Annotated in this window: 43 protein-coding genes and 1 pseudogene (2 of these 44 cut by a window edge); 10 read left to right on the top strand and 34 right to left on the bottom strand. The window is 62.4% G+C overall.

What is annotated here, in order from left to right; genetic code table 11:
- Together map and DFP86_RS10225 are read right to left on the bottom strand one after the other, a co-directional pair.
- On the bottom strand, positions 1–252 hold the beginning of the coding sequence (gene map / locus DFP86_RS10220; RefSeq protein WP_133680815.1) for a type I methionyl aminopeptidase. The gene continues 543 nt to the left of window position 1, outside the view; 252 of the gene's 795 nt are visible here — the first part of the coding sequence; the start codon lies at positions 250–252; the stop codon falls past the left edge of the window.
- Positions 253–358: 106 nt separating this feature from the next.
- The gene (locus DFP86_RS10225; RefSeq protein ID WP_133680817.1) at positions 359–1522 is read right to left on the bottom strand and encodes a porin; all 1164 of its coding nucleotides are present in this window, start codon (positions 1520–1522) and stop codon (positions 359–361) included.
- A gap of 423 nt (positions 1523–1945) precedes the next feature.
- Here DFP86_RS10225 and DFP86_RS19750 point away from each other — a divergent pair, with 423 nt between their 5' ends.
- Both DFP86_RS19750 and DFP86_RS10230 read left to right on the top strand, forming a co-directional pair.
- On the top strand, positions 1946–2080 hold the full coding sequence (locus DFP86_RS19750; RefSeq protein WP_279526896.1) for a hypothetical protein: 135 nt from the start codon (positions 1946–1948) through the stop codon (positions 2078–2080).
- A gap of 13 nt (positions 2081–2093) precedes the next feature.
- Entirely contained in the window at positions 2094–12482 is a 10389-nt protein-coding gene (locus DFP86_RS10230; protein ID WP_133680819.1) for a hemagglutinin repeat-containing protein, read from the top strand.
- A 408-nt stretch (positions 12483–12890) separates the two neighbouring features.
- Here DFP86_RS10230 and DFP86_RS10235 read toward each other — a convergent pair whose 3' ends face one another.
- From DFP86_RS10235 to dinG, 4 genes and pseudogenes are all read right to left on the bottom strand, one after another.
- On the bottom strand, positions 12891–13148 hold the full coding sequence (locus tag DFP86_RS10235) for a hypothetical protein (RefSeq protein WP_133680821.1): 258 nt from the start codon (positions 13146–13148) through the stop codon (positions 12891–12893).
- A gap of 240 nt (positions 13149–13388) precedes the next feature.
- Entirely contained in the window at positions 13389–14378 is a 990-nt protein-coding gene (locus tag DFP86_RS10240; protein WP_133680823.1) for an Rpn family recombination-promoting nuclease/putative transposase, read from the bottom strand.
- Positions 14379–14463: 85 nt separating this feature from the next.
- A pseudogene (locus tag DFP86_RS10245) lies at positions 14464–14748 on the bottom strand (DUF3579 domain-containing protein); the annotation flags it as partial.
- A gap of 80 nt (positions 14749–14828) precedes the next feature.
- Positions 14829–16952, bottom strand: a complete 2124-nt coding sequence (gene dinG, locus DFP86_RS10250; protein WP_133680827.1) for an ATP-dependent DNA helicase DinG — start codon at positions 16950–16952, stop codon at positions 14829–14831.
- Positions 16953–17227: 275 nt separating this feature from the next.
- Between dinG and DFP86_RS10255 the strand changes: the two genes are divergently transcribed.
- The 3 genes from DFP86_RS10255 to DFP86_RS10265 all read left to right on the top strand — a co-directional run bounded on the left by DFP86_RS10255 (position 17228) and on the right by DFP86_RS10265 (position 19064).
- A complete protein-coding gene (locus tag DFP86_RS10255; RefSeq protein ID WP_133680829.1) occupies positions 17228–17440 on the top strand; it encodes a hypothetical protein in 213 nt (70 codons plus the stop codon).
- A gap of 106 nt (positions 17441–17546) precedes the next feature.
- The gene (locus DFP86_RS10260) at positions 17547–18770 is read left to right on the top strand and encodes an argininosuccinate synthase (RefSeq protein ID WP_133680831.1); all 1224 of its coding nucleotides are present in this window, start codon (positions 17547–17549) and stop codon (positions 18768–18770) included.
- 93 nt (positions 18771–18863) lie between these two features.
- Positions 18864–19064 (top strand): DUF2788 domain-containing protein, encoded by a 201-nt coding sequence (locus DFP86_RS10265; RefSeq protein ID WP_133680833.1) that lies wholly within the window; start codon positions 18864–18866, stop codon positions 19062–19064.
- 45 nt (positions 19065–19109) lie between these two features.
- Here DFP86_RS10265 and DFP86_RS10270 read toward each other — a convergent pair whose 3' ends face one another.
- On the bottom strand, positions 19110–19949 hold the full coding sequence (locus DFP86_RS10270) for an MBL fold metallo-hydrolase (protein WP_133680835.1): 840 nt from the start codon (positions 19947–19949) through the stop codon (positions 19110–19112).
- The gene (locus DFP86_RS10275) at positions 19946–21238 is read right to left on the bottom strand and encodes an L-cysteine desulfidase family protein (RefSeq protein WP_208108301.1); all 1293 of its coding nucleotides are present in this window, start codon (positions 21236–21238) and stop codon (positions 19946–19948) included. Before DFP86_RS10275 ends, DFP86_RS10270 begins: the two co-directional genes overlap by 4 nt.
- 144 nt (positions 21239–21382) lie before the next feature.
- On the opposite strand from DFP86_RS10275, the gene DFP86_RS10280 reads away from it, so the two are divergent.
- Positions 21383–23260: a DUF3857 domain-containing protein gene (locus DFP86_RS10280; protein WP_133680839.1), complete on the top strand. Its 1878-nt coding sequence runs from the start codon at positions 21383–21385 to the stop codon at positions 23258–23260.
- A gap of 8 nt (positions 23261–23268) precedes the next feature.
- On the opposite strand, the gene DFP86_RS10285 is transcribed toward DFP86_RS10280, so the two are convergent.
- On the bottom strand, positions 23269–23904 hold the full coding sequence (locus DFP86_RS10285; RefSeq protein ID WP_133680842.1) for a HugZ family pyridoxamine 5'-phosphate oxidase: 636 nt from the start codon (positions 23902–23904) through the stop codon (positions 23269–23271).
- Positions 23905–24038: 134 nt separating this feature from the next.
- On the opposite strand from DFP86_RS10285, the gene DFP86_RS10290 reads away from it, so the two are divergent.
- Positions 24039–24698, top strand: coding sequence for a response regulator transcription factor (locus DFP86_RS10290; RefSeq protein ID WP_133680844.1), 660 nt, complete (start codon positions 24039–24041; stop codon positions 24696–24698).
- Positions 24695–27331, top strand: coding sequence for an ATP-binding protein (locus DFP86_RS10295; protein ID WP_133680846.1), 2637 nt, complete (start codon positions 24695–24697; stop codon positions 27329–27331). Before DFP86_RS10290 ends, DFP86_RS10295 begins: the two co-directional genes overlap by 4 nt.
- A 17-nt stretch (positions 27332–27348) precedes the next feature.
- Here the strand turns inward: DFP86_RS10295 and DFP86_RS10300 are convergent, their stop codons facing one another.
- The 5 genes from DFP86_RS10300 to DFP86_RS10320 all read right to left on the bottom strand — a co-directional run bounded on the left by DFP86_RS10300 (position 27349) and on the right by DFP86_RS10320 (position 34166).
- Complete coding sequence (locus tag DFP86_RS10300; RefSeq protein ID WP_133680848.1) at positions 27349–28722, bottom strand: PTS fructose transporter subunit IIC; 1374 nt, start codon at positions 28720–28722, stop codon at positions 27349–27351.
- Positions 28723–28758: 36 nt separating this feature from the next.
- Positions 28759–29691, bottom strand: coding sequence for a 1-phosphofructokinase family hexose kinase (locus DFP86_RS10305; RefSeq protein WP_133680850.1), 933 nt, complete (start codon positions 29689–29691; stop codon positions 28759–28761).
- Positions 29691–32123, bottom strand: coding sequence for a phosphoenolpyruvate--protein phosphotransferase (ptsP, locus tag DFP86_RS10310; RefSeq protein WP_133680851.1), 2433 nt, complete (start codon positions 32121–32123; stop codon positions 29691–29693). Before ptsP ends, DFP86_RS10305 begins: the two co-directional genes overlap by 1 nt.
- 197 nt (positions 32124–32320) lie before the next feature.
- Positions 32321–33202 carry a Kdo hydroxylase KdoO gene (kdoO, locus tag DFP86_RS10315; protein WP_133680853.1) on the bottom strand — a complete coding sequence of 294 codons (882 nt, stop codon included), beginning with the start codon at positions 33200–33202 and terminating at the stop codon, positions 32321–32323.
- Positions 33203–33251: 49 nt separating this feature from the next.
- Positions 33252–34166 carry a LysR substrate-binding domain-containing protein gene (locus DFP86_RS10320; protein WP_133680855.1) on the bottom strand — a complete coding sequence of 305 codons (915 nt, stop codon included), beginning with the start codon at positions 34164–34166 and terminating at the stop codon, positions 33252–33254.
- Positions 34167–34267: 101 nt separating this feature from the next.
- On the opposite strand from DFP86_RS10320, the gene DFP86_RS10325 reads away from it, so the two are divergent.
- Positions 34268–35029, top strand: a complete 762-nt coding sequence (locus DFP86_RS10325; protein ID WP_133680857.1) for a sulfite exporter TauE/SafE family protein — start codon at positions 34268–34270, stop codon at positions 35027–35029.
- Between the two features lie 132 nt (positions 35030–35161).
- Entirely contained in the window at positions 35162–36871 is a 1710-nt protein-coding gene (locus DFP86_RS10330; RefSeq protein WP_133680858.1) for an NAD-dependent malic enzyme, read from the top strand.
- Between the two features lie 11 nt (positions 36872–36882).
- Here the strand turns inward: DFP86_RS10330 and DFP86_RS10335 are convergent, their stop codons facing one another.
- The 20 genes from DFP86_RS10335 to DFP86_RS10430 form a co-directional block, all read right to left on the bottom strand.
- Positions 36883–38205 carry an SGNH/GDSL hydrolase family protein gene (locus DFP86_RS10335; protein WP_133680860.1) on the bottom strand — a complete coding sequence of 441 codons (1323 nt, stop codon included), beginning with the start codon at positions 38203–38205 and terminating at the stop codon, positions 36883–36885.
- A gap of 185 nt (positions 38206–38390) precedes the next feature.
- The gene (locus DFP86_RS10340) at positions 38391–39167 is read right to left on the bottom strand and encodes a CDP-diacylglycerol diphosphatase (protein WP_133680862.1); all 777 of its coding nucleotides are present in this window, start codon (positions 39165–39167) and stop codon (positions 38391–38393) included.
- Between the two features lie 74 nt (positions 39168–39241).
- A complete protein-coding gene (gene cobU, locus DFP86_RS10345) occupies positions 39242–39790 on the bottom strand; it encodes a bifunctional adenosylcobinamide kinase/adenosylcobinamide-phosphate guanylyltransferase (RefSeq protein WP_133680864.1) in 549 nt (182 codons plus the stop codon).
- Between the two features lie 10 nt (positions 39791–39800).
- Positions 39801–40340, bottom strand: a complete 540-nt coding sequence (locus DFP86_RS10350) for a histidine phosphatase family protein (protein ID WP_133680866.1) — start codon at positions 40338–40340, stop codon at positions 39801–39803.
- Between the two features lie 4 nt (positions 40341–40344).
- Positions 40345–41379 (bottom strand): nicotinate-nucleotide--dimethylbenzimidazole phosphoribosyltransferase, encoded by a 1035-nt coding sequence (cobT, locus tag DFP86_RS10355; RefSeq protein ID WP_133680868.1) that lies wholly within the window; start codon positions 41377–41379, stop codon positions 40345–40347.
- 11 nt (positions 41380–41390) lie between these two features.
- Complete coding sequence (locus tag DFP86_RS10360; protein WP_133680940.1) at positions 41391–42161, bottom strand: adenosylcobinamide-GDP ribazoletransferase; 771 nt, start codon at positions 42159–42161, stop codon at positions 41391–41393.
- Complete coding sequence (gene cobT / locus DFP86_RS10365) at positions 42161–43198, bottom strand: nicotinate-nucleotide--dimethylbenzimidazole phosphoribosyltransferase (RefSeq protein WP_243729360.1); 1038 nt, start codon at positions 43196–43198, stop codon at positions 42161–42163. Before cobT (DFP86_RS10365) ends, DFP86_RS10360 begins: the two co-directional genes overlap by 1 nt.
- A complete protein-coding gene (locus DFP86_RS10370) occupies positions 43198–44508 on the bottom strand; it encodes a cobyrinic acid a,c-diamide synthase CobB (RefSeq protein WP_133680870.1) in 1311 nt (436 codons plus the stop codon). Before DFP86_RS10370 ends, cobT (DFP86_RS10365) begins: the two co-directional genes overlap by 1 nt.
- A complete protein-coding gene (cobO, locus tag DFP86_RS10375) occupies positions 44508–45110 on the bottom strand; it encodes a cob(I)yrinic acid a,c-diamide adenosyltransferase (RefSeq protein ID WP_133680872.1) in 603 nt (200 codons plus the stop codon). The genes DFP86_RS10370 and cobO overlap by 1 nt, the downstream gene beginning before the upstream one ends.
- Positions 45107–46192: a CobW family GTP-binding protein gene (locus DFP86_RS10380; protein WP_133680874.1), complete on the bottom strand. Its 1086-nt coding sequence runs from the start codon at positions 46190–46192 to the stop codon at positions 45107–45109. The genes cobO and DFP86_RS10380 overlap by 4 nt, the downstream gene beginning before the upstream one ends.
- On the bottom strand, positions 46189–47721 hold the full coding sequence (gene cobJ, locus DFP86_RS10385) for a precorrin-3B C(17)-methyltransferase (protein ID WP_133680876.1): 1533 nt from the start codon (positions 47719–47721) through the stop codon (positions 46189–46191). The genes DFP86_RS10380 and cobJ overlap by 4 nt, the downstream gene beginning before the upstream one ends.
- Positions 47721–48488 (bottom strand): cobalamin biosynthesis protein, encoded by a 768-nt coding sequence (locus DFP86_RS10390; RefSeq protein WP_133680878.1) that lies wholly within the window; start codon positions 48486–48488, stop codon positions 47721–47723. Before DFP86_RS10390 ends, cobJ begins: the two co-directional genes overlap by 1 nt.
- Positions 48489–49286 (bottom strand): precorrin-4 C(11)-methyltransferase, encoded by a 798-nt coding sequence (cobM, locus tag DFP86_RS10395; RefSeq protein ID WP_133680880.1) that lies wholly within the window; start codon positions 49284–49286, stop codon positions 48489–48491.
- Positions 49283–50020: a precorrin-2 C(20)-methyltransferase gene (gene cobI / locus DFP86_RS10400; RefSeq protein ID WP_133680882.1), complete on the bottom strand. Its 738-nt coding sequence runs from the start codon at positions 50018–50020 to the stop codon at positions 49283–49285. The genes cobM and cobI overlap by 4 nt, the downstream gene beginning before the upstream one ends.
- On the bottom strand, positions 50017–51150 hold the full coding sequence (gene cbiD / locus DFP86_RS10405; RefSeq protein WP_133680884.1) for a cobalt-precorrin-5B (C(1))-methyltransferase CbiD: 1134 nt from the start codon (positions 51148–51150) through the stop codon (positions 50017–50019). The genes cobI and cbiD overlap by 4 nt, the downstream gene beginning before the upstream one ends.
- Complete coding sequence (locus tag DFP86_RS10410) at positions 51147–52691, bottom strand: precorrin-8X methylmutase (protein ID WP_133680886.1); 1545 nt, start codon at positions 52689–52691, stop codon at positions 51147–51149. The genes cbiD and DFP86_RS10410 overlap by 4 nt, the downstream gene beginning before the upstream one ends.
- A complete protein-coding gene (locus DFP86_RS10415; protein WP_133680888.1) occupies positions 52688–53398 on the bottom strand; it encodes a cobalt-precorrin-7 (C(5))-methyltransferase in 711 nt (236 codons plus the stop codon). The genes DFP86_RS10410 and DFP86_RS10415 overlap by 4 nt, the downstream gene beginning before the upstream one ends.
- The gene (cobA, locus tag DFP86_RS10420; protein ID WP_133680889.1) at positions 53395–54156 is read right to left on the bottom strand and encodes a uroporphyrinogen-III C-methyltransferase; all 762 of its coding nucleotides are present in this window, start codon (positions 54154–54156) and stop codon (positions 53395–53397) included. Before cobA ends, DFP86_RS10415 begins: the two co-directional genes overlap by 4 nt.
- Complete coding sequence (locus DFP86_RS10425) at positions 54153–56069, bottom strand: putative cobaltochelatase (protein WP_133680891.1); 1917 nt, start codon at positions 56067–56069, stop codon at positions 54153–54155. The genes cobA and DFP86_RS10425 overlap by 4 nt, the downstream gene beginning before the upstream one ends.
- A 2-nt stretch (positions 56070–56071) precedes the next feature.
- Positions 56072–57671 carry the end of a cobaltochelatase subunit CobN gene (locus DFP86_RS10430; RefSeq protein WP_133680893.1) on the bottom strand. 2357 nt of this gene lie beyond the right edge of the window, so 1600 of the gene's 3957 nt are visible here — the last part of the coding sequence; the start codon falls outside the window, past its right edge; it ends in the stop codon at positions 56072–56074.

Here is a 57671-nt window from a genome sequence, read left to right on the forward strand (position 1 = left end):
GTGGCAGATGACATGGTTGATCGAGGTGCAGATCGACTTGGGGTAGGGCGTCATGCCTTCCGGGGCGTAATGCAGCGGCGCCGGAATGGTGCCCTGGGTGTTGACCATGTAATCGTGGCACAGCCGATCAAGCTCTTCGGTGGTGACACCGGGCTTGACGTAAGGTGCGATGAAGTCGAGCACCTCCGCTGCCAGACGGCAGGCGACGCGCATTTTTTCGATATCTTCGGCGGTCTTGATGGTGACAGGCATGCTGAAATCTTTGTCGGACTAAACCGTTATTCTAGCAAAGTCAAAGAAAAACGGGCATCCCATCGGGATGCCCTGACAAATCTGACTTCGTTGGCGTCGCGTAATCTTAGAACGCGTAGCGGATGCCTGCGCCGATGGCGTGCAGGGTCGAACCGTTCGACAGCTTGGTCGGGGAGGTGGTGCCCGGGACAGCGTACAACGGGTCGTTGCCGAAGTTCACCAACTGACCGGCATTGTTGGTGATGCGCGTTGCATAGGCTGCCAACTGGGTTTGCTTGGACAGGTTGTAAGTGCCGCTCAATACCCACTGCTTGGCGTCGTAGTCGGCCGGGCTGCCGTTGGTGACGTTGTTCAGATCGCCCAGCTTGGAGTAGGACACGCCGATGGTGGCATTGCCGAAGGTTTGGCTGGCGGTGAGGGTCCAACCGTTCTGCGTCAGGTTGGCGTTGCCGGCACCTGCCGAATTGCCGTAGCTGGCGCGTTCGAAGTTGGCGGCGATCATGGTGCCGAAATCGAACTTATAGCTGGCGGCGATACGGGCGAAGTTGGTGTCCACGCCGGTCGTCCCTACAGTACTGCTGTTCCCGCCAACGCCGCCGATGCCGGTTACCGTAAGAGCCGAACTGCCCTGGCGGTCATAAGCCACGGCAGCCTTGAGCGGGCCGTTGGTGTAGTTGGCACCCAAGCTTACGCGGGAGCGGTTGTTGGTGGCCGTGGTGGCTTCGTCAAAGCCGTAGGAGGCGCCGACTTGGAAACCAGCCCATACCGGAGAATCGTAGTGAACCGAGTTTTGCAAGCGGGCTTCGCCGCGGCCGGCAATAGCGCTCGAACCCATGATGGATGCGGTGGCATCGGGCAGGAGATCCGCGCCGACGTTGCTGTAGCGCTTGTAGACGGAGTCGTAGTAGCCCATGCGAACGGTACCGAGCGTCTTGTCGCTCAGGCCGATGAAGGTGTTACGGGTGCCCAGCGTGGCGGTTTCGCCCTTGTCGTTGGTGCCGCCTTGCTCGAAGTTCTTCAGGCTGCTTTCTACTTGCCAGATGGTCGAGGTGCCGTTGCCCAGATCTTCCATGCCCTTGAAACCGATGCGCGAGTTCTGGTCTTCCACGCGAGTTTGGTTGGCGTACAGGTTGACACCCGTGCCGGAACCGGCAGAAGTGCCCACACCCTCAACCGAGGCGCTGATGACGCCGTACAGAGTGACGTCGGCCATAGCCAGCGGGGTGACGAAAGCGCCAGCCAGTGCAACGGCGATGATTTTTTTGTTCATGCAAAGCTCCCGTTAAACTAATAAAAGTCAGGTGGTTGATTGTGGGTACCAGGTCGGCTGCCTGGGTTGGGGCTGATTATTGTTAATGCTTGTTACATAATCATTACAGATACAACAAACGACATAAATGAGACAACTTCCAATGGGACAGGGGGTGAAGGGTGTCGCTATGGCGAGACAGTATGCGCGCAGGGTGTTGCTAAAAAACGGCATTTGATGGTGTTGCGAACAAATGGACGGCAAATTCAATGGTAAATCATTGTCAATGTAACGATATGATTTGTAAGGGGAAATGTCTATTTTGGCGAAGGTGTTTCTTTTTGTTCGAACGTTTAATGCCAAAGTCATTTTGTTTTTAGAGTAGATCCTCAATGGTCATTTAATTTAATGTGACGATATATTATTATTTGTTAAGTTAAAGCAATGACACGCAGTACCCTACCGGCGCCTTTGTTCGCCGGTTTTCTTTTTGGGACGTCGGCCATCGGCCTACGCGCCAACCTCGGCGGCCACCTGACGGCCGAACTCACCCACTTCAACCTCACCCTGCAGTGGTAAGGCGGCATCCCTCATGAACCGACACCTCTATCGCATCGTCTTCAATCGCGTCCGCGGCCAATTGATGGCCGTGGCGGAAACCGTCAACGCCCACGGCAAGGCTGGCGAACGCGGGCCGGGCAGCGCTCCAGCGACCGGGTTCGCCCTGCGGCCGCTGTGCTTCGCCGCCATGCTGGCGCTGGGTAGCGCGGCGCTCGCTGACGGCATCGTTGCCGCGCCGGGTGGTCCGAGCATCGGTCAGGCGGCCAACGGGGTGACGCTGGTGCAGATCGCCGCGCCCAACGGCGCCGGGGTGTCGCACAACCAGTATCAGCAGTTCAACGTCGACCAGCACGGGGCGATCCTCAACAACAGCACCGCCTTCGTTGGCACCAGCACGCAACTGAGCGGTTATATCACCGGCAACACCAATCTGAAGAACGGCAGCGCCCGAGTGATTCTCAACGAGGTGACCCAGGCCAATCCGTCACAATTGAAGGGCTTCGTCGAAGTGGCCGGCCAGCGCGCCGACGTGGTGATCGCCAACCCGTGGGGCATCACTTGCAGCGGCTGCGGTTTCATCAACACCGCGCGCGCCACGCTGACCACCGGCACGCCGCAGTTCAACGCCCAAGGCGGCGTGGCGAGCTATAAGGTCAACGACGGCAGCGTGACGGTCGACAGCCTGAATGCCACTGACGCCGACAGCTTCGCCATCCTGACGCGCGCGCTCAAGCTCAACGGCGACCTGCACGCCAAGGACCTGCAAGTCCGGCTCGGTCGCAATAGCATCGACGCCGACACCCTCACCGTCACACCGCTGACCGACGCCGCGCCCACCCCGGCGCCGGCCTTGGCGCTCGACGTCGCCGCGCTGGGCGGCATGTACGCCAACGCCATCCACCTGATCGGCACCGAGAAGGGGGTGGGGGTGAATAGTGCGGGTACTTGGTCAGCCAGCGCCGGCAATCTGCAATTGACGAGCGCCGGGGATATCGTCATCAGCGGGAAGAAATTCAGCGCCAACGGCATGCTCTCGGTAGATGGCGCAGGCGCGCTGCTCATGCAGAGCAATGCCACTTCGGCCAGTGACCTGACCTTGTCTGCGCCGCGCATCAATAACCAAGGTACTTTACAAGCCGGTGTGGATGACGATGGCAAGCCCACTGCCGGAGGGCGCCTGCAACTGACAGCCAAAGAGAGCTTGACTAGCCATGTCACACTGCGATCGCAAAGCGGCATCAGTGTGAATGGCGGCTCGGTGGATTTGAGCCAGTCGACGATTAGCACGGCAGGTTCGGTGTCTTTGAGTGCCAACGGATTGATCAACACCGCCCACGCAACACTGGATGCAGTTCAAACACTTGATGTTTCCACCTCGGGGCAACTGGCTAACCAGGGGGGTACGCTACGCGCCGGGCAATTGAACTTCGAACAATTGGGTAGCCTGAATAACGATGGCGGTAATATCAGCCAGAGCGGCGCACAGACGGGCAAAATCACTTTGACGGGCGATCTGAGCAATCGTGGCGGCTCGTTGCTTTCAAAGGGCGCGAGTCTGAACGTGCAAGCGGCCACGCTGGATAATGGCCAAAGCGGAACCCTGTCCGGAGATGCGGATCTGACGCTTGACATTGGCCAGATTCACAACCAAAACGGCAAACTGTTGGCTGGTGACAGCGGTCTGCTCAAACTGAAACAAGGGCTGTTGGATCAAGATGCCAACGGCACCATCCAAGCGGGGCACTTTGATTTTTCATTGGTGTCACTCGCCAATAGCGGCACCCTGAAAACGCTTGATAATCAGCAAAGCCAGCTCACTATAGCTGGACAGTTCAACAATCAAGGCTCGGTGGATAGCAGCGGCGCGCTGAAGGTTCAAGCCGCCACGCTCAATAACCAAGGTGGGACGTTGCATGGCGAGACAGGATTGACCTTGAGCCAATTGCAACAACTGACCAATCAAAACGGGCAAATCACTGCCGGCGATTTGTCGGTCCTAACAATCGACAGTGGCACGCTCAGCAACGGCAATGGCCTACTGCAAGGGCAACAGCTAACACTTAGCTCAGATGTTTTAACTAATGCAAAAGGTGGTCGTATCGCCGAAACCGGCACAGGCGGCAAGTTGACGATCCGTAAGCAACTAGTCAACGCCGGTAGCATTAGCTTGCAAAGTGCACAGGCACTGAGCGGCATCGACTTGGATAATCGTGGTGGTACATTTAAAAACACCCAGTCGACGACACTGTCCCATCTGGGGCAACTGCAGAATGATGGTGGCAGCTTACAGGCAACTGGCGATGCCGCACTCTCCATCGATGTGGCGACGTTGACAAACGGCAGTGGCACTTTGCAGGGAAGCAACCTTGCAATTACAGCGTCCACACTGCAAAACAATGGGTTAATTCAAGGTAATACTCTGCGTGTTGGCGCTGGGGCGTTCAGTAACCAAGCGAATGGGCGGTTGATTGAAGCTGAACAAAGCGGCCAGAGCAGCTTTACCGTCAAGACGCAGCTCACCAATGCCGGGACCATTCATTTCAAGCAGGCAATGACCCTGACCGGTATCGACCTAGATAACCGTGGCGGTCATCTGGAAAGTGAACAAGCACTGAGCTTAGGTCAGCTTGGCCGGTTACAAAATGACAGTGGCCACATCCTGGCCGGCATACATGCCGGTTTGAGCATCGACGGTACAACGCTTGAGAATGGCAGTGGAACCTTGCAAGCAGGCCAGTTGACGGTCGCTATGCAGACCTTGAGCAATCAAGGTACGTTTACCGCGCTCGATGGCACCGCAAAGAGCAAAGTTAGCGCAAGCACTTTTGGTAATCACGGCACAATCGGTTCGCAGGGTGATCTGACGCTGAGCGCAGATACGCTAGACAATGCTCAAGGCACAATCAGCAGCCAGAACGACTTAGCCTTGACGTTGCAGCAACAGGCCCAAGGCGGCACAGTCACCGCCGGCCGAGATCTGACACTAACCTTTGCTGGCGCACAAGGCACGCTTGTTAGCGGAACCTATAAAGCCAACCGCGATGTGCAGTTGACCGGGCAAGCTCTAAGCAATGCCGGTAACGTGCAAGCATTACGCAATCTGCAAGTCACCGCAGGCTCCTTGAGCAATAGCGGTAGTTTGGACGCACCAAGCGGTCTGCTGCAAACCACGCTGGGGCAGCAATTAATAAATCAGTCCAGCGGTGGTTTGAGCGGGCAGAGTTTGGTATTGGCGGCTCCCGCCATCACCAACTATGGCTTGGTTACCGGACAACAAGTCCGTTTGAATGGGCAACGGCTCGACAACTTGGGGCAAGGGGCCTGGATCGGTAGCAATAACCTGCTGACCTTGGCGTTGAGCAGCCAACTGGAAAACCAGAATGGGGCCGTTCTGTCTAGCCAGGGTGGCATGGTGATTGGCGATGCCGCCGCACCGATGCAACTGGTGCATAACCAGATGTCGACCATCGCCATGGAGGGCAATGGCGAGATTCACGCACTGCAGATCGTTAACGAGTCGAACCCGGTGGTGGTGACTCATGAAACCACGACGTCAAGCGTGGCAGCGTATATCATTCCGGCGCACGAAGCGGAATCATGTTCAGGGAGTGGTGACGGGCGCAGTTGTGGTATTGTCCAGGTTCCTGCCGGGCAAATTCAAATTGGCGGGACGCCACCGACTTATCGGGTCATGTCGTGTCACAATGATCATGGCGGCGGTCGCTCATGCTCGGGCCCTTGGTGGGCTCAGGCCAGTGTTGCTTACTATATCAATACAAGCACCACAGTGGACAATGCCAGTGGCGCGGCTACGCCGGCATATCTCAGCTCGGGCGGCAATCTGCTATTGGATTCCCCTCTCGTCGTTGATCGCTACAGTAGCATTACCGCCGGCGGAAAACTCACGCCCCTGCCGCATGGCTCGCTGGAACTGGATGGGCAAAAGCTGTATCGCACAACTTTAAGTGTCAATAGCGTCAACGGCAATGTGCTGCAAAATACCCAAGAGCAGATCGGTTCGGTGGATGCCGTCTACCTATCCAACAGCCCGATGTCATTAAATCTCAAGACGATCCAGATCGGGTCGGTCGACCCGACGCAGATCGCTTTGCCTAATGCGGATCCGACGGTGGGGCACGCGGAAGCTCAGTCTGGTAGTGAGGGTGATGGCAAGGCTCAGCCCGGCGCTCGACCTGGTAAGGTCAGCAACCCGGTTAGCCGTACGCTGCCGCCCTTGCCTCCAAGCTATCAAGTGCCGGATGGAGGTTTGTATCATCGCCACGACGAGCCCAGTGCGCGCTATCTGGTGGAGACAGATCCACGCTTCACCCGGTACAGCAATTTCATATCCTCCGACTATCTGCTCTCACAATTGCATTTCGATTCCGCTGCGCTCGAGAAGCGGCTTGGCGATGGTTATTACGAGCAGCAATTGGTTGGACAGGCCATCGCGCGGCAAACTGGCAACCGCTATCTACAAGGCTTCAATGACAGTAATCAGCAATATCGAGCTTTGCTCGACAATGCAGCACAGCAGGCGCAGGCGCTGCAATTGACTCCAGGGGTGGCGCTTTCGGCAGATCAGGCCAAAAAGCTGAGCAAAGATATGGTCTGGCTGGTGAACGAAACTGTCGCTGGGCAACAAGTGCTGGTGCCGCAAGCCTATCTTGCTGCTGGCGACAACAGCAGCGATCGATCGCAAGGTGCTTACTTGGCGGCCCCAAGCGTCACTTTGCTGGCGGATGGTAATCTGATCAGTACCGGCACTATCCATTCGGATGGCGACTTGATTGCTCAAGCCCAGAACGTGGTGATGCAGCGCGGCGCCGTTGACGTTGGTGGCGACACGCAGCTGCAAGCCAGCAAGGATATGCGACTTGATGCCGTCCATATGAGTGCGCAAGGCGATACGGCCTTGACCGCGGGCAACAATCTGTCGATTGCGGGGGTACAGACCCAGATACAGGCAGGCGGTACGGCCGTAGGGGGCGATATCGTTCTCAGTGCTAACGCGTCTGTCGAACGGACGGAGATAAGCAGTCTGAACACTGGTGGGCAGTTAACACTGCTCGCAGGAAATAACCTGAATATGATAGCCGTTCAGGGGAAAGCTGGCGCCGGCATCGACGCAAGCGCGGGCCACGACCTGACGCTTGCATCGACAATCGATCATACGCAAGAAACACATAGTTCTCTTGAGTCTCGGTGGTTTGGTTCCAGCGAGCAACAAAGTAGCGAGACGCTGAGCCAAAGCACTTTGCAAGCCGGAGGAGACATCCAGCTAAGAGCCAGCCACGACATGAATCTCGTTGCGGCTAAAGTAGGCAGTCAGTCGGGCCAGATCGGTGTTCAGGCTGGTAATGATCTGCGGCTCACCAGCCTAGCTACCAACACCCATAGTGAAGTTCATGGCAGCAATGGGTATTGGTTCAGCCCTGGACAAACCCTCTTGGGCGATACCAGTAGCTCGTCCAGCACCGTAACCGGCAGTAGCCTCGATGCCGCCAAAGGCCTGAGCGTTAGCGCCGGCCACGACCTCTCCGGCCAGGCCGCCAGCCTCAATACCACCCAAGGCAATGCCACACTGCTGGCCGGCAACGATCTGAGCCTGAGCGCCGGCATCGATAGCCAGGACTACCTGCACCACTTCGACCCGGGCTCCAAGTCCGAAGGCAACTATTACAACCACCAGCAGCTGAAGCGCAGCAGTGTTAACGCCGGTGGCGACGTGCAGCTACAAGCCGGCCACGATGCGAGCCTGGCGGCTGCGGCACTGCAAGCAGGCAGCGGCCAGGCCACGCTGTTGGCCAGCAATGACGTCAAGTTGAGCGCCGTGGCCACCCGCAACGCCAGCGGCTGGTGGGATATGGGTGGCAGCCGCGGCGACCAGAGCGATGTGACGCAAAACGGGGTGCAGGTCACGAGCGGTACCGGCTTGACCGTCGCGGCCGGCCAGGATCTGGCGGCGCAGGCAGCCGATCTGTCGGCCCAGAAGGGGCTGGCGCAATTGTCCGCCGGACGCGACCTGACGCTAGACACGGCCACCAACGTGCATGACGACTACACCAAAACGGTGACCAGCCATGGCGGCTTCTTCGGTGGCGGTTCCAGCACCGATATCAGCGCGCATCACAATACCGCCCAGGTGGGTAGCACCGTGTCGGCCGACAGTATCTCGCTCCAGAGCGGCCGAGATCTGACTATCCAGGCCGGCCAGGTGGCCGGCACCAACGACGTCGGCCTGCAGGCACTGCGCGACCTAACCATCGCCGCCGGCACCAACACCGGCCAAAGCTACCACTACCACCATGAGGAATCGCACGGCTTCGGCGGCTCGCTTAACCCCGCCAAGATCTACAGCGCATCCGAAAGCACCGACATTCTGCGTAACAGCACTCTGACCCAGAGTGACAACCGCAGCCTGATCGGCAGCCTCACCGGCAACGTCAGCATTCAGGCTGGGCAGAATCTGACACTGCAAGGCAGTGCACTCAACGCCGCCAAGGGCAATCTGCAAGTCGGCGGCCAGAGCGTGGCGGTGTTGCAGGGCGTGGATGTGGCGCAGAGCGATCACTTCCATGAAGAGAAGCAGACCAAGGTCGGCCTGTTCGATACCAACACGCCGAAGCAGTCTTTCGACAACTTCCGAGATGTCCTGCACAACCAGCATGGCTTGGACATGGTGGTGAATTTGGGGGCGGAGGCTGCGGCCTCCGGTGCTTCCGTACAAACGACTGATCTTGAGTTCCGTCAGCACGATCAAGGCAACGTCAGCCACAGCGAAAGCCGCACGGGCGTGGTGAGCGCACTGCAAGCGGGCGGGAATCTCAAAATGGTGGCTAGCGGGGATGCGGCTAAGCCGGGGAGCGGCACGCTGACGGTGCAGGGTGGCCAGATTCTGGCCGGCGGCCAGGCTGATCTGTTCGCCTCGGGCGACCTGAATCTGCAGGCGACCACCAATCAACAGCAAGCCAACAGTCAGTCGTGGGACCACAGCCTGCGCGATACCTCGCACACGCCACTGCCTGGCGATTGGATACGCGCCATGACCGGCAACCCCAATCACGGCGATGGCACGTTGATGCCGTATAACCAGTCACGCAACGAAGGCCAAACGGTCAATAACGACCAGCAGCTGATCGGCACGCAAATCGGCGCCAGCGCGCTCAACGCGGTCAGTCTGCATGGCGACGTCAATCTGCAGGGCGCCAGCGTCAAAACCACGGGCAACATCAATCTGGCCGCCAGCGAAGGGTCGATCCATCTCAGCGATGGCGTGCAATCCTTCCTCAATAGCCAGAACCAGCAGGGCATGGCGATCGGTACGGTGGCGACCGGCAACCAGAGTGCCACCGTCGGCGTGTCGCACCAGAACAGTGCCTCGCTCGACAACGGCAGCATGCAGAATGCCTTGCGCACCCAACTCACCAGCGCGCAAGGCAATATCGATCTCAACGCGGCCAAGGCCGTGACGGTGGCCGGTAGCGACATCCGCGCCGCGCAAGACCTGACCGTCAGCGGGCAAAGCATTGTCATCGCCCCCGGCGAAAACCTGACTCACCACGAAGAAAGCCAGGACAGCCGTGCTGTCGGTGTCACCGCCGAGGCCAGTAGCCCGTTGGCCGATGAAATCAAGGGCGCGGTGCAAGCCGCGGACACCGTCGTGCAATCGGCGAAAACCGCCCAGCATAGCCAAGACGCGCGTACGCGCGCATTGGCCGGCGCTACCGCCGTCCTGGGGGCCTTCAATGCCTATGACCTCTATAGCGGCTACCTGAAGGGTGGCGCCGGCAGTACGGGGGTCACCTATGTGCAAGGCAGCGTCACCTTTGGCGTCGATAGCTCGGATAGCCAGCTGACCGCTAACTCGCGCACTCACGATGGCAGCACGCTGGCCGCCGGCCATGATCTGACATTGAACGCACACGGCGCCGGCGCCGACTCGAACCTGGCCGTTATCGGCAGCGAACTGTCTGCCGGCCACAACGCCACACTCAGCGCGGACAACCGCATCGACCTGTCATCGTCGCAAGACCGTAGCACCCTGGATGCCAACAATAGCAGCAGCGGCTGGGGCCTCGGCGTCGGTGCCTCTTACGGATCGAACGGTTACGCCCTTGGGTTGAAAGTGAAATTTGCTCACGCATCCGGCGCGCAAAATGGCGAGACGGTGACCAACCACGACACGACGGTTAACGCGGGTCAGACGCTGGCGCTGCACGCCGGCGGCGACACTGCGCTCAAGGGGGCGCATGCGCAGGCGCAACAAGTGGTGGCGGACATCGGCGGCAATCTGACGCTGCAAAGTCAACAGGACAGTCATCAGTTCCACAGCAACAGCAGTAGCGCGGGTGTCGATCTGACAATTGGCTTTGGCGTGGCTGGGGGCGATGACGAAAAGTACAGCGCCAGCGCAGCCAATCTCAACAACAACTATCTCAGCGTGCAGAAACAAACCGCGATCGAAGCCGGCGACGGCGGCTTCCAGATCAAGGTGGCGGGCAACACCGATCTGCAAGGCGCCAAGATCGCCAGCTCGCAGGCGGCCATCGACAACGGCCTCAACACGCTGACCACCGGCTCGCTGACGCACAGCGACATTAAAAACCATGCTATCTACAGCGGTAGCAGCATGAGTGTGGGTGGATCAAGTTCGCCCAAGCAAGGTGATCAATCGACGAGTGAGGAGGCTAGTGCAGGTGCAAGCACTGGCGCCGGTGGTGGCGAGAGCACTGGCAGCGGCGATACCGAGAGTACCCCATCCTCCACGCAAGTCGGCGTGAAATTCGGCATGCCGGCCTATGCCAGGGCTTACCACGAGGATGACAGCACCACCAAGGCGATGATTAGCGGCGGACAGATCACCGTCGCCGATCCGGCCAGCCAGCAAGCGGTCGCCAGCCTGGAGCGCAGTGCCATCAGCGGTAAAGACCAAAGCAATGCGCTGCAGGACAAGTTCGACAAGGCGCAAGTGGAAGGTCAGATGCAGGCGATGATGGGGCTGCAGCAACAGGTCGGTACGTTCATGGCGAATCGGGGGCAAGAAGCCGACGAGAAGAAGAAGGCGGCCCAGAGCTACCTGGATCAGCATCCAGGGGCAGACAGCAAAGAACATCCAGATCCTCAGTATGTCGCGCTGCATCAAGCCCAGCTCGATGCCGAAGATTGGGCGCCTGGTGGTAAATACAGTCAAATCGCCACCGCGCTGATGGTGGGCCTGTCCGGCAACGTTGCCGCTGGCAGTAGCGAACTGGCGCGCAACACCGCGACGGCGCTGGCGCAAGCGGGTGCGGCACAGTGGGTGAAAGGCATTGCTGATTCGCTGGAGCGCGATCCAGATACGGGGAAAGTCAAACCTACGGCAACGGGTGAAACCGTACGCGGCGCACTGCATGCCTTGGCGGCCTGCGCCGGCGCCAGTGCCAGTGCCAGTGGACAGAGCTGTGGCGCCGCGGCCGTTGGCATGGCGGCAACCGTGTTGGCCAACAACGTCATCGGTGGCGACCCAGATCACATGACCGCTGAGCAGAAGCAGCAGCACGAGGCGCTGGTAACCTCGCTGATTGCGGGTATCGGCATGTTGGCGGGTGCGGATGGCGGTTCGGTGGTGACGGCGGTGAATGCGGCGCGGACGGAGTTGGAGAATAACGCATTCGACAACTTTGGTGTGCCTGTTCGCGGTGATAAAGCCACTCAAGAAATCGTCAGGAAGGCTGAGCAGGATGCCGGTGGTCATGCATTGATTGGGGCTGCATTCGGGCTCAGTGCGATTGCGGCCCCTGAAGCATTGATCGCGGCTCGAGCATGCATTTCAAATCCAGTTTGTCTCAATGAAGTTGCTATTGCTATTGGTGATCTTGCTGCAGGTGATGCTTTACCCGTCGGTTTGACTGGTGGGGCGGTAGCGAAAAGTGCCGAAGCGTATCTGGCTAGTGTGAAATCTGGGAACTGGAAGGTTGCGCAAGAAGAGCTTGCAAGTCTACAGCAGGCGCTGACATCTTATGTCTCCATTGAGGTCAAGGTGGGGCGAGGCGGGATTAAGGTGCTTCAGGGAGCAACACCTGATGCTAATGAATTGCGAGCGGGGAAGGGGCTTGCTGAACTTGGCTTTCATGTACAACATTTGCCAACAGCTGCTTCACAAGGTGTTAAGGATGTTCGTACGGCAGATACATTTGTGAAAGACCTGGGATATGTTGATGTTTATACACCTCGTCCAGATACCACGCCAAGTAAAATTATTACTGCCATTGAGAAAAAATCTAAACAAGCAGATGGTGTTTTAGTGCAGGCTGACCTTTCTAGTTCTGATATGGTTAGCATTGCCAATAGAATGTGGGGTAAGCCCAATGCTCAAGGTATTAAGGTAATTATATTTCAAGATAGCAATGGCAATATTTCTCAATTTAAAAGACATTAAGGATGATAACGATGCCTAAGTTTTCATGTCGCTGTGGAAATGTAATAAATCTTTCTGAAATGGAATCGATATCTGAATGGGCGTTAGTTCGTGATCGCCAGGTGGGGGCGGTTTGTTCTTTGATAAAATCAGGCCCCGTGGATGACGAAAAATTTTTAGAGACTCTCTACGAGGATGAAATTGATGTTATCTGGTGTGGGGTGTGTGGTCGCCTTCATTTGGATAATGGTGATGGGTCGTACGCAACATATAGAAAGGAGTAAATTAGCAGGGGTCAGGTCTCAATACTGTTTGGTTAACGCTCTCAGCAAGAGTAGGGCGTTTCATCGCAAACTAATCAGCCTTTCGCGAGCTAGCATCCGGAGCGCCCAGCCGGGGAGCTGCGCTCCCCGCCTCCGGCTGAAGGCCTTAGTTGGCCGTTAGAACCAGGCAGCCCGCCACCTCGCGCACGCGCGCGGCCTTGGGCAGATACATCCACGAGGTGCTGCCATCGATCGACTCGAACGCCCACGGCAAGCGGCTATCGACCACCAAACGGCACTCGTCGGAATTTGGACGACTGCCACGCGGCAAGCACAACACGGAAATCAGGGAAAGTAACTGCTGTTGGCGGAAATCCTGGTTTGGAAAAAAGACTTGAGCTGCATTACCATCTTGAGTAGCCATTCTGAACTCCATCGAAGTTTGGTTTGGTCAGCGGGCTCGGTGGTGCGCCAACACCTCGGGCCCGCGCCTCTTTGCGGCAAATGCCGCTCCCGCTACATTAGCCAGCAAGAGGCAAATAGACAACCGAGCGTGGCTGTCAGAAAAGGCTGAAAATTGTGGGTGGGGGTGGAGGAATCGCGGCTGAAGCCGCTCCTACGATTGTCAAGGGAAGGGGGCGTCGAACGCCCCGCGATAGGAAAATCAGTGCCGAAGCTGATCGAGTTCCTGTTCGGTCAAGCCGGTGAGTTGCATGACGGTCTGCGGGGCGATGCCGTTGGCCAACATCTTGTGCGCGACCTGCCGTACCCCCTCGTGGATGCCTTTGGCAATGCCCTTCTCGATGCCTTTCTCAATGCCTTCCTGCCTGCCTTCTTGTCGACCCTCTTGTCGACCTTCCAGCCGACCTTCCTGTCGGCCCTCTTGCCGACCTTCTTGTCGGGCAGCCTCGCGTAGTCTGTCTGCAATGGTCACAACGAGCTCCTTATACTGCGGCGAAATGTGCGCCAATTCATGCAACAAGGCTTTCGGTTCGGCCGTATCGCCGGTCTGCAACATGTAGTTCACCAGTGCCTCAACCTGCGTTTGGCTGCAGGTGCCAAGCTTCAATAGGAGACTTAGCTTGTCGATCAGTTCCATCATATCACGCTGTCGGATGTGTTTTTGCACCAGCTCCAGCAGCGCAACGCGCTTATGTTGCAGGATTTGCTCGTCCGGGATCACGGTGACGTCGACCAGTGGGAAGGGTTGGTTATAGAGTCTGGTCGCCAACTCCGGTTGCACGAACAAATCGAACCAATGAGTACTGTACGGATACGGGCTTTGGCGGCCGTGATAGAACAGCAAGGGGACCACCAGCGGCAGGCCGTCGTGCCCTTTGAGTAAATGGCTTTGCATGGCCGCCAAGCAATAGCGCATCAAGCGAAAGGCCATCAGCTTATCGGGGGTCGACTGGTGCTCGATCAAGCAGTAGACGTAGCCGGGCGCGCCGCGTGTCTCGACCGAATAGAGGATATCCGAGTAGTAGGCGCTGAGATCGGGCTCGATGAAGCCGTTGGGCTCCAGGCGTAGCGTCGATAGGTCGCACACATCGTGCAACGCCGGCGGCAGATGAATATCGAGGAAATCGCGCGCCGTATCCGGGTCGGATAGGAATTGCTTGAACACGGCGTCGTGCGGAGTAGTGGTAGGCATGCGCCGATGATAGCGGCCCGTGATCGGTCGGGCACGTCGGCGCGGTATCGGCGCAGGGTTAGGCCAAAAAGCGATTCGGGTAGATTTCGTCGATCAGCGTGCGGCAGTCGACCACGCGCAGGTCGTTGTCGCGGGCGAAGTCGTTCAGGTACTGGAACACCTGCGGGTGGACTTTTTCCAGCTTTTTGTCCACCGCCACGCAGCGCACGCCTTCGAGTAGCATCGGGCGGACGTAGGCATGGTAGGACAGTTTCTTGTCGCCGAACGATGCCAGCACGCCGCACAGCCGCTCGGCCCAGTCGCTCGGGCGGAAGGTGCGGCCATCGTGGGTCAGGCCCTGGATGACGATTTCGTAGGGGTTGCAGATCATGTTCGCGGATTCGCTTTGCGCAGCCTTGTTATTGATATTGCATGGGCGGTGCGATCCGCCCTAGCTGATTTTAACACAAACTAAATCCGTCTGAAGGGCGGTAATGAAGCCAGCATTTTCTTGCCGTAGCTCTGCCGCACCAGGCGATTGTCCAGGATGGTGACTCGGCCATAGTCGCGTTCGCTGCGGATCAGGCGTCCCACGGCCTGTACCAGCTTGATCGACGCTTCCGGCACGGTGAGTTCGGTGAACGGATTGCCGCCGCGTTTTTCGATCCAGCGCGATAGTGTGCGGCCGACCGGGTCGTCCGGCATGGCGAACGGCAGTTTGGCGATGATGACGTGCACGCAGCGTTCGCCCGGCAAGTCGAGTCCCTCGGAAAACGAATCCAAACCAAAAATCACGCTGGCCTGGCCGCCATCGAGCCGTTGCAGATGCTCGGCCAGCAGCACGCTTTTCGGCCATTCGCCCTGTACCAGCAGGCGGTCTCGTAGTGCGGTGGGTACCAGCGCCGCGACTTCTTGCATCTGTTTGCGCGAGGAGAATAGCACCAGCGAGCCGACCGGCTCTGTGGTGTCGATCAGCTTGGGCAGCCACTCGGCGATTTCCCGGGTGTGTGCGTTGGCGTCTTTGGGGCTGGCGATCATTGGCGGTAGATAGAGCTCGCCTTGCTCGCTGAAATTGAACGGCGAATCCAATGCGATGCAGCTGACTTGCGGCAGCCATTTCAGGCCGGTCTGGGCCAGCAGCAGGTCGAAGGCGCCGAGCGAGCGCAGGGTGGCCGAGGTCAATAGCGCGCCGGCGGCACGGCGCCACAAGGTGCCGGCCAGGCTGGCGGCGGCGCTCACCGGCGAGGCGCAGAACAGGTAGTCGCCCTTGCCCTCGCTCCTGCGAGCCACCCATTTGGCAATCGGCGGCTCGTTCTCGGCCGGCTGTTTTTCGAACAAGTCCCACAATGCCATCAACTGCTCGGAACGCGCGAGCAGGAAGCCCAGGTCGCTGCTGAGCTTGTCGATCGACGCCGCGTCGCTGCCTTTGTCCTTGCGAATGTCGGCCAGCGCATCCGACAACTGCGACAGATGCTTGAACACCATGCGGCCGGACATGGCCATGTTGGCGGCCGGGCCTTGCAGGTGCTCGGGCAGGGCGCCGTCTTCGATCAGCCACACCGGTTCCAGGTTGTCGCTATCGAGCGCCAGCGCTTTTTCGCCTTCCAGTAGCCACAGCCATTCGCTCAGGGTCTCGGTGCAGGCCGCGGCCGCTTCGCCTGCCTGGGCGGCCAGTTCGCCCTTGTTGGTCAGTGCCGCGACGCGCGCGGCGGTGGCGTCCACTTTGTCGAGCCAGGCCAGCGCCACGCCGAGCGAGTGTTCGGCGGCGAACTGGTTGATCGCCTTCTTGGCCAGGTGGTGCGCCTCGTCGATGCAATAGAAGCTTTGTTCCGGTGCCGGCAGGATGACCCCGCCGCCCATGCCGATGTCGGCCAGCATCAGATCGTGGTTGGTGACTACCACGTCGACGTTCTCCAGCGTTTCGCGCGCCAGGAAAAACGGGCATTCGGGCCGGTTGGGGCAGGCCGCTTTCAGGCAGCCGTGGCGGTCGGTGGTGACGCGTGCCCACATCGCATCCTCGATCACCTCCGGCCATTGGTCGCGGTCGCCGTTCCAGCGACGCGCCTCGAAGTCGTCGGCAAGCTGGCGCAATTGGTCCAGTTCGGCCTTTTCGGGCTTGCGATCCCATAAGAAGGAAGGATCGGGCGCCAGCAGTTCCTGTTGGGAAAAGTCGTTGGTGAGCTGGTAGAGGCGGTAAGGGCAGAGGTAGCGGCTACGGCCTTTGGCGATGGCGTAAGTCAGCGGCAGATCGCTATTGGCCACCACGAAGGGCAGGTCGCGATTGATCAGTTGCTCCTGCAACGCCACGGTGGCGCTGGAGATCACCAGCTTTTTATTGCGCGAGCGCGCCATGACGCCGCCGGCGAGCAAGTAGGCCAAGCTCTTGCCGACCCCGGTCGGGCCCTCGATGACGGCAATGCTCTCGCCCTCGCGTTGCGGGTTGTTCTCTCCCTCGACTTCCAGGGCGCGCGAGAAGGCATTGGCGATTTCCGCCAGCATCTGCCGTTGCGCCGGCCGCGGCCGGAAGCCGGGCAGATTCTGGGTCATGGTGCGGTAGTGGTGGCGGATCGCCTCTTTTTCGACATCGGTCAGCATGCGGCGAATTTTACCTGAAGGCGTGACGCCACGCTTGTTTTAGGGGCTGTTTCGTATATTAGCTAATGGTGCTAATGCTGCAGTGCGAAAAAAGTTTGAAGAACATCTTGTCAGACACGGAAATTTCCGATACATATAAAGGCGTGTCGCAAATCTGTACGTTTTTGGCGCGAGTCGGAAGCGTTGCGGCATGAATGACTTGAGACCAGCGTGTACTTGTGAGCCGTTGCGCGTATTACCCGATGCGCGCGATGGCATCTTTTTGGAATGTAGCCATGACGGAAACCATCAAATATCAATCGCCTAGCCGCCCGCCCCATGAAGAGATCCGTGCTCTCTTCGTGCGACGACTGGTGCGCGAGCGACGATACGATCGGCTTCTGTCGCAGGTGGCATTGCTGGGCAAGGTCCTCTCCAACGTCCTCTCCAACGTCCAGTCCAACCTCTCGTCCGGCGCTACTGCCCAGGTTTTGCGACGAAGCCGATAACACAACCCAGCCCTTAGCGCGCCAAGCGGCGCGTCAAACGATGGTTTTAAATCACGGTCTTCCGTGATGGTTGCGTGCGACTTTTTGCAAATGTGGGGAACGAATCATGTCGGAAATCAATAAAGTAGTTTTGGCTTACTCGGGCGGTCTGGACACCTCGGTGATCCTCAAATGGCTGCAGGATAACTATCAATGCGAGGTGGTGACTTTCACCGCCGACATCGGCCAGGGCGAGGAAGTGGAGCCGGCGCGCAAGAAGGCCGTCTCGCTCGGCATCAAGCCGGAAAACATCTATATCGACGACCTGCGCGAAGAGTTCGTGCGCGACTTTGTGTTTCCGATGTTCCGCGCCAATGCCATCTATGAAGGCGAATATCTGCTCGGCACCTCGATCGCCAGGCCGTTGATCGCCAAGCGCCAGATCGAGATCGCCAACCGAGTCGGCGCCGATGCCGTGTCGCACGGCTGCACCGGTAAAGGGAACGATCAGGTGCGTTTCGAGTTGGGCTATTACGCGCTCAAGCCGGACGTCAAGGTCATCGCGCCGTGGCGCGAGTGGGATCTGCTGTCGCGCGAGAAGCTGCTCAACTATGCCGAGGCCAACGGCATCGACATCTCCAATAAGCGCAATGGCGGCAGTCCGTATTCGATGGATGCCAACCTGCTGCACATCTCCTACGAAGGCACCGTACTGGAAGACCCGGCCAGGGAGCCGGAGGAGAGCATGTGGCTGTGGACCACCAGCCCGGAGAATGCACCCAACGAGGCCGAGTACGTCGAACTGGAATACGCCGGTGGCGACATTGTCGCCATCAACGGCCATGCGATGAGTCCGGCGGCGGTGCTGACCGAGCTGAACCGCTTGGGCAATAAGCACGGCATCGGCCGGCTTGACCTGGTGGAAAACCGCTATGTCGGCATGAAGTCGCGCGGCTGTTACGAAACGCCGGGCGGCACCATCATGCTCAAGGCGCACCGGGCCATCGAATCGATTACGCTCGACCGTGAAGTGGCGCACCTCAAGGACGAGCTGATGCCCAAGTACGCCAACCTGATCTATACCGGCTACTGGTGGGCGCCCGAGCGCAAGATGATGCAACAGATGATCGATGCGTCGCAGGCCTCGGTGAATGGTTGGGTGCGGCTGAAGTTGTACAAGGGCGGGGTGTATGTGGTCGGTCGCGATTCGGCCGATTCGCTGTTCGACGCGCGCATCGCCACCTTCGATGAGGACGGTGGTGCCTACAACCACGCCGACGCCGCCGGCTTCATCCGTCTCAATGCACTGCGCATGCGTATTGCCGCGCATCATCGGCAGTTGAAGAAGTAATGCCTGTCCGGCCGCTACAGGGGTAGCGGCCTTTTCATTTGCCAAGCCTTTGATTACTATTGCGCTTCGATTCTTTAGCTATATGGGATAGCGATGTCGGAACAAGAGTTCACCAATATCAGCATGGGGGTCTGCCTGACCATCCTGATGGCTTTCATGGGCTTCATTATCTGGGATTTGGGCAAGAAGTCCGGCGCCGGCCGTTTCGGCACGGCGATGTTGTTCCTGGTGCTGGGGGTCGGGGTGTTCGGCTTCCTGATCAAGGATGTGATGATCGAGGTGCTGGCGCGCTAGCCGCAATGCCGGTTAGCAGTTGGTGCGTTGCTTCGCGAACGCACCCTACATGAATTCTAGTTGGCTGCCGCTGGCGATATCTTGTTGACCGGGCAGCCAATATCTACCCCATCCGCTGCAATGACAGGCCGAGATTCGCTTCGCGGCCAGTTGCCTGAAGTATTTCCTCGTGCGCCATAGTTCGACAGGGCCGGCGCTCCGCAAGTGAAAGCCCCCCAGTACTGCCTGCACCGTCGCGATGCCGGTGATTTCGCGCGCTTGTTCTGTCAGGTTGCAGATGCCGGAATGGGCGCAGCCGCTGATGACCACCAGGCCCTCGTCACCTTGCCAAACCAGCCCCGAGTCGTCTTCGATGCCATCGGGCCGCAGGCCGTCCGTGGCGTATTTCCAGCCGAGACGCCGGCCGCCGGCGAATGCCGGCCGGCGTGGTACCTGGCCGATAAAATGCCAGCGACCGCCAGGCAGGGCCTCGGGCGTATGCGACAGCCGGACGTCGAAGCTGGCCTGCAACGTTGCGAGCGAGAGCGGTGCGCCGAGTTCGCGTAACGGACGGATCCATCTTCCCAAACGCAGAAGTACGCCTCGGCGGACGAAGGCATCGGGGTGGGCGACGAGCCGCGGGCGCAAGCCGCGCGCCGCATACCAGTCGGCTAATGCCGGCAGGCCGCCGCTGTGGTCATAGTGCCCGTGCGACAGCACGATGGTGTCGACGGCGGCCAGGTCGATGCCCAAGCGCTCGGCATGGTCGATCAGGCGCCCGTCCGGCCCCGTGTCGAACAGTATCCGCTGCCGGCCATCGTCCAGATGCAGCGCCAGGCCGCGGCCCGCGGCCAGATCGGCCCGCAGCGAACGGTTTTCCACCAGCACCGTGACCGTGAGCGTCATGATTTGCTCAGCATGATCTTCAGAATTTGCTGGTCGGTTTGCACCATGCCTTGATTCACCAGCGAGGCCAAATTGCGGATCGTTTGATCGACGTCGTCCGAGACGATGCCGTCGCTGCCGCCGACGCGAATGCCGTCGAGCGCCAATAGCACCGACTTGACCGCCGCGGCCACCGAGGACGATACCTTCATGGCGCAGCCGTTGTTGGCGCCGTCGCAGATCATCCCCGCGACGTCGCCGATCATATTGCAGATGGCGCGCGCCACCGCCGGATAATCGCCGCCCAATAGCCACGCCATGCCGGCTGCCGAGCCCATGGCCGCCGTGGTCACCGCGCACAGCGCGGATAGTTTGTGCTGATAGCTCTTGATGTAGATGGCCATCAGGTTGGCCAGCATCAGCGCGCGGATTCGTCGTTCTTCGTCGACCTCCAGGTGGTCCGCGACCACCACCACCGGCATCGAGGCGGCGATGCCCTGGTTGCCGGAGCCGGAGTTGCTCATCGCCGGCGCCATGGCGCCGCCCATGCGCGCATCCGAGGCGGCGGTGGTGCGTTTGAGCACGCGAGTCAGTAGGTCGTCGGCCAATAGGCCGCGATCGATGTTCCGTTGCAGGGAGGCGCCGATCGCCAAACCGTACTCGCCTTTCAGCCCTTCGTCGGACAGCGCGGTATTCAGTTCGCCGGCCTGGGCAATGAAACGGATGTCGTCGAGCGGTGCTTGGGTGGCGAAGTCGTATACCGCACGCGCCGAGGCGCCTGCCAGCGAATAGCTGCTATCGGCCGTGTTGGCCGGCGAGGGCGGCAATTGAAACAGCAGGGTGCCGTCCTGTTCGATCTCCACCACCCGGGTATGGGCATCGGCAATCGCCACCCGAACCCAGTGGCCGTCGGCTTCCAGCCGCGCTTCCGAATACAGGACGTTATCGACCGGCGCCACGCCGACGCTGACTTGGCCCGCATCCAACATGGCGCGTGCCTCGGCGACGTCCTGCGGCTGCAAATGTTTGAGCACCTCGAGTCCCGCGTCCGGATCGCCGGCCAGCGCCCCGACCGCCGCCGCGATCGGCATGCCGACCATGCCGGTGCCGGGCACGGTGACGCCCATGCCGTTTTTCATCAGGTTGGGCGACACGGCGGCGACGATGCGTTCCGGCCGGACGCCCAGCCTCTGCCGGGCGATGGCGGCGGCCAAGGCAAGCGAGATCGGTTCGGTGCAACCGAGGGCCGGTACGACTTCCTTGCGCACGGCCTTGATGAATTCTTGCCAGAGAGGGGTTTCTGCGTCCATGGTTATATCGTGCATAATGCTAGTGGCTATGGGCTTGTCATGCTATAGAAGTTTTTGTTTGATTCAAAGACGTTATGGTTATGAGAAACGCCACACGTCGCTTATTTGGATGATTGTGCCTGTTTGGGCGAACAAGGATGTGGCATGTATCGTAAATGGTTGTCTTTAATCGCTTTTTCTTTGGCGGCTCTGCCGGCTTTGGCCGCGGACTATACCCCGTCTTATACCGTGCTGCGTTCGGTGGCGATCTATGACGTCAAGCCGGGCGGCGGCTACGTCGAAGATGTGACCGAAGATCTCCGCGTCAATACTCAGGCCGGCGTCGACGATCTGAGCCAGTATCCGATTCAATTCAGCACCTCGCAGCAATCGGTCGAAGTGTTGTCGGCCTATACGGTGAGCGCGGCCGGCAAAAAAATTCCGGTGGGCAAGGCGGGTATTTTGCAGCAGCAGAGCAGCGAAAGCGCCAATGCGCCGATGTTCGACGACTCCAAGGTCATGAATGTGATCTTCCCGGCGCTGTCGGCAGGTGCCAAGGTGCATGTCCATTTCCGGCGAGTCGTGCGCGAGCCGTTGTTTCCCGGGGTCTTCGCGTTGCAGGAATATTATTCCCGTAACGAGGATCGCGAGTCGTCCGACCTGGTGGTTCACCTGCCGCGCAGCATGACTTTGCAAGTCGAGGCCATCGACGTGCAGGGCGGGGAGGTCACGCCGATCAGGCCAGGCTATCGCAGTTGGCATTGGCAGGCGGGGCGCAATGCGGCCCAGGCGCCGGAGAGCGATGCCATCAGCGAGGCCGATTATAGTCCGCGCATCGCACTGTCCACCCTGTCCGGGTATGACGAACTGGCGCGCGCCTATGCCGCGCGGGCGACCTCCAAGGCGATCGTCACGCCGTATCTGCGTCAACTGGCTGACGGAATCACACAGGGTCTGACCGAGCCGCGCGCGCAGGCCGAAGCGCTGTATCGCTGGGTCAGCAACAATATCCGCTATGTGGCCATTTACTTCGGCGTGGGCGGCGTGGTGCCGCACGATGCCGAGGCGGTGGCGCGCGCGTTGTACGGCGATTGCAAAGACCATGTCACGCTCTATCAGGCGTTGTTGGCGGCCAAGGGCATCAAGAGCAGCCCGGTGCTGATCAATGCCGATCAGGGCTGGTGGTTGTCGCGCGTCGCCGTGCCGACCGGCACGTTCAACCACGCCATCAATTATCTGCCGCAATGGAATTTGTTCGTGGATACCACGGCCCAACTGGCCCCGTTCGGTATCTTGCCGGACACCGAAGCCGGCAAGACCGCGCTGGTGGTGGACGATGGCAGCGGCAAATCGAGCCTGGTCAAGTTGCCGATCTCATCGCCGCAGCAGGATAGGGTGAGGATCGACAGCAACCTGTCGCTGCAGCCGGATGGCAGTCTCAAGGGAAGTAGCGTCATTAGCCTGGCCGGCGTCTACGATGTCATGGCACGCTCGGCGTTGTCGAGCATTCCGCCCGGCGGGGAGAGCGAAGCGGCCGGCAAGTTGTTGGCCAGTCGCGGCTTGCAAGGCAGCGGGACGCTGATCCTTGGCAATATGTACGACTTGAGCAAGCCATTCGGCTATCGTGCCGACCTCAGCTTGCCCGACTATGTCGATTTGGCCGGACCGACCGCGGTGGTTTTGCCCACTGGCGGCGACAGCGTGGTCGGGCTCGCCGCTTTCGTCAGTTGGGGTGGGGTGCAGCCCGGGCGACGCACGCCGATCATGCTCGACAATGGCTACTACGAGGAAACCGCGACCTTGCAGTTGCCGGCCGGCATCGATGTGTTGGCGTTGCCACGCGCCGTGCGCACCGACTCCCCATTGGGGTCTTATGTCTCGGATTATCGGCGTGTCGGCCACGCGGTGCAGGTGCGGCGCGTGCTGGTGCTCAAGGATAACGCGCCGGTGCTGACGCCAGAACGCTATCCCTTGCTACATCAGTTGGTTCATGCCGTGGCGCGCGACTTGCGTGCTCAGATTTTGCTGCAGCCCGCCAATTGAACAGGCGTTCAGCCGATCAAGCCCAGCGACTTTAAGTGCTGGGCGATGTCCTCGTCGCCCAGCGCGCGTTCGAAAGTCAATCGGCGGCGCTGACCATTTCGACACAGATCCACGCCGTAGCAGTCAATTCCCAGTACGCCGCTGTCCGGTTTCAATTGCGCCAAAAGCGCTTCTTCCGCGTCGGGCGACAAGGCGGCCAATTCGAGCCAGTCTTGCGCTTCGATCCATCCCATTTGGCCGAAACCCGCTATCCAACGCAAACGGCGCGGCTGCAAACGGTAAAAGCCGAAGTCGCCCAGTGCTTGGTAACGTGCAGCGCCGGGCAGGTAGCGCTGATAGCGCGCGACGAGCGCCGGTGTCGTTTCAATCCGCACGGCATCGCCCAGCACCGTCAGGCGGGGGCTGGCTTCCGGCTCCGCCTGGTCGCACGACTGGATCAGCAGGCTGGCACGCAAGTCGGCACGCAGATTGCGCGTATGTTCGGCCAAGGCACTGATCAGGAAAACCGGGCAATGCGTCGAGTCGGGTACGAACGGCAAGGCGCTCGCGAACGGGTAGCCGGGAAGCGTCAGCGACTGGGTGGCCAGGGCGGCTGCAGACTGCACGTGTAATAGATCGAGCACGGACTCAGGCTGAATTTTCATGGGTTTGTCAGATTTCTTCAATATTTCATCAGGTTATTCTGAAATTTTGTCGGCATAATTGAACTATTATGCTGAAAAAAGCAATCGGAATCTGATCGTCCGCACGGAAAGATCAAAGGAAAGAAGAGACGAATATGCTGATTAATACGGCAATCTGCGATGATCACCCTTTGGTTTCGCTGGCGTTGCGCACAGTGTTGCGCGGCGATCCAGAGTTCAATATTGTCGGCGAGCCGGCCTCCGGTCCAGAACTGATCAAACTATTGCGCGAGCAGCGTTGCGATCTGGTGATCCTCGATTACTCGATGCCCGGCGAACTCGATGGTATCGGATTGATTCAGTACTTGTCACGCGTGTTTCCCACGACACGGTTGCTGGTATTTTCCGGCACGGCCTCCGCCGCCTTGGCCAGTCGCTGCATCGAAGCGGGCGCCAGCGGTTTCATGCGCAAAACGCAAAGCGGCGGTCCGCTACGCGAGGCGGTGCGCAGCGTCGCGCATGGCACGATCTACATCGACCCCGCACTGCAGAACGACCTCAAGTGCGCCGCCGGTTTCGAACAAGCGTTTCTCAGCCTGTCGCCGCGCGAGATGGTGGTCGTGCGTTTACTGCTCGCGGGCCAAAGCGTCAGCGAGATCTCCACCCGCCTTAACCGTAGCATCAAAACGATCAGTACGCAGAAGCAGACCGCCTACCGTAAGTTGAACATTCAGAGCGACGCCGAGCTGTTTCGCCTGGCCGGCGAGCTAGGTGTCAGCGATGTTCCCGTGCTGTCGGATCCGCCACCGCCATGATCGAACCGGAAGACTTCGATCCCGGTTCGTTGGCCCGCGCTGCCAGGCTATTGCGCCGCGGCGGCGCCATCATCTTGTTGCTCGCCATGCTGGCGGTGGTTCTGGCGATCTACTCTCGCTACCAGGCGAGCATTCAATTGCTGCATGGGCAGGCTTTCGACCGGCTGATACCGGTGCAGGAGGCCCTCGATTACGAAGGCGCTTTGCTCGATACCTATTTGCGCAGCATTGCCAGTGGCAGCCTCGGCGGTTCGAAACTGGCGCCGACGGCACGCTACCCGGTGGGCAACGGATTCGAGGCGATCGATCTGGTGCGGCCGGCCGGGCGTAAGCAAGATCCGGCGCTGGCGGTGTTGTGGCGCAAGCGCGGCACCGCTGTCGATCTGTCCCACATCGGCAACGTCATGTACCAGCCTTTCAGTAAAGTGAATGTGCTGCCTTGGCAGGGCTCGTTGACCTTGGTCGACCGCGGCGGCAATTATGCCGCCACCTATCCGGCCGTTACTGGGCATCGGTTCTTGCCGGATATGCTTGCCTGGGTTCGTCAGTTGCCTCCCGCGCCGCCCGGCAAGACGCAGTGGACGGTGTTTCGCATCAAGGATCAACAAGTCTGCGACTGCCTCGTGGCGTACCGCGATTTGTCGTCGGTCGGCCGGAATGAGGTGCTGATCCAGACCGTGCCGCTTGCGCATATCGACAATCTGTTCGCAGGCTCCGGTTGGTTTGCGCTGCAAACCGGCGAACGCGTCGTTTATGCCTCTGAAGGCGCCGAGCCGCTGCGTTGGTCTGGGCTGACGCGCACGCGCCAGCCTGGCTTGACCGAGGTCATGCATCGCGATGGCAAGCTGCTGCTCAAGCAACGACTGGTGCAATTGCCTTGGGATCTGCTGTATTCGCCGTCCCGAGTCGACGAACCGGGCGTCGAGTGGCGCGTGCTGGTGCCGCATGCCTTCGTCGGCTTGGTCACGCTGTTGGGGTTGTTGTGGTTCTATTTCACCTTGCGGCGCCTGATGTTGCGCCCGACCGAAGAGGCGTTGTCGGCCATGCAGAGCTATCAGCAAGCGCTGCGAGCCAGCAACCGCTCGCTGCAAGAGGCCAAGGAGCAGGCCGAGCAGGCGAGCCAGGCCCGTTCGCTGTTCCTGGCGGTCATGAGTCACGAAATCCGCACGCCACTCAACGGGGTGATGGCGATGTTGGAGCTGTTGGAGAGCGAACCGCTTACGCCGTCGCAACGCGAGTCCCTGGCTTTGATCAAGACCTCCAGCAGTGTTCTGTTGCATGTCATCAGCGATGTGTTGGTCTTTACCCGGCTACAGTCCGGCAAAGTCGAATTTACGCTGGAGCCGGTGTCGATCCGCCAATTGGCGGCCGATCTGCTCGATACTCAGCGTGCGGCGATCAAAGTGTCGGGCAAGCCGGTCGTTTGCCAATTGCACGGCCCGGCCGAGCCCGAACTGAGTCTGATGCTCGATCCTTTCCGGGTGCAGCAGATCCTTGGAAACCTATTGGCCAACGCGGTTAAATTCACCGACAGCGGAACGATCATGGTACGGCTTGGCTACGACCGCGGCTGGCTGCAGTTCGATGTCGAAGATAGCGGTATCGGCATGAGCGAAGCGCAAATGGCGCACTTGTTCCAGCCGTTCTCCCAGGCGGATGCCTCCACCGTGCGTCAGTATGGCGGCAGCGGTTTGGGGCTGGCGATCATCAAACAGTTGCTGGATCAGGCAGGTGGTACGGTGACGGTCGATAGCCAGCCGGGTGTGGGGAGTCGTTTTCGCGTGCGCTTGCCATGCGAGCGTGCGACGGCGGTCGGCGTGCTGGTCGACAAGCATGTCGCCATGTTGGCGGACGTCAAACCTGTGCGGCGCGCGGGCGAGGTGTGGGTGGTCGAGGATCATCCGATCAATCAAACGACCTTACGCGCGCAGTTGCGCAGCCTTGGGGTCGACGCCCGCTTCGCCGAATCCGGTGCGCAAGCGCTGGCGCAGTTGCGGGAGGCCGGCCAGGCGGCGCTGATCCTGACCGACATCTCCATGCCGGAGATGGATGGCTTCGAGTTGGCCCGGCGCATCAGGGCGGAGTCGATGTTCGGCGATGTGCCGATCGTCGCGCTGTCCGCCCATGCCTTCCCCTCGGATTTCGAAGCCGGTCGTCAGGCCGGCATGGCGGATTATCTGACCAAGCCCATCAGTCTGGATACCTTGCGCAGCATGCTCGCGCGTTTCGGCGTCGCCATGCGGCTCGATGCGGCGACGAGCTCGGCGGAGATCAAGCCCGAGCCGGATAGTCTGCGGCCGAATGTCGAATCGCTGCTCGATATGTTCGGGGGTAGCTTGGCGGAGACGCGCGCGATGATCGAGCGCTATCTGACCTGCGACGCCGAGGATCTGGCGCGCTTGCGGACTGCCTGGCAGGAAGAGAACCGGGGTGCGTTGGTGCGTATCGCCCACCGTATGGGGAGTGCGGCGCTGTACGTCAATGCGGACTATGCCGATCTGCTGTACGCCTTGGAAGAACTGGCCGAGGCCGACGACAAGGAGGCTTTGCCCAGGCAGATGGACGTGGTGCTCAATGCCTCGGGGATCTTGGCGGATCGTTGCCGAGTTTGGCTCGCGCAAGCGGCGCCGTAGCGCCGCCGGCTCGGCGACTAGCTGGCCTTGCGCTTCAGAGCGCGCAGCATCAGCGCGGTCAGGATGCAGCCCAATGCGACATTGGCGGCGAACATCAGCGGTTGGGACACGAGTTGCTTGAACGGTAGGGTGAAAACCTCGCCGTGCGGTACGCACTGCGCGCTGGCCATTGCCATGGTCAGCGCGCCGGTCAGCGCGGAGCCTGCCATCAGCGCCGGCATCACCCGCAGCGGATCGCGTGCGGCGAACGGGATGGCTCCTTCGGTCATAAAGGCCATGCCGAGGATGGCCGTCGCCTTGCCTGCATGACGCTCTTCCTCGCTGAAGCGATCGCCGAACCACCAAGTCGCCAGTGACACGCCCAACGGCGGTGTCATACCTGCCGCCATCGCCGCGGTAATCGGGCCGCAGACATTGGTGCCGATCAGCGTGGTGCCGAACGCATAGGCGGTCTTGTTCATCGGCCCTCCCAGGTCGAACGCTGTCATCAGGCCAATCAGCGAACCCAGCAACAGCGCGCTGGCGCTTTGCATACCCGTCAACCAATGGGCCGTCGTTTCCATGATGAAGGCGACGGGGGCGCCGATGACGTAGACCATGATCAGGCCGGTCGCCAAGGTGCCGAGAAACGGTAGCAGAACGATCGGTATCAGCCCTTGCAAATGGCGCGGAAGATGCAGCCGGCGCGCGAGCCATGCCGTGCCGTAGCCCGCGATAAAACCGGCCACGATGCCGCCCAGGAAGCTTGCCGCCATATTGGCGGCGATCATGCCCCCCACCATCCCCGGCGCGATGCCGGGCCGGCCGGCCAGCGAATAGGCGATATAGCCTGCCAGTACCGGCACCATCAGCACGAACGCTCCCTTGCCGCCTATTTGGATCAGTGACCAGCCCAGCGTGCCGCGATGGCTCGCTTCCCCCGCGGACAGCCCCTCAAGACAGAATGCCAAGGCGACTATCAGGCCGCCGGCCACCACGAAGGGCAACATGAAAGACACGCCAGTCAGTAAATGGTGATAAGGATCGGCAAGATCGGCCGAACCATTCCGGGTATTGTTCTCGGTGTCGAGCGGTTCGGCCAGACCGTTCGCCATATCGCGCACCTTGTCGCCGAGCAGCGCCATGGCCGAAACCAGTGCCCGTGAGGGGTCGGTCAGGATGGTTTCGGGGGCGAGACACAGGGTTGGGGGCGAGCCCGCCGGCAAGTCGAGTGCCGCGCCGACCACCAGGATGGCGTCGGCGTCGACAAGTTCGTTCACCGAGGGCGTGGCCGATTGAGCGATCAAAAGCTTTGCCTCGAAGTCGGGAGCAGCGCGGCGCAGCACATCGGCCACCAGTTCCGATATGACTGGCTGGGCCTGACAACGGATGACAACCAGAACATGAGCCATGGCAGACTCCTTGATGAAGTGATGAGAGTGGGCTGCCTAGGCCGGTAGCCTGGTCAGCCGTACCTCGCGCGCCAGATCGCGTACCGTCGACGTGGCCGGCGAGTGCGAGCCGACGATGCCGAGCATGCCGGTCGAGCAGGCCAGCGCCAGCCGCATCGCATCCTCGATATCGCGACGCTGATGCTGCGCCGCGAGCCAGCCGGCCAAAAGTGCGTCGCCATCGCCGATCATGCCGTGTGCCTGGGCGTGCCAAGCCTTGCCCTCTGCGACGAATAGCGCGCCTGAGCGGGCTAGCGAAACCACGATTTGCGCTACGCCGTTGCGGTGCCAGTGCAAGGCGGCGTGCAGCACGTCTCGAACCTCGGGCAATGCTTGGCCCACGGCCTGGGCAAGCTCCTGTCGATTGGGGTTGATGCAGAACGGCAAAGGCAGGCCGCCTATTGCCTGCATCAACGCCTGGCCGCCGCAAGCGAGCGCCACACGGGACTCGTGCAGTGCAAGTCTGGCGATCAGCCAAGCGTAGGTGTCGTCCGGCAGTCCAGGCGGTAGGCTGCCGGTCAGCACGACCAGCGAACCGGGTTGGCAGAGTCGGTCGATTTGCCACAGGCAGGCCGCATAGGCATCGGGCTGGATCGGTTGGCCCGGTTGGTTGACCTCGGTGGTGAGGCCGCTTGTGCGATCGACCAGCTTGACGGTGCTGCGACAACTGCCTTCCTGCAGCACGAAGCGATTGGAAATACCCTTGGCTGCGAATAGTGCGGCAAAGGGCGCGGCATTCTCCGTGCCGAGTACACCGGTGGCGATGACCGGAACTCCCCAGTCGGCCAGGCCTCTGGCGATGTTTACGCCCTGGCCTCCAGGATAGACCTGACCGTTGTCCGCCTCGTTCACCGCACCCGGGCGCAGTCTGTCGAGATACAAGGTCTGATCCAGCACGGGGTTGAGCATCACAGTAATGATCGGCTGCATCAGCCCGTCTCCTCGGTCAGCGAACGCACGGCGGCCAGCGTGTCGGCCGCCAGGGCCCGCTTGGCCCGCTCGACCAAAGTGTCGACGCTATCCGCCCGCAGTGCGGCGCGCACCGGCGGCAATTCGGCGGCGACCATCGAGAGCGAACGGATACCCAAACCGCAGAGTAATTGGGCGCCGCCCGGCTGGCCCGCCAGTGCGCCGCAAACCGAAAGGGGGCAATCGTGTGCTTGCGCTGCTTGCGCGATTCGGTCGATCAAGCGTAGTACGGCCGGATGGCGGGCGTCGGCATCCATGGCGAAGCGAGGGTGTTGCCGATCCATGGCAAGGGCGTATTGCGTCAGATCGTTGGTGCCGATCGACAGGAAGTCGGCGTGCTTGGCCAGGCTATCCGCCAGGAGCGCGGCGGCGGGCACTTCGATCATCGCGCCGATCGGTACCGGGGGCGCTTGTAAATCCAAACGGACGGCTTCGCAGATCTCGCGCAGCGCGAGCAGTTCCTCTACCGAGGTGATCATCGGGATCAAAATCGAAACCGGGCCATGGCTGGCGGCGCGGTAGAGTGCGCGCAAGTGCGGTTCGAGCAGATCCGGCCTGGCGAGCAACAGACGCACGCCGCGCATGCCAAGCGCGGGATTGTCTTCCTCGGGCAGCGACAACGTCGGCCAAGCCTTGTCGCCGCCGATGTCGAGCAGGCGGATGACCAATGAGTGCCCGACCGAGGCCTTGGCCATGGTGCGAAACGCCTGGCACTGAGCTTCTTCGTCGAGCCAGTCGTGCGCCCTCAGAAACAGGCTTTCGCTGCGCATCAAACCGACGCCGCATGCGCCTTGCTCCCGTGCCCGCTGCCACTGTTCGGGCGTATCCGCATTGGCAAACAGCGTGGCCGGCAAAACCTCGGCGCTGTCGCTGGCGGATGGTACCGACCGGGGGTGGTTGGTTCGCTCGGACGACGGGTGCAGCGTCAGTTCTCCGCGTGCGCCGTCGAGTATGGCCGGGGTGTCGTCCGGCACCGACAACAGTGTCGCTCCGGCCGCGACCATGCAGGGCAGGCCGAGCGCACGCGCCAGAATCGCCGTGTGCGCTTGTGGGCCGCTACCGGCCAGACACAGTCCGAGAACTTGGCCGGGGAGGAGTCGAGCCATCTCCGAGGGCGGTAGATCGTCGGCAATCACGATTCGATCCGCCGGCAGTGCCGCGATCCAATCCGTCTGCATCGATTCGCCCAGTGCGTCCAGCACGCGGCGGCCGATATCGCGTATATCCGCCGACCGGGCGCGCACCATCGGCCGTTCCGAGGCGTCCAGTTGCCGAGCGCGATTTTCGATCGTCTGCTGCCACGACCAGGCGGCGCCATGCCCTTGCGCCAGCAACTGGCAGCATTCGGCGATCAGCGAACGATCGTCGAGCATGAGCCGTTGCGCTTGCAATATCCCCTGTGCGTTGTTGTCTGGGCGAGATGCGCTTTGTTCGATCTGCGCCGTCAGCGACCGCAGCGCTTCGCCGAGTGCGAGTTCCAGCCGGCAGCTTTCCGACTGCAGCGTACCCGGCCGGTCGGCGACATCGACCTGGTTGGCGCGCAATCGCCAAGTCGGCGCGCTGACTTGGCCGGGGCTGGCTGGCGCGCCGCTGACGATCCGATCTGGCGAAGTCCGGTCGTCGAGTGGTGGGATGGTCGGCATCGGCGCGGCGGTGCGGTTTTCCGGTTCGCATAGCGCCAGCATGGTGATGCGCATCGCTTGCAAGGCCGATTCGGCTTCGGGCCCGGCGGCGGAAACCACCAACGACTCTCCCTGCATGATGCCAAGTCGAAGCAATTCGAAAATCTGCCGGCCGTCGGCACTTTCGTTGCCGCGGCGCACCCTGATGGCCGCATCGAAGCGGTGCGCGGTCTTGGCCCATTCGCTTGCCGGGCGGGCATGCAGTCCCCCCGGGTAGGCGAGACGCCACTCGAAGCGGTGCGGCAAATCGTCCTGTGGCGACGGAGGCGAGTGCGCTGGCGCCTGTATTCCCAATAGTTCGTAGAATGCCTCATGCCGGTCGGTGGTGAACAGCGATAACAGCCGGGAAGGGGGCTGCAGAAGCCGGGTGAGCCGCTGCAGTAGCGAGAGGTGCGCATCGGTATCCGCAGCGATGCCGATCACCAAATGAACCGTGTCGTCGCCCCACTTCAACCCCTCCGGTATCTGCAAAATCACCACGCCGGTTTGACGGATGAGGTGCCGATGCGCTGGCATGCCGTGTGGAATGGCGATGCCATGACCGAGGCTGGTACTGGCCACCGCTTCGCGCTGCAGCAGGCTGGCGCCGTACTCCGGCGCCGTTAGCTTGCATGCCTCCATGAGGTCGGCCACTTGCAGGATGGCCGTCGATTTATCTGTCGGTTTTGCGTTGAGCTTGATGTGAAGCGGTAAGAGGGGGGCAGTCGTCATGGTGAGCGATTCCAAGGTCGAAGTGGGCGAAATTGGAATCGAATGTCGGCATGCGGGTCAATTTGACGCGGCTGTACTCAGGTGCGGTTCACTGTTTATGAATGCGGCATTGTGGGGTCGGAAGCAACGTGCATTGCCTACGGCGAATGCACGCTATCACGGGTGTGGCGTGCATTCGCGTGAGCCAGCGCCACTTCCTAGATCAATGGGCGGCCGGTTAGCGTTTCTAGTACTGCCAGCGGAGATTGCCGTGGATCGGCCATGTCGCGCGGTTGTAGGAAGAAGGTCTGTTCCAGCATGAACTGGCCGGCCATCACCGCGTGCGAAGTTTGGTCGGAGAAACAGATCCAGCCGGCGCCCGGCGCGAAACCGATCGATTCCTGCGGGCAGGATTGCTGATAGGCGATGTCGGCTTTCATCGCATCGTGCAGGGACAGCATGATGTGGTCGTAGCGGCTGCGGTACCGTTTGGTGATGCCCAGTGCGTGCAGCAGCGACGCCTGGCCGGGCCATTGCCGCGGCAGGCGGGGTAGGAAGCGTTGAGCCACCGATTCGAACGTTTCGCCAACGCGCCAGACGCGGGGTTCGCCGTGCGGATTGATGTTCATGAACACTCGCAGGATGCGCTCGCCGTGATTCGGACGCGAGGGAAAGGCATCGACGTGTAGCCGGCTGTCGTCCTTGCGCCATGAAGTGTGGCGCGTCTCGACCCGGTGCAGGCGCAGGCTGGTCGGTGCCGCGATCAGGTGTGCGCCGTATTGCGGAAATAAGCTATCGATCCAGTCGCGGGCCGAACGGGCGTATCGAGCCACCAGGCAGTGCAACGGCGCGTGCGCCGGGCTATCCGGGTCGACGCCGATCAGCGTGGGGCCATCCGGCGGCAGGCTGATGTTTTTGCGGCCCTTGCTGGCATGGATCGGATCCAGGAGCGCGCGCTCCTGGTCGTCGAGTTCGAAGGGCATGGCCGGAATATGCAGCACCTTGCCGGATTCCAGTGCGGACAATAGTGCCGCGTTATCCGGGTGCGTGCCGATGTCCGTGTCGATCCAAGTGGCGATGATCTGACTCTCTTGCTTCATGCGCGGGCATTCTCCATTGTGCACAGAACTGTGCGGCAGCGGTGGCGGCTTATTCGCGTGGCGATGCGGTGAAGTTATAGCGCTTGACCACGTCCAGTACGGCTTGGCGGAAATCCAGCGTGATTTCGGAGCGCAGGCTGGCGCGCGGGTAGGCCAATACGTAGCCGTAAGTGGGGGCGGGCTCGAACGGCCGGATGGTGACGCCGTGAGCTTGCCATACCGCATAGGCGAACGGCTCGACGATCGAGATGCCGATACCGTTGGCCACCATGGCATAGCGGGTGTGCGAATTGTTGGTTTCTACCGTGTAATGCGGGTGAATGCCGGCTCCCTCGATAATCGAGCGCTCGGCGCCGAACGACAGCGCACCCTTGGGCAGCCAGCCGATGACGTTTTCGCCTTCCAGATCCTGCGGCGTGATCACCGACTTGGCGGTCAGCGGATGGTCGCTCGGCATGGCGCACATCACCTTGGTCGCGAAAATCGGTTCGATTTCGATTCCGGCGATTTCGGCGAATTCCAGCGACAGGGCGACGTCGGTCTTCATGTCCTGAAGCCGCGACATGAGTTCGCCCATGCTGCAGGGGTCGACCTTGACCACCACGTCCGGATGCGCTTGGCGGAACACCTTGAGTACCAGCGGCAGCAAGGTGGTCGATAAGACCGGCAAGCAGGTAATATTCAGGCTTTCCGAGGCTTCGCTGCGGATCGAATCGGCCACTTGCTTCAAACGCTCGAGGCCGAGGAAATTCTCTTCCACCGCGCGATAGAACCGCAAACCTGCCACGGTAGGCTCTAGCCGCCCCTTCTCGCGACGGAACAGCGCGAAGCCCAGATCCTCCTCAAGGTCGGAGATCAGGCGGCTGATCGCCGGCTGGGTGATTTGCATGCGCTTGGCGGCGGCTGTGCCGGTGCCAGTGATGATCAGGTGGCGGAAAGCTTCAATCTGTCGGAAACGGATCATGGTGAGGTCAAATATCGCGTTCGGTGCCTGGGAATCAGGCATGGCTTCATATGATATATCAATTATCGTAAATTATTTCTTTTTGTTAACCAATTATTGTTATGAGCGCAACTTTCCACTCGTTGTCCGCCTTGTCGTTGATCGGTCTGGCCGGCCTTTATGCCGGCACGCAGAACGTATTGGCCGGCGGCGGCTCCTTCATTACCTTTCCGGCTCTGTTGCTTGTCGGACTCAATCCCTTGGCCGCCAACATGACGTCCACCATTGCGTTGTTCCCCAGTCAGATTACCTCGGCTATCGCCGGGCGTCGGCTGGTCGAAGGCGTGGGTGCGCTACGTTTCCGTCAGCTGTTTCTGCTGAGCCTGGCGGGCGGCGTGCTTGGCGCCGGCTTGTTGCTGTCGACGCCGGTTAGTGTCTTCACCCATCTGGTGCCTTGGTTGGTGCTATTCGCCACCCTGGTTTTCTTCTGGGGTAGTTTCTTGCGCAAGTCTCGGCCCGCCGGTGTGTCGCACCTGTCGAACGGCACGCTATTGGCGATCCAGGGGGGCATCGCGCTCTACGGCGGTTACTTCGGCGGCGGTATCGGCATTCTGATGCTGGCCGCGTTGACCGTGGCCGGACAGCAGGTGCGTACCGCCACCGCCACCAAGAATGCTTTGGCCATGACCATGAACGCCTCGGCGGTGGCGATTTTCGCTTTCTCGCCGCAAATCGATTGGCTGGCCGTATTGGCACTCGGCATCGGCGGCGTGGCGGGGGGCGTACTCGGTAGCTGGCTGATGCACCGGTTACCCGAGAAATGGCTGCGCGGTTTCGTCGTCGCCGTCGGCGCGGCCCTGTCTTGCTGGCTGTTCATCCGCTAACGCTCAGGCCTATCGATCGTCGAGAGACCTTGGTGATGAGTTTGTGTTGTTGCTTTATGCAAAATCCGCATGGGGTCTGATCGCCCATTTGTCCGAAAATAGACGGATATCGCCTTGATGAAAGAACACAGCATGCCAGCCCCACTACCCTTGAGCATCGAAACCGAACTGCGCGAGTTCGAAGTCCTATCCAATCCGCTGCTCAACAAGGGAACCGCCTTTACCGAGGCCGAGCGCGACGAACTGCATCTGCACGGGTTTCTGCCGCCCTCGATACAAACTTTGGAAGAGCAGGTGGCGCGGCGGCTGGAGGCTTTGCGTGCCTTGGGCAGCGATCTGGATCGCTATGTCATGTTGCGCGATCTGCAAGACAGTAACGAGACCCTGTTCTATGCGCTGTTGACGCAAAACATCGAGGAGATGCTGCCGCTGATCTACACCCCGACCGTGGGTGCCGGCTGCCAGCGTTTCAGTCACTTGTATCGCCGGCCGCGCGGGTTGTTTCTCAGTTATCCGTACAAGCATCTGATCCGCCAGATCTTGGCGCACCCGCATTTCGATGCGGTCGAAGCCATTGTCGTGACCGACGGCGAGCGCATTCTCGGCTTGGGCGACCAGGGGGCCGGCGGCATGGGCATTCCGATCGGCAAGTTGGCATTGTACGTCGCCTGTAGCGGGTTGAACCCGCGCACCACGCTACCGATCATGCTGGACGTCGGCACCGACAACCCCGATTGCCTGGCCGATCCGCTCTATGTCGGTTGGCGCCATCAGCGCGTGCGCGGTGCCGAATACGACGCTTTCATCGAAGAGTTCGTCAGCGCCGTGCGCGAACGCTGGCCGCATGTGCTGCTGCAGTGGGAGGACTTCGCCAAGCACAACGCCAATCGGTTGCTCGGCACTTATCGCGATGACTTGTGCACCTTCAACGACGACATTCAGGGCACGGCGGCCGTGGCAACCGGCACCTTGCTGGCCGCCATCAACGTCACCGGCGTTGCGCTCACCGAACAGCGTATCGCGGTGGTGGGGGCGGGCTCGGCCGGCTGCGGTATCGCCGCGTTGATCCATCGCGCTCTGGTCGAGGCCGGCCTGAGCCCGGCCGAGGCCGACCGGCGCTTCTGGTTGGTCGACCGGCAGGGTTTGTTGGTCGAGGGAATGCCGTCCGCCGTCGGCCTGGAATCGTTCCAGCAACGATTTGTCCAGCCGGCCGGCGCCATTGCCGACTGGTCGCCACGCAACTCCGACCGCATCGATCTCTTCGACGTCATGCGCCACGCGCGGCCGACCGTGCTGATCGGCGTTTCCGGTCAACGTGGCGCTTTCACGGAGGAGGCGGTGCGCGAAATGGCCCGCCATGTTGCGCAGCCGGTCATCTTCCCGTTGTCGAACCCCACCGCCAACAGCGAAGCGCGGCCGGCCGATCTGCTTGCCTGGACGGCTGGGCGCGCGATCGTCGGCACCGGTAGCCCGTTCGAACCGGTCGAGCGCGACGGTCGGCCGTACAAGATCGATCAGACCAACAATTCCTACATCTTCCCCGGCGTCGGTCTGGCGGCGGTGGCGCTGAAGATTCGCACCATCCCCGACAGCCTGTTCATGGCCGCCGCCAAGGCGTTGGCCGCCATTTCGCCGGCACGCGCCAATCCACGCGGCAACCTGCTGCCGCCGGTGAGCGACTTGCGCCGCGTATCGTACAGCGTGGCGCTGGCGGTCGGCTTGCGGGCCTTCCACGAAGGACTGCTGGGCGAATCGATGACGCTGGATCAGATCGAAGCGTGTATCCGCGCCCATGTATGGGAGCCGCGCTATCCGATCCTGCGTCACGTCGCGCCGGACTAAGCGTTCGGACCTCAGCGCCGCGTGAGCGACGCCGAGTTGCGCAAGAAGGCGGCAACGTATTCGGCCAGTTGGGCATGCGTGCGCGCACTCGGATGTAGAGGATCCCAGAACAGATAGCGGTCGGCGTTGACGCAAGCCGGTTGCGGCGAGTGCCGCTGCATATAGCGTAGCGAGGTGTCGGGATCCGCCGAGGTGTCGAGGCAGCTGTCGCTGACATTGTCGACCTGATAGCGCGACGGGTGGGCGATGATGTCGTCGAACAGCGTATGCATATCGAACAGTTGCAGCGAGACACCGGCGCCGTAAGTCTTGCTTAGCTGCCCCAGCAACGCCGCCAGCAGGGCGTTGAAGGTATCGACCTGGGCGGTCAGCTTGGCGCCGTTGCCGCGCGTCTGCACCAGTGGCGTGCGCGCCAGATCGGGCAGATTGAGCACCACCAGATGACGTGCGCCTTGGTCGAGCAGCTGCGTCAGCGTCGCATGCACATCCTCAATGACCTTCTCCGGCGTACGGTCGTAATTGATCAGGTCGTTTCCGCCGATCCACAGCGTAAACAGCGTGCGCTCTGGCCGATAGCCCGGGTCGGCACGCGCGTATTCCCGCCATGACGCCACTTGCTGGCGCACCCCAGGCAATACCAGTACCCGATCGCCGGCCGCGCCGCCGATCGCCCAGTTGTATAGCGGCAGATCCAGTAGTGTCGCCAGCCGTTCCACCCAGACCGGGCCATTGCTGAAGCGGCCGAGGAACCAGGTCGGATTTTGCGGTGCTTTCCATTGCGAGATCGCATACATATTTTGCGTATCCGACAGGCTGTCGCCGAAGGCCACCATCCGCTCGATACCGGTGCCGGGTGTCAAACTGGCCAGGGACCAGATGGCATGGTTGTACGACAGCGCGTTATTGGCGGCGGCGACCAGGACCGGCTCTCGACCGCCGGCATCGAGAGCCAGCGTTTGCCGGCAGATCCGTTGCAGCGTCGGCTGCGCCACCTCGCTATAGAACATCGATTGCCAGGGTAGGGCGCCGCCCGAACGCCATACGCCCTGGAGCCGGTAGTAATCGCCCGAAACCTGGTCGCGTCCCCAGACGTAGCTGGTGTCGGGCTGGTTGGGGTCGAGGCTCTGGCGGTAATAACAGCGTAGATAGGTGAACGTGGGCGTGTCGATGGCCTGCGACGCCGTGCGCGGCTGGCGCTGGGTTTCGTCGATGCTAAGCGGTCGCGCCGGCGACAAGATGCCGTCGAAGCGAGCGTTGGGCGGCGAGGGCGGCGTGGCGGCCAGTACGGGCGCATTGAGTAGGGCCAGACACAGAGGGGCGATCCATGGCTTCATCGGCAGATCCGTTGAGTGAAAGCCTATGTGGGCTATTTTTGGTTGGGTAAGGGATGCGGCTATGCTGATTGCATGGTGGGGAAGTTCGCGGTGTACGGCGACTGGCTGGCTGGCCAGGGAAGGCGGGGCGGAGGCGACATGCGCCCCGTTTTGTTGGTCAGGCTAAGGTTGATGGGGCCATTGAGTCACTGCTGATGCAATACCGTACAAGCGTGATCCTGCACATCGCCTTCCGACGAGGCGAAATCGCCATGAACCACATCCGCCTTATCCGCCAGCAGGTAGAAACCCTCGCGTCCGTCGGCAAAGCGCGCGCCCACGACCGCCAGCGTGTAATCGCCCATGGCGGCGCGCGCCTGCGGCAATTGGTCGGCGACTTCTTTGAACAGCTCGGTGCCGTTCAGATTCGCGCGCGCGAGGCGCCGCGCCCAGTAGGCATGGCCGTTGAGCCCGCCGGGTAGCGGCTGCCAGCTTTCGCCGATCTTGGCCTGTTGGGCGGCGAGCTGGCTTTTGAGTGCGGGAACGACACAGGAAATATGGATGTGAAGCTGGTTTTGGCTACGGCCCTGGCTTGAGTTGATGGCGAGTGCCACGTCGCTGCGATCGATCTGCCGGCCGTATTTGCGCGCCATGTAGTCACGTGCTTGCCAGGCCAGGGCAAAGAAATCCGGTACCTTATCGGTCAGCAATAGCGGGCTTTCGATGCCGGTGATCTTGGCCGTGGGCATCAACAAATACTGCAACGGGCCGTTGCGATCCTTGAACACCACATAGCCGTGCGCCTCGTCAGGGCGTAGCGCCACTTCCGCGCAGGGTACCGGCTGGCCGTGCTGGCGCTGATTCGGCACGCACTGCTGGCTCACGATGCGCCATAGCGCGTCGGAATCGGCGCTGGCGGCGAGCGGTGCCAGCAGGGCGAGTGCGATCGACAGGCGCCGGATGGCGCGGCAAAGCTTGGGCATGACGGTCTCCACGGTTGAATGAATGGGTCGGTGGGTTTTGTCGATTATCGCGCAAGACGCCCGCGCTCGGCGCGTTATGCTTTCAGCGTGAGCGGCAGGCCGGCGATCAGCATTTCCACGCGTTGGCAGCATTGCGCCACTGCTTGATTGAGCCGGCCGGCTTCGTCGGCGAAGGTGCGCGACACGGCGCCCCAGGGAACGATGCCCATGCCAACCTCGTTACTGACCAACAGCACCTCGCCCGGCAAGGTCGGCAAGGTGGCCAATAGCGCCGCGCGCTCGGTGTGAAAACGTGCCGGCAGTTCGATGTTGCCGATCTCCGGATAGACTTGCCCGTCGGCGAACAGCAGGTTCGACAGCCATAGCGTCAGGCAGTCGACCAAGATCAGATTGTCCGGCCGGCTTAGCGTGGCGAGGGTGGCCGCCAATGCCAGCGGCTCTTCCACCGTCTGCCAGTGCGCCGGGCGCTGCTGGCGATGGTGCGCGATGCGCGCCGCCATTTCCTCGTCGTGGGCTTGCGAGGTGGCGACGTAGATGACTTCCTTGCCGCTGGCGATGGCCGTGCGTTCGGCCCTGGCGCTTTTTCCGGAACGGGCGCCCCCCATGATCAATACACAACTCATGTATTTCCTCTCAGTCGCGCCGCAGTGACAGCGGCAGTACCGCGCCATACTCGATATGGTGCGCTTCCGTTGCCGCCGCGATGACGGGCAAACCCCGGTTCAGAACGTCGAGCAGGCGGATGGTGCCGGCGTGGCAGATGACCGCGGCCTGTGCCAACCGGCTGTCCAACAGCATGTCGCGAAAGGCCGCGACGCGCTCGGCCATTTGCGTCAGGCTCTCGCCATGGCCGGGCCTGAAGTGCGTCAGATCCTGCACCCAGGCATCGACCTCGCGCCGCTCGATGTCCTGCCAGCGGCGCATTTCCCATGAGCCGAAGTCCATTTCCATCAAACGGGCATCGTAGTGTACTGCGCCCGGCGCCAGTGCCTCGGCCAAGCGCGCACAGCGTCCGAGCGGGCTGCTGAACACGGGGACATCGGGCGGCAGCACCGTCATGATACTGGCGGCGGCTTCCGCTAGTATCGCGTCGGCGACCGCCAGGTCGGTCCGGCCGTAACAGACGCCGGACTCGACCATGGGGCGCGGGTGGCGGATCAACCAAACGTGCATGGTTTTACATGCATTGCTGGCTGACCGCGGCCGACTCGAAAGTGGCCATCTGGCGCAGGAAACTCACCGCAGCCTGAACGATCGGCAAGGACAGTGCCGCACCGGTGCCTTCGCCTAGGCGCAGGTCCAACTGCAGCAGCGGTTTGGCGTTAAGCGCGGCCAACATGCGGGCGTGGCCGCTCTCGTTCGATGCGTGGGCGAACACGCAATAGTCGAGGATCGCCGGCGCTATGCGCGCCGCCACCAACAAAGCGCTGGTGGTAATGAAGCCGTCGATCAATAGCAATTTGCGCATGGCGGCGGATTGCAACATGGCACCGGCCATCATGGCGATTTCGAAACCGCCGAAAGTGGCCAGGACGCTTTGCGGGTCGGGCAGGGCGCCGTGCTTCGCCACCGCCGCCTCGATCACTTTCTGTTTGTGGACGATGCCGTCCGGTGTCAGACCGGTGCCGGCGCCGACGCACTCGGATACCGGCACGTCGGTCAATTTATGCATCAGTGCGGCGGCGGCGGTGGTGTTGCCGATACCCATCTCGCCAAAGCCGACCACATTGCCGGACACATCGCGCGCCAGCGCCATGCCGCGCGCCAGCGCCTGCTCGCATTGTTCGGTGCTCATCGCCGGCCCCTGGGCGAAATTGGCGGTGCCCGGCGCCACTTTACGGTCGATCAGACCGTCGCGCGCGCCGAAATCGTGATTGACCCCGGCGTCGACCACGTGCAGTGCGCAGCCGGTCTGGCGTGCGAATACGTTGATCGCCGCGCCGTTGGCCAGGAAATTTTCCACCATCTGCCAAGTAACGTCCTGCGGATAGGCGGAGATGCCCTCGGCGACCACGCCGTGATCGCCGGCGAACACCAAGATGGCCGGATCGACGATGTCGATCTCGATGCGCTGCTGGATCATACCCAGTTGTTTGGCCAAGGTCTCCAATCGGCCGAGACTGCCTACCGGCTTGGTTTTATTGTCGATGGCGTGTTGCAGGCGCGCGGCCAGCTCGGCGTCTTGGGTCGGGGTAATGTGCGGAATCTGCATCGTGATGTTCCTTAAGGGGTCAAGGTGGCCAACAGGCCAAGATAAATCGCCACTTCGCTTACTTGCTGCACGGCGCCCAGGCAGTCGCCGGTATAGCCGCCGATGCGGCGTAGGAATAGCCGGACCAGCCATAGCGTTGCCAGCAGGGCCAGTGCGAGCGCCGCGCAGAGCGACCGGCCGCTCAGGCCGAGCCGCCATGCGAGTGCGAGCGCCGGTAATAGACCGCTGAGCACGGCTAAAGCGAAATCGCCGCCGCTCATGTGCTGCGCCACGGCGCGCGCCTTGCTCTCCCCTGGCCGGGCATAGTCGAGTCGCCAAATCAGGATGGTGGCCATGAAGCGCGAAACCGGATGCGCCAACAGCAAGGCCGGCACCAGCGCCGGTACCGGCAGCGTGGTCAGACAGGCGAATTTCAGCCCGAGCAGCAACAGCATGCCGACCAGGCCGAAACTGCCGACGCAGGAATCCTTCATGATGGCCAGCACCCGGTCGCGCTCCCAACCGCCGCCGAACCCGTCGCACACATCGGCAAAGCCGTCCTCGTGCATGGCGCGCGTCAGATAGGCCCCGGCCGCCATCGACAGGGCGACGGCCACCGGCAACGGCAGCCAAAGATGCGCCGCGGCGAAGGTGCCGGCCGTGAGCGCGCCGATCAGCAAGCCGACCAGCGGAAAGAAGCCCGCCGCGTGCCGCAGCCAGTCGGCCTCGAAGCCGACCCAGCGCGGAATCGGCAGGCAGGTGAAGAACTGCAGCGCGATGAAGAAGCGGCGGATCGCTTGCATCACGCCAACGCCTCGCTGACCGCCGCGGCTTCGAAGGTGGCCATCTGGCGCAGGAAATTCACCGCCGCGTGCACATAGGGCATGGCCAGCGCGCAGCCGGTGGCTTCGCCAAGGCGCAGATTCAGGTGCAGTAGCGGTTCGACGCCCAGGTGGCGCAGCATCTGCGTGTGGCCGTGCTCGTCCGAACAGTGCGAGAACACGCAATAATCGATCAGCGCCGGCCGCAGCTTGAGCGCCACCAACAACGCGCTGGTGGCGATGAAGCCATCGATCAAGACCACCATGCGCCGGCGGGCGGCCTGGATCATGCCGGCCGCCATCATGGCGATTTCGATCCCGCCGTAGGTGGCCATGATGTCCATCGGGTCTTGCGGAGTGCCGTGCCGCGCCAGTGCGCGCTCGATCACCCGCTGCTTGTGGGCGATGCCGTCACGGTTGAGCCCGGTGCCGGCGCCGACGCATTCGGCCAGCGGGATGCCGGTCATCAGGTGCATCAAGGCGGCCGAAGGCGTGGTGTTGCCAATACCTTTTTCGCCGAACGCCACCACATTGCCGGCCAAGCCGTCCACCACCGTCATGGCGCGCTGCATCGCCAGTTCGCACTCGGCACGCGTCATGGCCGGCTCGTTGACGAAATTGCGGCTGCCGCGCCGCACCTTGCAGTCGATCAGCCCGGGACGAGCACCGAAATCGTGGTCGACGCCGCCGTCGACGATGTGCACTTCGAAGCCGTTCTGGCGTGCCAGCACGCTGCTGGCGGCGCCGCCGGCAAGGAAGTTCTCCACCATCTGGCGCGTCACGCAGGGCGGATACAGCGAAATCCGCTCGTCAGTCACGCCGTGATCGGCGGCATAGATCACCATCGCCGGTCGCTCGACGGTGACGTCGACCGTCTGTTGGATCAGCCCGATCTGCAAGGCCAGCGTCTCCAGGCGCCCAAGACTACCCAGCGGTTTGGTTTTGTTGTCGATGGCGGCTTTGAGCCGGGCGCTTAGCGCCGCATCGGCGATGGGGGAAATCTGCGGAATCAACATCATCACGTCCTTGTGCCGAGAAACAGCCGGCTCACGGCCAGCGGATTGGAAGGAAACCAGGCGTGCAGGTAGCTCGCCTGTAGGTTGTCTTGACGGTAAAACGCTTCGCCCGCCGCGCCGCCGACCGCGCGGGTGGCCCGAATTTCGACTTCGAGCGGGGTGTGCAGCGTCGAGTAATGAAAGGTGTGGCCGCGCAGGATCTGTCCATCGAGTTCGATCTGTTGCAGGCCGAGTGCCGCCAGCCGTTTGCCCATTTCGGCGTGGCCGGGCAATAGCCCGAGTAGCGGCGCGCTCCGGCCATGCTGGTCGACCAGTCGTTCGAACAGATACAACATGCCGCCGCACTCGGCATAAAGCGGTTTGCCGGCCCGGGCATGGACGCGAAGCGACTCGGCGCTAACGCGATTGTCGGCGAGCCGGGCCAAATGCAATTCCGGGTAACCGCCGGGTAAGTACACCGCGTCGCAGGGCGGCAATGCCTGGTCGGCCAGCGGCGAGAAAAACGTCAGTTCGGCACCCAAGTCGCGCAGGCATTGCAGATTGGCCGGATACAAGAAGGAGAAAGCGGCATCGCGCGCAATGGCGATGCGTTGTCCGGCCAATAGCGCAGGCACGGCGGGCAGTTCGGCCGGGGCGAAGGCCACCGCCGGCGGCAGGGTCGCCAGTGCGGTGTCCGCCATCTGGCGCGCCGCCCGATCCAGTCGGGCCTCCAAGTCGTCGATCTCCTGGGCTTGCACCAGCCCCAGGTGCCGTTCCGGCAGTCCGATGTCGTCCTGTCGGGCGATATATCCGCTATATGGGATAAAGTCGGGTAATCCTTGCTGCAGCATATCGGCGTGGCGGCTACCCGCAACGTGATTGGCCAGCACGCCATGGAAGCGCAGTTGCGGCCTGAGCGCGACCAGGCCCAGCGCCACGGCGCCGAAGGTCTGCGCCATGCCGGCGGCGTCGATCACCGCCACCAGCGGCAAGCCGAAATGCTCGGCCAGGTCGGCGCTCGACGGTGTGCCATCGAACAGCCCCATGCTGCCCTCGATGAGGATCAGATCCGCTTCGGCGGCGGCGCGGTAGAGCCGGGCGCGGCAATCCGCCTCGCCGGTCATCCATAAGTCCAACGATTCGACCGGTGCGCCCGAGGCACGCTCCAGAATGTACGGGTCGAGGAAGTCCGGGCCGATCTTGAAGACGCGCACGCGCCGCCCTTGGTCGCGATGAAAGCGCGCCAAGCCCGCGGTCAAGGTGGTTTTGCCCTGGTGCGAGGCCGGGGCGGTCATCAGCAGTGCCGGGCAGTGGCGCGTTAGGCTCGTCTCCATCAGAACTCCACGCCGGCTTGGGCTTTGATGCCCTGTTCGCGGTACGGGTGTTTGACGAGTCGCATTTCGGTCACCAGATCCGCCGCCTCGATCAGCGCTTCGGGCGCATGCCGGCCGGTCACGACGACATGCAGATTGGCCGGCCGCGTGGCGAATTGATGCAGCACTTCTTCCAACGGCAGGTACTGGTACTTCAGGATCACGTTGAGCTCGTCGAGGATCAGCATGTCGTACTCGCCGCTATCGAGCATGGCGCAGGCTTGTGCCCAGCCCTGGCGCGCGGTGGCGATGTCGGCTTCGCGATTCTGGGTGTTCCAGGTGTAGCCCTCGCCCATGGTGTGAAAGTCGCAGTTGTCGAAGCTGTCCAGTATGTCGCGCTCGGCGGTATAGAGCGCGCCTTTGATGAACTGCACCACGCCGAGCCGCATGCCGTGGCCGACCGTGCGCAATCCCATACCGAAGGCGGCGCTCGATTTGCCTTTGCCGGTACCGGTGTGCACGATCAGCAAGCCTTTTTCCTTGGTCGCGGCGGCCTTTTTCTTTTCGAAGCCGGCTTTGCGTTTCTGCGTCATACGCAGGTGGTCTTGCGGTTCGGTTTTCATCGCCATGTCGTCCCTGTCAATTCGCGCAAACGCTCGACCACGCTCGCCCGGTTCGGGTGGTAACCGATAAACACCAGCTGTGCCTGGCGCGCCGGCGTCGCGGCGGGCGCATGCGTCAGCTCGATGCGGGTGCGCACGCCCTGAATCAATAGCCGCCCCAAGCCATCGATCGGCATGGCGAAACCCTTGATGCGCAATAGCGGCTGCTCGCGCGCGATGGTGGCGACCGCGGCGCGTAGCCGCTCGCCATCCTGCGCGTCCGGGCTTTTGATGGTGAACGACTGCCAGCCCGGGTCCTGTTCGTGGAAATGCTTGTGAGTCGCCAAGCCGTGGCTGTGCGCTGCGCCGCCGCCATGGCTATGGCCGTCGAGCGCCGTCTGGTCGGTCAACGGCCGGAAGCCCGGTCCCGGCATGCTGGCGATCGGACCGTAATGGCGTTGCCGGTCGGCGCCGGCCTCGTGCAGGTGCAGCCCAAGGGTCAGCCGGGTGTCGAGCTTGGCCTCGAAGGCCAGCTCGATGAAACGGATCGAGGGCGAAGCCGCGCGCACGCGGCTTTCGGCCGTCAGCAGCGCCTGGTCGTCCAGCGCGTCGATCTTGTTCAGTACCACGATATCGGCGCACGACAACTGTTGTTGGAACATGTCGCCCACCGCGCCGGCGGCGAAGTCGTCGGCAAGCAATAACGGGGTGTCGACCACCGCCAGCGTGGCATCGAGTACGAAGTAGGGCGCGAGCTCAGGGCTTTGCAGCCGCGCCATCACCGCGCTGGGGAGCGCCAGCCCAGATGTTTCGATCAGTACGTGGTCGACCAGCGCGCGCCGCTGCCAGATGGCCTGCATCGCCGGCAGAAAATCCTCGTCGTCGTCATAGGCCACCAGCCCGTGGGCCAGGTCGTGGATCTCGACCTGTTCCGAGTCGGTGTCGCGCAACAGTGCGCCGTCGATCGATACTTCGCCGAACTCGTTGACCAGGATCGCCAGTCGGCGCTGGCGGCTTTGCCGGATCAGGCTCGCGAGCAGCGTGGTCTTGCCGGCGCCGAGAAAACCGGTGACCACCGTGACCGGAATGCGCGGCTGGCTCATGCAATGACCTCGGTCAACACCGCTTCGATGCTATCGGCCTGGGCCGGATAATCGACACGCGGCCGCTCTACCACGATGAACGGGATGCCAAGCGCCGCGGCGGCTTCGGCTTTGGCGCGATAGCCGCCGGCTTCGCCCGACTCCTTGCTGACCACGCAATCGATACCCCAATCGCGCCATAGCGTTTCGTTTGCCTCGCGCGAGAATGGGCCTTGCATGGCGCACAGATGGCCGCGCGGCACGCCCAGATCCAACGCGCGCTGCAACTGCTGCGGATCGGGCGCCATGCGCAGGAACCACTGTTTGTCCGACGCGCCAGGCGCTTGCATGAAGCGCCCCAGGTCTTTCGAGCCGGTGGCGAGGAAAATGCGCGAGCCTAGCTGCATGGCCAAAAGCGCCGCCTGATCCATGTCGGCCACGCGCCGCGCCGGGAATTCGTCGACCAGGCTCGGGCGCTCGAAACGCAGGTAGCGCAGGTCGAGCTGTTGCGACAGCTCGATCAGCTGTTGCGAAATCTCGCTGGCGTAAGGGTGGGTGGCGTCGATAATGGCGCGCGCACGCGACTGGCCCAACAGTTCGCGCCGACGTTCCAAGCCCAATCGACCGGATACGGTGGTGACATTCGGACAATTGAGCGCGGCCTGCTCGGCGCCGTACTCGCTGGCGCTGGATACCACCACCGCCTGGCCGGTCTCGGCTAGGCGCTGTGCCAGCACATTGCCGTCGCTGGTGCCGGAGAATACCCAGACGGCCTCGGCGGGCAGCGCTTCGGCCTTGACGGTTTCCGGCGTGTCCTGCCAGTTGCCGTAACCGCGCGGGGTGAAGATCCAGTCACGTTTCTTGCGCGTGAAACGGTTGCCGATGACCAGCGAGGTGAACATATCGAACTGACGCGTGCGCAGTTCGGCCAGCGTCAGGATTTCGTGGCTCTGGTCTTCGCGGTAGGCGTTGCGCACGATGCCGCACATCGTTTCCGGCCGCTTATGCTCCAGCATGATGTCCAGGATGCGGTAGACGCCTTCCTGGCGCTGGCGGCTCTGCACGTTGTAGAACACCGCCGCCAAGTCGGCCTGGGCGATATGGCGCGCGCGGTTTTCGATCCAGCTCCACGGGCACAGCAGATCCGAGAGCGAAAGCGTGGCGAAATCGTGCGATAGCGGCGAGCCGAGTACCGAGGCGCAGGCATTGGCCGAGGTGATGCCCGGGATCAGTTGCACTTCGAAGCGGTCGCTTTCCAGCATATCCTCGAAGGCCAGCGCGGCCATGGCGTAGACGCCGATATCGCCGCTGGACAACAGCGAGACGGTATGGCCGGCGCGCGCCTTCTCCAGCGCCAATTGCGCCCTGGCGCGTTCCTGGGTCATCGGCGGCGTGTGAATTTCCTTGCCGTCGACCCAGGGCCGTACCCAGGTCAGATAAAGCTCGTAGGAGACGATGACGTCCGACGCGGCCAGCGCCTCGCGCACCATCGGCGGAATCAGTTGCGTGGTGCCCGGGCCGACCGAGACAAGATAGAGTTTGCCGCTCATTATTGGGGAAGTTCCTCGTTAAAGCTGTCTTCGACGACGGCGACCGTGACGCCGTCGTACGCGATTTTCGGGGTGATCAGCCGGCCGCGCGGGCTGGCGATCAATGCACAGGGTTCGCACACGCCATCGACGCCGACGTTGTGCCGTACCCAGTCGGAGGGCGCGCCGGTCCAGCCGCGGGCCGCAACGTCGGCGCGTGCGATGACGCGCAACGGCAGATCGTGTTGTGCGCAGAAGTCCAGCAAGCCGGCCTCGTCGGCCTTCAGGTCGATCGTGGCGACTTCGCGTACTTCGGCGAGCTGGCGTGCGCCGAGCGCCGAGCGCACGGCCTGTTCGATGGCGTCCCGGCTTTTGCCGCGCCGGCAGCCGATGCCGAGCGTCAAGGGCTTGAGCGCCTCGCTGGCGGTGGTGATGGCCGGTATGGCGCCGGTGGCGCGCGCCACGGCGTAAGCCAGGGCGTTGGCGCCCCCTTCGTGGCCGCACAAGAGTGGGATGGCGAAGCGTGCCGCTTCGTCCAATACCACCACCGCCGGGTCGGTCAGCTTGCTTTGCGGCAGACCGTCCATGTAGCGCACCGCGATGCCGCTGGCCATCACCAGCAGCCATTGCCGGTGTTGGCGCCAAGCTGCGCGGAACTGTTTGCCCGGCGTCAATCCGCCATCCGCAGCCAACCAAGGCCGGTAGATCGTCCCCCCCAGTGCCGCTGCCAGCCGCTGACCCAGCGGCTCGGCCTCGGGGCGCACCAGCCAGATGCCGAGTCCGTCCACTTAGGCTTCCTCGGCGCGGGCGACCTTTTGCGCCTTGCGCTCGGTACTGTCGCGGAAAATATGGGTATAGCCGGCCGAATACAGGCAAGACTCGACCCCGGTTTCGCTAGACAGCGCCTCGCCAACCAACAACAGCGTGGTCAATAGCCAGTCCTTCTGCTTGATCTCGGCCAGCAGTGCACCCAGGGTGCTGCGATGGGTCGATTGATCCGGCCAGCTGGCGCGGCGCACCAAGGCCACCGGCGTGCTGTCCGGGTAGTGCTTGCGCAGATCGGCGATGGTTTCCTTCAGTCGCTGGCCGGAGAGGAAAATGCACATCGTGGCGCGGTGCGCGGCGAACCGCTCGACCGATTCCAGTTCCGGCACCGCCGAGGCGCGGCCGGATACGCGAGTGAGGATGATCGACTGCGATACCTCGGGCTTGGTCAGTTCGCTGCCCAAGGCCGCGGCGGCGGCGGTGAAGGACGACACCCCCGGCACGATTTCATATTCGATGCCCAGCTTCTCCAACCGGCGCATCTGTTCGGCGGTGGCGCCGTAGATCGCCGGGTCGCCGGAATGCAGCCGCACGACATCGGCGCCGGCATCGCGTGCGCGCAGATAGCAGGCTTCCTGCTCGTCGAGCGACAACTCGGCGGTATCGAATAGTTCGGCGTCTGGACGGCAATGCTGCAGCATATCGCGCGGCACCAGCGATCCGGCGTACAGCACCATCGAAACCTGACCCAGCAGACGGGCGCCGCGCACCGTGATCAGATCGGCGGCGCCGGGGCCGGCGCCGATGAAATATACTTTCATGAATGTCTCTTTTCTCGCGCCGTACGGCGGATCAACAGGGTGGACAGGTAGCCGATGGCGTCTTCCGGATCGAGCGTGTCGACGCGCTCGCATAGCACCTCGTCGGCCAGGCCGATACGGCGGGCATAGGCGCAGTGCTCGGCGATGCCGAGCCGATCCAAGAGCGCCAGCACCTCCGGCAGGCGCTTGCCGATTTTCATCAAAATCACGATGTCGTGGCTGGCGATGTCGTCCGCCAATGCCGCCATATCGTCCGGGCAGGGCAGGATCAGCATGCGCTCCTTGCCTTCGCCCAGCGGCCAGGACAGCGCCGAGGCGGTGGCGGCGAAACTGGTGATGCCGGGCCAGGTCTTGTGTTCGGCCGCGGGCAGCATCTCGCGCACCGCCGCGAGTAGGTAGCCGTAGGTGGAGTAGGTCATGGCGTCGCCGATGGTCAGATAGGCCACCGTATGTCCCTGGCGCAGCTCGTCGACCACCTGGGCCGCCAACTCGCCGTAATGGCGCGCCAGCACGCTGCGATCCGGGTCCATATTGAATTCCACCTCGCGAAAACGCGACGGATCGATGTCGAGTCCGGCCAGCGTCTGGCGCGCAATGGAAATGTCGCTCGAGCGCGCGCGCGGTAGGTAGATGATGTCGGCGCTCCGCAGGTCGGCCAGTGCCGCCACGGCGATCAGGCCCGGCGTGCCGGGGCCGACGCCCACACCGATAAAACGTCCCAGCGTCTGGCTCATGCCGCTTCTCCCAATGGGGTGCCGTCCATGCTGAATAGGCGGACAGAGAGCCGGTCGACGCTTGGTACGCGCGGCTGCATCATGGCGGCCAGATGCGCTTCCAACGCACACCAGAAGGCATGGGCGCGCGCGTCCGGCTGCAGTATTTGAATCACGTTTTCCACAGTATTGGCTTTCTCGATCTGTAAAACGATATCGGGCTCGAAGCCCTGCGCGGCGGCGAATTGCGCCACGCCGCGCATGGCCATGCGACTTTTGCTGGAGTGGGTGTCCCACGAGCCGTCCAATAGCTTGGCAAGCTTCCCTGGGTGACCCAGCATCCACAGGGCGCCGAGCCGGGCTTGCTTTTCGCGCAGGATGGTTTCGGTCTGGTCGAGCGAGTCGCCGATGAAGTTGGCGATCTGCACCACCTGGTGTTTTTGCAGCTGCAAGGTGTCGGCGGCGAAGCCGCGGCCGATTTTCCCCGGCGTAAGCGCGATGGCCGGCGGCGGCGCGTCACCCAGCGCCACGCGGATGTACACCTCGATCGAGGCGATCCAGGCGGCGAGCGACATCGGCTCGACGATGCCGCTGGTGCCGAGAATCGAAATGCCGCCGACGATGCCGAGCAGCGGGTTGAACGTGCGCTTGGCGATCTTTTCGCCATCGACGCAACCAATGGCCAGGTCGAAGCCCGGGTCGAGTCGGCCGGCCAGCACTTCCTCCACCGCCCAGCGCATCATCTGGCGCGGCACCGGGTTGATCGCCGCTTCGCCGGGCGGAATGCGCAGGCCCGGCGCGGTGACGGTGCCGACGCCCTGGGCCGCCAGGTAGCGTAGCGTGCCGGTGCCATTCGGCCGCACCTCGGCGAAGATCGTCGCGCCGCGCGTGGTGTCAGGATCGTCGCCGGCGTATTTGACGACCTCGGCGCGTACGCCGCCATCGCTTAAGGTCTGTACGCCGGCGACCGGTACCGGCAGGTAGAAATCCGGATCCGGCAGGCTGACCTCGACCGCATCGACCGTGACGCCATCCAACAGTCGCAACAACGCGGCCTTGACGGCGGCGGTGGCGCAACTACCGGTGGTGCGTCCGCGCATCAGCCCGTTCGGGGCCGGTACGTCGAGGTCGAAGGCGCGGCGCGTATTCATCCTGCCTGCTTCTCCAGATACACCGCTTCGATCGCGGCGATCATCAACGCGTTGACCACGGTGGCCGCCCAAGGCGACCCGCCGCGCGTGCCGCTATTGGTGATGCGCGGCACCTGCATTAATTTTTTCAACGCGTCCTTGCATTCGCGCGTACCGACGAAGCCGACCGGCAGGCCGACCACCAATTGCGGACGCCAGCCGTGTTCGCGCACCAAGCGCACCACTTCCATGATGGCGGTCGGCGCATCGCCGATGGCGATCACCACGTCGTTGCCGAACTTTTCCCAGGCGCGGCGGATACCGGCGGCCGAACGGGTCAGCCCGTGCGCTTCCGCCATCAACCGCGTTTCCTCGTCGTGCACGCCGCACCAGGTTTCCACACCCAGTTGCTTGAGTACCACGCGCTTGAGGCCGGTTTCGACCATGGTGACGTCGGTGACCACGCGCTGACAGCGCAACAGCGCGCGCATGCCGATTTCGGCCGCCCCCGGCGAGAAGAACATCTCGTCGACGCAAGTGAAGTCGCCGGTGGTGTGCACCAGACGCTTGAGCGCCAGGTGCTGGTCGGGCGGGAAGCTCGACCAGTCGCGGCCTTCGGTGATGATGCGCATGCTTTCCGCTTCGATCGGGTGCGGTTGATAGCGCGGCCAGGCGATCTCGGCCGGCGTGCTGTCGGCGCGCGCCTTGAGATGGTGCGCGCGTTGCGGCAGGCCGACCTTGTGTTCCATGCCGACGATCTTGACCCGGTACTGGCACAGCGCGCAGTTCATATTGGCGTCGCCGGCCACACCCTGTTCGGCGCGCTCCAGTAGGACTTCGGCCACGCGGCTGTCGACGCCCAGATAGCCGGCTTTGCGGATCTCAAGCTCGGGGTGGCGCTCGGCCAGATCGTCGGCGGCGCGATAGATGCGCTTGACCAGTACGCCGTCGAACAAGAAATAAGGCAATACGATCAGACGTTTGCAGCCCAGACGCGCCGCGCTTTGCAGGCCATCGGCCACCAGCGGTTCGGCGGTGCCGGAGTAGCAGACGAAGACGGCGCCGAAGCCCATGCCTTCTTGCAACATGCGCGCGAGTTTGGCGACGTCGCCGTTGGCGTCCGGGTCGGAGGTGCCGCGGCCGACCACCACCAGGCAGGTGTCGGCGCGCGCCACCGTTTCGGCCGATTGGGCTTCGGCGGCGACGATGCGTTCGCGGCAGACCGCCAGCAGGGTCGGGTGCAGATTCATGGTGGCGGCGAAATGGAAGCTCGCCGTCGGATAGTCGCGCGCCAGCGTCTGCCATTCGCTCGGCAAATCGTTTTTGGCGTGCATGGCGGCCAATAGTACCGCCGGCACCATGACGATACGCTTGGCGCCGGCGTCGATCAGCTGTTGCGCGGCGGCGCCGATGGTCGGTTCGGCGAATTCGAGAAAGCCATGCGCCAGTGCCGGGCGTTGCGCGCGCATCAGTTCGGTCAGTTGCATGAATTCGTCGATGCCGTCGGGGTCGCGGCTGCCGTGCCCGGCCAATAGCACGGCGTAATCGTCGCGCTCGCTCATGCCGAGACTCCCGGCGGCGGTTCGATCTGGCTTGCCATCGGCGTCTTGCAACGGATCAACATGATGCTCATGTCCGAACAGCGGTGCTCGGCGCATTCGGCGAGCGTGCCGTGCCATTCCGCCTCGTTGCGCGTCAGGTTTTCCCATACCTCGGTTTTCAACTCGGGATCGATGCCGTTTTCCAGCAGGTAGGCGGCGATGTGCCAGGGCATGAAGGAGCGCGCTTCATCCCACGGGCAGGGGATCACGATGGCGTTGCGCTGGTCTTGCAATACGTGCACCAGGTGGCGCTTGAACGGCGTCAGGTCGCCGCGGCGATGGAAGGTGATGAAGCTGGTTTCGTCGAAGCAGACCTTGGCGCGCGAGGCCAGTACCTGGGCCGAGGTAATGCCGGGCATGGTTTCCACCGGGTGGCCGCAGGCGCGTTCGACCCGTTCCAGATATTGGAAGCCGCTGAAGTGGATATCGCCCATGAAAACCACCACGCAGCGCTTGCCGGCATGATGCATGGCGGCAACGATATCGAGTTGCGCCACCTGGTCGCGGTAGCCCATCTGTACGATTTCGGCCGTGGCGGGGATCAGGGGGCGCACGACATCGATCACGGCATTGAAGCCGGCCACCACGTCGGCGTTGGCCAGCAGCTCGGCCGAACGTCTCGGCAAGTATCCAATGTCGCCGGGGCCGGCGCCGATGCAAATAATCATGTCAATTCCTTGTGTTGCGTCGATGAGATAACCGTTTTTGCGCGGGCCAGGCCGACTGTCTGGCCGATGATCAACAGCGCCGGGCTGCCGATGCCCCGGCGCTCGACTTCAAGCGCCAGGGTGGCGAGGCTCGCCAGCGCTTGGCGTTGTTCGGGGCGCGTGCCGTACTGGATGGCGGCGGCCGGCGTGTCGCCGGACAGGCCGCCGGCCATCAGCGCATCGGCGATGTGGCTCACATGATTGAGCCCCATATAGATGACCAGCGTCATGGCGCTGCGAGCCAGGAGGGCCCAATCCGGCTCGTCGCCGTCTTTGTGGCTATGGCCGGAGACAAAGGTCACGCCGTGCGCGCAGTGGCGATGGGTCAACGGGATGCCCAGCGTGGCCGGGACGGCGCTGCCCGATGTGATGCCGTTGACGACTTCCACGTCGATGCCGGCCGCGCATAAGGTCTGCATTTCTTCGCCGCCGCGACCGAAAATGAACGGGTCGCCCCCCTTGATGCGCGCCACGGTACGGCCTTCGAGCGCGGCGGCAAGCATCAATGCCTCGATCTCGTGCTGTGCTGCCGAGTGCGCACCGCAACGCTTGCCGACGTGCACCACTTCCACGTCGGGTGCGGCGAACTGCAGCACCTCGGGGTTGGCCAGGTCGTCGATCAAGACGAGGTCGGCCTGCTTGATCAGGCGTACCGCCTTCAGCGTCAACAGTTCTACGTCGCCGGGGCCGGCGCCGATCAAAAATACCTTGCCCGTCATCGGCCAAGCCTTTCGCGAATCGTTAAAGACAGATACTCGCCAGTGAGTTGATCCAGTGGCAGGTATTCGGCGGACAAGGCCTGGGCGAGTTGTTTGGTTTGCCCCAGGCGCACAAAGCCGGTTTCGGTGTCCAGTACCAGTGCGGCGTGGCCGGCCTCGGCCAGTTGCCGCGCGGTGGCCAGCGCTTCGCGCCACGGGTCCTGGCCTGCCGTCAGCGCCACGTTGGCGCGACCGTCGGACAGAATCACCAATAGCGGCGCCAGTTGCTCCGGGCTGCGCGCCAGCACCTCGCCGGCCAGCGCCAACGCGTGCGGCAGCGGGGTGCGCCCGCCGGTGGGGAGCGATTCCAGGGCCGCGTGCGCTTGTTCCACTTGGCGTGTCGGCGCCAATACCAATTGCGCTTCGTTGCCGCGGAAGGCGATCACGCCGACCTGGTCGCGGCGCTGATAGGCGTCCGACAATAGGCCGAGCACGCACCCCTTCACCGCCGCCATGCGTTGTGCGGCCGCCATCGAGCCCGAGGCATCGACCACCAGCAAAATCAGATTGCCCTGCTGGCCGACGCGCTCCTTGCGGTGCAAGTCGGCGCGGGTCACGGAAAACGCCTCGGGATTTCGCATCAGGGCGTGGCGCAGCGTGGCGTCGAGCGCCAACTGATCGGGCGCCTCGTCCGGCACGGCGCGCACGTAGCGGCCGGTCGCGCTGTGTTGCGCTTGGCTTCGTCGGCCGCTGGCGGCGTTCGTGCGGGGCTGGCTATCGACTTGCAGCTGGCCGACCTGCGCCGGCGCGGCGGCGGCGATCATGGTGTCGCCGCCTTCCCCCTGATCTGGCTCCGCGTCCTGCTGCGGATCCTGGGGTTCGTCGGCATCGTGCTGCGGCGCCGGTTCGGCGCTCGGCGGCGTTTCTTGATGGCGTTGCAACAGTTGTTCCAGTTTTTCCTGATCCAGACCGGTCTGCTCGAACGGTTTGTGGCGGCGGCGGTGCGGCAGCACCAGCAGTGCGGCGTCGCGCACGTCCAACGCCGTGACCTGCGCACGCCCGGCCAGGGCGGCTTGAGCGCGCGCGGCTTTGTACAGCACGATGTCGGCGCGCAGGCTGGCAACCTCGAATTCGCAGCATAGCTCGCTGATAAAGGACAGCAGGCTATCCGGCATTTGCGTGGCTTCCAGATGGGCGCGGGCATGTGCCAGGCCGGCACGCAAGGCATCGCCATCGGGCTGCCACCGCCGGGCGAAGCCCGCCGGGTCGGCCTCGAACGCCAGGCGGCGGCGCACCACCTCGCTGCGCTCGGTCGGTTGCTGCGGCGCGCTGACATCCACCATCAAGCCGAAACGGTCGAGCAACTGCGGTCGCAGATTGCCTTCTTCCTGGTTCATGGTGCCAATGAGCGAGATACGTGCCGGGTGCGTCAACGACAGGCCTTCGCGTTCCACGGTGTTGCTGCCCATGGCCGCGACATCCAGCAGAACGTCCACCAGATGATCGGCCAGCAGATTGACTTCATCGATATACAAGATGCCGCGGTGCGCACGCGCCAGCAGACCGGGCTTGAACGTTTGCCGGCCCTTTTGCAATGCCGCCTCGAAGTCCAGGCTGCCGAGCACGCGGTCTTCGGTGGCGCCGAGCGGCAAGTTGACGAAGGGCGCCGGCGCGTCCTGCGCCGCTGGGGGCTTCGCCGAGCAGACCGGGCATTCGGCCAGCGGCGAGGCCGGGTCGCAGTTGAAGCCGCAGCCCGCCGTGCGCGCAATATGCGGCAGGAGCTCGGCCAGGCCGCGCGCGGCGGTGCTCTTGGCGCTGCCCTTGTCGCCGCGGATCAAGACGCCGCCGAGCGTCGGGTCGACTGCGCACAGCAACAGCGCCTGTTTGAGCTGTGGCTGGCCGACGATGGCGGCAAAGGGATAAACCAGTTTCATCGTTATTCTCCGCGCGCCTCCAGCCATGCTTCGCTCTTCAGGTGCAGTGCGCGCAATTTCGCCAGCGTCTCGGCGTCGGGCTCGGCCCACAGTTGGCGCTCGGCCGCTTCCAGCAGGCGTTCGGTAATGGCGTTCATCGCCCAAGGGTTGTTATCGGCCAGGAACCGTTGCATCTCGGTGTCCAGCGCGTAGTGCTCGGCCAACGCTTGGTAGACCCAATCGTCGACCACGTGCGCGGTGGCATCGTAGCCGAACAGGTAGTCGACGGTGGCGGTCAACTCCAGCCCACCTTTATAGCCGTGTTTCTGGATGCTGGTCAGCCATTTCGGGTTGACGACCCGGCTGCGAAAGACGCGTAGCACCTCTTGCTTCAGGCCGCGTACCGCCGGATTGTCGGGTTGATGGCTGTCGCCGAATTCTTGCCGCGGCTGACGGCCGCTCAGACTGCGGATGGTGGCGATCATGCCGCCGTGGTATTGCAGATAGTCGTCGCTATCGAAAATGTCGTGCTCGCGGTTGTCCTGGTTGTGTAGCGCCACTTCGCTGCTCGCCAACCGGTGACGCAGCGCATCGCGCGCGTCGCTGCCGTTGTGCTGCCGGCTGTAGCCGTAGCCGCCCCAGTTGATATAGGCGGTGGCGAAGTCGTGTTCGTCTTGCCAGTTTTGCTGTTGGATCAGCGGCAGGATGCCGGCGCCGTAGGTGCCTGGTTTGGAGCCGAATACCCGCAAGAGCGACTGCGATTCGGTGTGTTCGCCCAGGATTTGCTGCTTGAGATCCTGCAGGTAATGCTTGCGCAGGAAGTTCTGCTCGACCGGCTCGTCCAGCCCCGCCACGGCCTCGACCGCCTGGTCGATCAGGCTGATCAGATGCGGAAAAGCGTCGCGGAAAAAGCCGCTGATACGCACGGTGACGTCGATGCGCGGCCGACCGAGATCGGCGAGCGGGATGACCTCGATCCCTTGCACACGCCGGCTTTCCGCCTGCCAAACCGGCCGCACGCCCAGTAGCGCCAGAATTTCGGCGATGTCGTCGCCGTGGGTGCGCATGGCGCTGGTTCCCCAGACGCTGATGCTGACCGATTCGGGAAACGCGCCGGTTTCTTGCCGATGGCGGGCGACGACTTCGCGCGCCAATTCGCTGCCGATACGCCAGGAGGCCTGCGACGGTAGGCTGCGCGGATCGACCGAATAGAAGTTACGCCCGGTCGGCAGCACGTGCGCCATGCCGCGTGTCGGCGCGCCGCTGGGACCTGCCGGCACATAGCCGCCGGCCAGGCCGGAGAGCAGGTTGTCGATTTCTGCGCGGGTGCGTGCCAGATCGGGTACCAGTTGGCGGCCGATCCAGCCGAGTACGGTGCGTAGCGCGGGGCCGACCGTCAGGCCGGGCAGGGTGGTGGCCAGCACTTGGTCGATGGCGTCGGCGGCAAAGTCGCGCGCGGCGAAGGCGGCGACCAGCCGGCGCGCGAGCAAAGCCACGGCGTCGATCGCGTCGGCATGGGTGACCAGCCGCCGATCGGTCAGTGCGGCAAGCCGGGCCGGCTCGGCCGGCAGCCGCGCGCCGCGTTGCTGTTCCAATTGCGCCAGATCCAGTTCGAACAAGGCG

The organism is Paludibacterium purpuratum (assembly GCF_004363805.1).
Classification (GTDB): Bacteria; Pseudomonadota; Gammaproteobacteria; order Burkholderiales; family Chromobacteriaceae; genus Paludibacterium; species Paludibacterium purpuratum.

Excerpts from the sequence above, each read along its gene's own strand:
- DFP86_RS10225 (WP_133680817.1), bottom strand. The coding sequence starts at position 1,522 with ATGAACAAAAAAATCATCGCCGTTGCACTGGCTGGCGCTTTCGTCACC.
- DFP86_RS19750 (WP_279526896.1), top strand. The coding sequence starts at position 1,946 with ATGACACGCAGTACCCTACCGGCGCCTTTGTTCGCCGGTTTTCTTTTT.
- DFP86_RS10230 (WP_133680819.1), top strand. The coding sequence starts at position 2,094 with ATGAACCGACACCTCTATCGCATCGTCTTCAATCGCGTCCGCGGCCAA.
- DFP86_RS10235 (WP_133680821.1), bottom strand. The coding sequence starts at position 13,148 with ATGGCTACTCAAGATGGTAATGCAGCTCAAGTCTTTTTTCCAAACCAG.
- DFP86_RS10240 (WP_133680823.1), bottom strand. The coding sequence starts at position 14,378 with ATGCCTACCACTACTCCGCACGACGCCGTGTTCAAGCAATTCCTATCC.
- dinG (WP_133680827.1), bottom strand. The coding sequence starts at position 16,952 with ATGCTGACCGATGTCGAAAAAGAGGCGATCCGCCACCACTACCGCACC.
- DFP86_RS10255 (WP_133680829.1), top strand. The coding sequence starts at position 17,228 with ATGACGGAAACCATCAAATATCAATCGCCTAGCCGCCCGCCCCATGAA.
- DFP86_RS10260 (WP_133680831.1), top strand. The coding sequence starts at position 17,547 with ATGTCGGAAATCAATAAAGTAGTTTTGGCTTACTCGGGCGGTCTGGAC.
- DFP86_RS10265 (WP_133680833.1), top strand. The coding sequence starts at position 18,864 with ATGTCGGAACAAGAGTTCACCAATATCAGCATGGGGGTCTGCCTGACC.
- DFP86_RS10270 (WP_133680835.1), bottom strand. The coding sequence starts at position 19,949 with ATGACGCTCACGGTCACGGTGCTGGTGGAAAACCGTTCGCTGCGGGCC.
- DFP86_RS10275 (WP_208108301.1), bottom strand. The coding sequence starts at position 21,238 with ATGGACGCAGAAACCCCTCTCTGGCAAGAATTCATCAAGGCCGTGCGC.
- DFP86_RS10280 (WP_133680839.1), top strand. The coding sequence starts at position 21,383 with ATGTATCGTAAATGGTTGTCTTTAATCGCTTTTTCTTTGGCGGCTCTG.
- DFP86_RS10285 (WP_133680842.1), bottom strand. The coding sequence starts at position 23,904 with ATGAAAATTCAGCCTGAGTCCGTGCTCGATCTATTACACGTGCAGTCT.
- DFP86_RS10290 (WP_133680844.1), top strand. The coding sequence starts at position 24,039 with ATGCTGATTAATACGGCAATCTGCGATGATCACCCTTTGGTTTCGCTG.
- DFP86_RS10295 (WP_133680846.1), top strand. The coding sequence starts at position 24,695 with ATGATCGAACCGGAAGACTTCGATCCCGGTTCGTTGGCCCGCGCTGCC.
- DFP86_RS10300 (WP_133680848.1), bottom strand. The coding sequence starts at position 28,722 with ATGGCTCATGTTCTGGTTGTCATCCGTTGTCAGGCCCAGCCAGTCATA.
- DFP86_RS10305 (WP_133680850.1), bottom strand. The coding sequence starts at position 29,691 with ATGCAGCCGATCATTACTGTGATGCTCAACCCCGTGCTGGATCAGACC.
- ptsP (WP_133680851.1), bottom strand. The coding sequence starts at position 32,123 with ATGACGACTGCCCCCCTCTTACCGCTTCACATCAAGCTCAACGCAAAA.
- kdoO (WP_133680853.1), bottom strand. The coding sequence starts at position 33,202 with ATGAAGCAAGAGAGTCAGATCATCGCCACTTGGATCGACACGGACATC.
- DFP86_RS10320 (WP_133680855.1), bottom strand. The coding sequence starts at position 34,166 with ATGATCCGTTTCCGACAGATTGAAGCTTTCCGCCACCTGATCATCACT.
- DFP86_RS10325 (WP_133680857.1), top strand. The coding sequence starts at position 34,268 with ATGAGCGCAACTTTCCACTCGTTGTCCGCCTTGTCGTTGATCGGTCTG.
- DFP86_RS10330 (WP_133680858.1), top strand. The coding sequence starts at position 35,162 with ATGCCAGCCCCACTACCCTTGAGCATCGAAACCGAACTGCGCGAGTTC.
- DFP86_RS10335 (WP_133680860.1), bottom strand. The coding sequence starts at position 38,205 with ATGAAGCCATGGATCGCCCCTCTGTGTCTGGCCCTACTCAATGCGCCC.
- DFP86_RS10340 (WP_133680862.1), bottom strand. The coding sequence starts at position 39,167 with ATGCCCAAGCTTTGCCGCGCCATCCGGCGCCTGTCGATCGCACTCGCC.
- cobU (WP_133680864.1), bottom strand. The coding sequence starts at position 39,790 with ATGAGTTGTGTATTGATCATGGGGGGCGCCCGTTCCGGAAAAAGCGCC.
- DFP86_RS10350 (WP_133680866.1), bottom strand. The coding sequence starts at position 40,340 with ATGCACGTTTGGTTGATCCGCCACCCGCGCCCCATGGTCGAGTCCGGC.
- cobT (WP_133680868.1), bottom strand. The coding sequence starts at position 41,379 with ATGCAGATTCCGCACATTACCCCGACCCAAGACGCCGAGCTGGCCGCG.
- DFP86_RS10360 (WP_133680940.1), bottom strand. The coding sequence starts at position 42,161 with ATGCAAGCGATCCGCCGCTTCTTCATCGCGCTGCAGTTCTTCACCTGC.
- cobT (WP_243729360.1), bottom strand. The coding sequence starts at position 43,198 with ATGATGTTGATTCCGCAGATTTCCCCCATCGCCGATGCGGCGCTAAGC.
- DFP86_RS10370 (WP_133680870.1), bottom strand. The coding sequence starts at position 44,508 with ATGGAGACGAGCCTAACGCGCCACTGCCCGGCACTGCTGATGACCGCC.
- cobO (WP_133680872.1), bottom strand. The coding sequence starts at position 45,110 with ATGAAAACCGAACCGCAAGACCACCTGCGTATGACGCAGAAACGCAAA.
- DFP86_RS10380 (WP_133680874.1), bottom strand. The coding sequence starts at position 46,192 with ATGAGCCAGCCGCGCATTCCGGTCACGGTGGTCACCGGTTTTCTCGGC.
- cobJ (WP_133680876.1), bottom strand. The coding sequence starts at position 47,721 with ATGAGCGGCAAACTCTATCTTGTCTCGGTCGGCCCGGGCACCACGCAA.
- cobM (WP_133680880.1), bottom strand. The coding sequence starts at position 49,286 with ATGAAAGTATATTTCATCGGCGCCGGCCCCGGCGCCGCCGATCTGATC.
- cobI (WP_133680882.1), bottom strand. The coding sequence starts at position 50,020 with ATGAGCCAGACGCTGGGACGTTTTATCGGTGTGGGCGTCGGCCCCGGC.
- cbiD (WP_133680884.1), bottom strand. The coding sequence starts at position 51,150 with ATGAATACGCGCCGCGCCTTCGACCTCGACGTACCGGCCCCGAACGGG.
- DFP86_RS10410 (WP_133680886.1), bottom strand. The coding sequence starts at position 52,691 with ATGAGCGAGCGCGACGATTACGCCGTGCTATTGGCCGGGCACGGCAGC.
- DFP86_RS10415 (WP_133680888.1), bottom strand. The coding sequence starts at position 53,398 with ATGATTATTTGCATCGGCGCCGGCCCCGGCGACATTGGATACTTGCCG.
- cobA (WP_133680889.1), bottom strand. The coding sequence starts at position 54,156 with ATGACGGGCAAGGTATTTTTGATCGGCGCCGGCCCCGGCGACGTAGAA.
- DFP86_RS10425 (WP_133680891.1), bottom strand. The coding sequence starts at position 56,069 with ATGAAACTGGTTTATCCCTTTGCCGCCATCGTCGGCCAGCCACAGCTC.